Origin of the sequence: Salinigranum sp. (genome assembly GCF_041641895.1) — an archaeon.
Lineage (GTDB): Archaea > Halobacteriota > Halobacteria > Halobacteriales > Haloferacaceae > Salinigranum.
This window is the reverse complement of the sequence record NZ_JBEPXO010000003.1, coordinates 1-56,267: the sequence shown is the minus strand read 5'-3', so window position 1 is coordinate 56,267 and position 56,267 is coordinate 1. Positions and strand designations below refer to the sequence as shown.

The window sequence follows — 56,267 nt, the reverse complement described above, 5'->3', positions numbered from 1 at the left end:
TAGCCGCCGGGGGCGAGGTCGTGGTCGAGGCGGAGCATCATCGCGTCGTGCAGGTCGGCGTAGCCGGGGTGGTCGAGGTCGATCCCCTCGAACTCGTACTCGACCCCGATGGCCTGCTTCTCGCGCTGGAGGTCGACGACGTCCAGCGCGCGGGCGAGCGGGGCGGCCGGCCCGGTGGCGTCGACGACGACGTCGGCGTACACCTCCTCGTCGCCGTTGTAGCGGACGCCGACGATTTCGCCGTTCTCGACGACCGGGCCGGAGACGCGCGCGTCGAACCGGTACGTCGCACCGTTGTCCTTCCCGTCCCGGACCAGGAACCGCTTGAAGTCGGCGAACTCCAGGACGGCACCCGTCTGCTCTCGGGCGTACGAGTGGTTGGGCGACTCTAGGACGATGCTGTCGGTGAACTGCATCACGACGTCGTCTGGCACGTTGAACGACGTCAGCATCGAGGGGAAAGTCCCCCCGGTGGACTTGTTGCTCTGCTTCGGGAACGCCGCTTCGGCCTCAGTCTCCAGAACGAGCACGTCGTAGTCTCTCGTGGCAAGGTCTCGTGCACACTGTGCGCCCGCCGGTCCGGCACCGGCGATTACCACGTCGAAACGCTCGTTCATACTCCACGCAGTTGCCTCCGATTAATCAGTGTTCCTTTATCTTCCGTGGAGTGACGAGCGGGCCCCACCGGCGGGTGAGTGCCACGCCAGCGGGGGACTGGTCGAGGTGGAGAGCCGGCACGACTGGGGGGTTTCGCAACCCGCTTCGGTCCCCGCTCCCTCCTCTCGACGATGACACGAACGACCGGGAGCGCCGCCGCCCCGCTCACGAACGGCATGCCCGTGCTCGGCCTCGGCACCTGGCAGAACACCGACCCCGAGGAGTGCCGAACCGCCGTCAGGGAGGCGCTGGAGACGGGCTACCGCCACGTCGACACCGCCCAGGCGTACGACAACGAGACGGCAGTCGGCGAGGGTATCGCCGCCGCCGACGTTCCCCGCGAGGACGTCTTCCTCGCGACGAAGGTGTGGACCGCGAACCTCGCGTTCGACGACGTGCTCTCGACGACCCGGGCGTCGCTGGACCGTCTCGGCGTCGACTCGCTCGACCTGCTGTACGTCCACTGGCCCACGGGCCAGTACGACCCCGAGGAGACGCTCGCGGCGTTCGACGAACTGTCCGACGAGGGGATCGTCGAGCGCGTCGGCGTCTCGAACTTCGGTCCGCAGCACCTCGAAGAGGCAGTCGACGTCCTCGACGCCCCCGTCTTCGCCAACCAGGTCGAACTCCACCCGCTCCTGCCGCAGGAGGAACTCAGAACGGCGTGTGCGGCCCACGACGTCGAAGTCGTCGCCTACTCCCCCCTGGCGAGAGGCGCGGTGTTCGACGTCCCCCTCCTGCAGGAACTGGCCAACGACTACGACACCAGTCCGGCGGGCGTCTCCCTCGCGTGGCTCCGCGCGAAGGGCGTCACGGCCATCCCGAAGGCAACCGCCACGGCACACATCCGCGACAACTGGGAGTCGCTCGGAGTGACGCTCGACGACGCGGACGTCGCGCGCATCGACGCACTCGAGACCCGGGACCGCCGCGTCGACCCCGACTGGGCCCCCTGGAACTGAGTCGCGGTGGGGACGGCGAGGCGTAACGGCTTAGTCTCGTACGTCCCGAACTCCGGTATGGAGTTCGACCTCGGAAAGACCGTGCTGGTGTTCGCCGCGATTGTCGCCGTCGGGACCGCTGCGCTCGTCGCCGCACCCATGATGACCCCGACCACCGTGGTGATGATGGTGACGCCCTCGATGATCGTCTTCGGCGCAATCTGTCTCGCGCTCGGCGTGAAGCACGGCGAGTACCGCAGTCGGGGCGCGCGGTGAGGCCTCTCCTCGACGGGTAGCAGTCGGTATCAGGCGTCCGCGTCTTCTCCCCCGCCCGCGTCGACGGCGTCGAGTCCGTCGTCGGTCACCCGGACGGCGACGCGGACGCCGACGAGCGAGACGACGATTCCGACGACGATGAACAGCGCGAGCCGTTGCGTCGCGGTGAGCAACAGTCGGTCGAACAGGACCAGGTTGGGGAGGACGCCCTCGCGCTCGAGGAAGTAGCCGGAGAAGCCCCGGACGACGAGGCCGAGCGCGACTACCCCGAACGGGAGGTTCAGGTACGGAGTCCGGACGCCCTCGGCGCTGATGAGTTCGTCGAGGAGACGGCCGGCGCTGGCAGTGAGTGCCGCGAGCGCGAGCCACGGCACCGCGGCGTAGGTGAACTGCATCGCCGGGAGGAGCACCGTCTCCCCGACGGGGGCGTTCGAGACGGACAGCGCGCCGAGGAAGACGCCGACGAGCGAGAGCCCCGCGCTCACGACGTACGTCACGACCGACACCTGTCCGGAGTACATCGCCGCCCGGGCCCGGTCGGGGAGGTCAGCGAGCAGTTCGTCGACGGCGAGTCCCTTGTACAGGAGCACCGCCCCCAGGAGCGAGGCGAGTCCCGCCAGCGCGATGGTCGGGGAGAACTGGGTCAGGAGAACGGGGAGCAAGAGCAGGCCGATGCCCGTCGGTACCAGCAGCGTCGTCCGGAGTTCCTCGTCCGCGAGGAACTGCTTCAGGAGGTAGTACGTCGATTCGAGGTCGTGCGCCTGCCGGACGACCACCCGGTCGACGGCGTCGACGGGCAGACGGGACTCGACGACGGGGACCAGCCGTTCGTCCTGGACGCTGTCGATGACCACCACGGCGGAGTCGGGGCTGTACTCCTCGACGAGGCGGTCGAGTTGTGCGGCGACCGAACGGTCCGCGCCGACGATGGAGTCGCCGCCGCCGGCGACGACGGCCACGACCGCCTCGTCGTCGTCGTCGCGGAGTTCGCGGGCGACGCGCAGCGTCTCGAGCAGGCAGTTGACGCTCGAATCCTCGGGGTCGGCGAGGCCCACCTCCGTCACGAGCGACTGGACGGCCTCCCAGCCGACAACCGGCGTCGTGAGCCCCGTCTTCCGGCCGACGTCGTCGGTCCGGTCGACACACAGGACGAGCGTCGTCACACGCGAGGGGACGTGTGGGGCGGGTAAAACAGTCCCGGTCACTCACTGGATTCGTCGAGTGGGGGCCGAGACGGCGACGAGGGTGGGTCGGGAGAACGCCCGCTACCGACGAGCGGGCGACAACCGAACCGGACGCCTCGTCTCGTCGTCGTCCACACTCGACCACCGCGACACACGTCCACGGCGCTCGTCGCGAGCGACGCCACCGGGACAACAGTCACGTCGTTCGCTCCCCTCGTCGACACCCATGAACCGCCGAACCGTCACGAGCGGCACCGAGTGGGAACCGCGCGTCGGCTACTCGCGGGCCGTCCGCGTCGGCGACCGAATCTGTGTCTCGGGCACGACGGCGACGGACGAGGAGGGAGCGGTCGTCGCCGTCGGCGACCCCTACGGCCAGGCGCGGCGCGCGATGGAGAACGTCGTCTCGGCCGTCGAGGAAGCGGGCGGGACGGTGGGAGACGTCGTCCGTACCCGGATGTACGTCGTCGACATCGACGAGTGGGAGGACGTGGGGCGCGCACACGCCGCGGTGTTCGGCGACGTCCGCCCGGCCACGTCGATGGTGGAGGTGTCGCGACTCGTCGACCCCGACCTCCTCGTGGAGGTGGAGGCCGAGGCCGTCGTCGGCAGCGACCGATGACTACTTGCCCCGGAGCAACCGTGTCAGTGACCGGATGCCGACCAGCCGGGGCGTTCGCTCGCGGTACGCCACGTACGCGTCACCGTACTGCCGGCGTAGCCACGATTCCTCGATCAGTGTCATGAGGACCATCCACCCGACGCCGCCCGCGGCGAGGACCGCGACCAGTGGTGATAACGTGAACACCGAGTAGCCAGCGAACGCAACCATGTAGCCGACGTACTGTGGGTTCCGACTGTACCGATACGGGCCGTCGGTGTAGAGTTCCCCGACCTCTCCCCGGGTCAGGTCGGCACCGAGTGCGGACGCCGACCTGACCGTCACCAGCATTCCGACCACGAAGGCGAAGAGGCCGCCGAGTGCGACAGGGTTCCACAGGAGAGGGCCGTTGCTCCAGTCCAACACGCCGGTCACCAGTATTGCCACGAACAGCGTCTGCGAACAGAGCGTGTAGAGACGAGTCCAAGCGCTCCCTTCTTCGGGTGGCCAGAAGTGGAACGTCTCGAACAACTTGTGCGACACCAGTCCTGTCAGTACGACACTGGCACTCAGGAGACCAGCCGCGAACGTCACGTAGCGGAACATACGGTACTCGCCGTTCGCGTTGAGCGTCTCACTACTCTACGTCGTCGGCGGTAATCTCCTCCAGATGTTCTCGAGACTTCACCTTCTCTGCCAGCTCCTCGTTCTGTACCGACCGCTCTCTGACCGGTGGGATGTAGAGGATGTAGTACCCGTTGTTGAGTGCCTCCGTCCGCTCTTCCAGCCGGCCGATTTCGACCGGGATGTCTTTCGAGTCGGCGACAGGGAATATCGCGGTCTGTAACAGGTGGGCCGTGTGGTCCGCCGGGTAGAACCGTTCGAGGTACTCCCGGAAGCGAGTGAACCGGCCGGGACGACTCTCCCGCTCGGTGTGTCGGGTCGTCTCGACCACGGACACCTGCCAGATCATCGCCGGCACCTCGGGGTTCAGTTCCCACTCCCGCACGAGGAGGTCCGTCGCCTCGAACGTCTGGAGACCGTTCTCCGCCGGGTCGAAGCCGGCATCACAGAACACCGCATCGAGCGAAGAGATTCCAGGCAGGACGTCGACCTTCAGCCCGCGATCGGTGCCACGGTCGACGACCTGACGGCTGGGATTGACGAAGATCATCGGATGGCCGTACAGGGCAAACGTGACTGGGCCCTGTGCCTCTTCGGCGGCAGAGAGGACGACGTCCGCCATCCGGTCGTACGTCTCCCGACGGTCCGTTCCCTCCTCGTAGAGTTCGCCGAGGTTGTAGACATCTGCTCCGAACTCCTCTTCGATGTATTTGTTCGTCGGACCGGTCGTGTCGAGCAGATAGACCGCTTCGGACTCCGCGAAGGCGCTCTCGACCTCACGGGTCAGCTGTGCGTAACCGACCATCCCCGTCCCGACGACGTAGACGTCGACTGGATTATCGACAGTTGACATTGGTGACACCGATCGGCCTGCGTGCCAGACGGATACGACGGGCCGCGAGAGGTTAGTCAGATGACGATGCCGGCGATCGAGATGGCCCAGAACGACTTCTTCTCCAGAATCTCTTCTTTGATCGCCTCCTGATCGCCGTCGGTGAGTATCTGCTGTTCCGATTCGTCCAGATCGTGTTCGATTTCGTCGAGGACTGCGTCCGGGTTCGCGTTGAACTTCTGTGCGAACGCGGGGTCCCGCATCGACAGGTCCACCAAGTCCGCGACATCGTTCACCGTCATGACAGAGATTGGGTAGGACTAGTCTGTAATAATTGTTGTGGCAGATGGCCGATTCGGCTCCAGTCACGGGCTCTCGAGACCCGGACCGGACGCGTCGCCCCGAGACTACCGTCAGAACCGGAGCTTCAGCGGCTCGTCTCTCTCCCCTACGACCCGACCGGCGATACCGGCACCGAGCGCGTAGGCGACCGACTCGGCACCGCCGCGCAGGCGGGTCGCGAGCGACCGCTGGGGCGTGAACTCCTCGACGGTCACCTCGTCTCTGTCCAGGAGGTCGGCGAGGCGCGCTTCGACGTCGTCTCGGGCCCCGAGGCCGTCGACGAGGCCGCGTTCGTGGGCGTCCGTCCCGACGAACACGCGGGCCTCGGTGTCGCGGATGGCGTCCTCGTCCATCTCCCGTCCCTCGGCGACGCGCTCGACGAAGTGGTCGTAGAAGTCGTCGATGATGCCCTGTAAGTAGGCGCGCTCGTCGTCGTCCATCTCCTTCAGCGCGACGCCGGCGTCCTTGTACTGGCCGGCCGCGAACCGTTCGTACGAGACGCCCAGTCGGTCCGCGAGGTCCGAGACGTTCACCCGCGAGCCGATGACACCGATGCTGCCGACGATGGAGGCGTCGCGCGCCCACAGTTCGTCACAGCCGCTGGCGATCCAGTAACCGCCGCTGGCGCAGGTGTCGGTGGCGTACGCGAGCGTCGGGCCGTCGAACTCGGCCGCGGCGCGGCGGACGTCGTCGCTCGGGACCACCTCGCCGCCGGGCGTGTTCAGCCTGACGAGGAGCGCGTCGGCCGCGTCGTCCTCGTCCGCACGCTCTATCTGCTCGACGATGTCGTCGGCGGGGGTGCCCCGCGGACTCGTCGGGAGCGGCCCGGGACCGCCGTCGCGGGAGATGGGACCGGTGACGGCCACCTCGGCGACGTCGTAGCCGGGGTATCGGGAACTCACGGCGCGCGCGACGAACCGGAGCGCGAGGACCACGAGGCCGACGACCAGCAGGACCCCCAGGAGGTCGGCGAGATTGGCCGGGAACCGGACCAGGAGCGCCCAGCCCACCACGGCGGTGACGGCCGCGACGACGAGAGCCGCCACGAGCGTGACGGCTGTCCGTGTGCGTTCGCTCATACCGACTCCGTGGGGACGCGCCGAATAAAAAGACCGTGAGAGAGAGTGAGAGTCGAACCGGGGTTAGAGCAGGCCGGCCTTCTGCAGCTTCATGAGGTCCTCGGTGTCCAGCGTCTCGCCCTCCTTGAACTGCTGGTAGATCTCCTCGGCCTCTTCCTTCGCCTTCTCGCGCTGCTCGGCGCGCTCGTCCTTGCGCTCTTCTTCCTCTTCCTTGTCCAGTTCGCGCAGGCGCTTCTGGACGCGGACGAAGTCCTCGTGGTGACGGTCGGCGGCTTCCTGTGCCTCGACGAAGAGCTCGTGCATCTCGTCGGCCTTGTCGCGGATCTCGTCGGCCGCGCGGTAAGCCTCGATCATCTGGTTGTGGTGCTCCTGGGCCTCGTCCGCGAGTTCCGTGACCTTCTGGTGGTGCTGGGACGCTTCCGAGCGGACTTCTTCGGCCTCCTCGATGAGTTCCTCGAGTTCACCGGAGTCTTCGACCTTCTCCTTGCGCTGCTTGAGCTCCTTGCGCTTGTTCTCGATCTTCTCGATGAGTTCGCGCTCGTCCTCGGTCGAGAGGACCTCGGTCTGCTGGCGGAACTCGAGCTGCTCGATCTCCTCTTCGAGCTCCTCGATGTCCGTGCCGTCGTCGAGCTCGAGGTCCTGCTTCATCTGCTCGACCTGGTCGAACAGCTCGTTGGCCTGCGCGTTGAGCTCGTTGCGCTGCTGCTTGTGCTCCTGGACCTGCTCGTTGAGCTCGTCGCGCTTCTCGCGGTGTTTCTGGGCCTCGTCGACCTTCTCACGCGTCTTCGCGTTCAGGTCGTCGCGCTTCGAGGCGCGTTCGGAGGCCATCTGGTTCAGCTCGTTTCGTCGGTCTCGCAGCTGGCCTGCGAGCTTGATCAGCTGACCTTTGGAACCGTTTTCGAGCTTTTCGTCGGACAGCTCGACGTTGTTGGCTGTGTCGAGCTCACTGACGTCGAATTCTTCGAGGACTTCTTGTTTTGTTACCATGCGTAATCGAACCTCTGTACCATCACCCTGCCGAGCGTGGCGGCTACGCGGTTCAGTTCGACCGGCCGTGTAAGAGAACTCCCGATCATTCTGCGTGCGATGCCGCCGGAACGCCGGTGGCGTTCAGGTACCTACGAATACAGTCCATGCGTATATAAAAACTTCGGTGGATGAACGTGTGAAAACCGCTGGCATACCGCTCGAAACGCCTGTGTGGGTCGTTCGCACATATCTTCGTCGGGTATATAAAATGAGCTGAGGACGTCCCGGAAAGAATGGACGAGACAGCGACAGGAACGGCGGTCTCGCCGGGGCGAACCGACGCCGACTTGTCCGTTGGTCCGTCAGGCACGGGTATGAGAGAGGTCATCCGCGCGAGGGGTCACGAGAACGTCCGCGCCGAGCACGCGAGCACGTTCGAGGTTACGACCGACGACTGGCTCACCCCCGCGGGTGACTGCATCCTCGCAGTCGAAGCCGACCGGGCCCCGGCGGACTTCGACCCCGCGTTCGTCGAGGCGTGTCGCAGTCACGACGCACGCGTCACCTGTGAAGTCGGTGTCGACGGCGGCACCCACGTCGGAACGGTCACGGGTCGCGGTCACCCCGACCTGACGTTCGAGAGCGACCGGTCCGCCGTCGCACGCACGAGCGACTACGTCGACGACCGCACGGTGATGGTCGACGCCGACCACGCCGCCGCCGGATTCGACCGCGAACTGGTCGACGCACTGCGAGACGGCGCCGACCTCGTCGTCACGCTCCGCGTCGAGCGGGAGTGACGGCTACCGCCGCCGGACGACGGCCGGGACCGGCTCCGTCGGCTGCATCGTGATGGCCGCCCGTCTCGGCAGGTCGTCGGTCGTCACCGCGATGTCCCACTCGGCGAACAGCGTAGCGAGGATGAGTTTCGCTTCGACGATGGCTAGCTGGCGCCCGATGCACGCACGCGGGCCCGCACCGAACGGGAAGTACGCGGGGCACTCGGCCGGCTTCGTCCCCCGCCAGCGGTCGGGGTCGAACGCCAGGGGGGCGTCCCAGTGTCGTTCGGCGCGGTGGAGCGCCCACTGCGGGAGCATCATCGGCGCTCCGTCGGGGATGCGGTACTCACCCAGTTGCGCGTCGGCGAGTGGCTGGCGGAAGAGCGCCCACACCGGCGGCAGGAGACGGAGCGTCTCGTGGACGACTCGCTCGGTGTAGTCGAGGACGGCGAGGTCGTCCCACGCGGGTGCGCCGTCGACGACGTCGTCGACCTCCCGATGCAGTTCCGCCCGCGCGTCCGGCGTCTGCGAGAGACAGAACAGCGCGTAGGTGAGCGTGAGCGCTGTCGTCTCGTGGCCCGCTAGGAGCATCGTCATCACCTGGTCGCGGCGTTCGCCGTCGGGGACGCCGTCGGGGTCGGCCTCGAGCGCGCGCTGGAGGAGCGAGAGGACGTCCGCTCCCCCCGGTTCGTGCATCGCGATGATTCGCCCGGCCACGTCCTCGAGTTCGCGGATGGCCTGGCGGTACGCTCGCGGCGGCGGGGTCTGCAACCACGGCGGCCGGACGACGTTGCCGGGCGAGAGCGCGAGCGTCTCGCCGACCCGTTCCATCGCCTCCGCGACGTCGACGGCGTCGGCCCGCGAGAGGTCGACGCCGAGGAGCAAGCGGGAGATTATGCGGACGGTGAGGACGCCGAGTTCGCGGTGGATATCCACCTCGGCTCCGTCCGTCCAGCCGTCGGTCGACGCGCGGGTGAAGTCGACGACGGTGTCGCCGAACTGCCGGAGGCGGGACGTGAAGAAGGCCGGCTGGAGCGTCGTCCGCTGCCGTCTCCACAGGTCGCCCTCGCTCGTCAACAGCCCCTCGCCGATGAGCGGGTCGACGAGTTCGGGCCGGAGTTGTGGCTTCCGGTAGCGGGCGTGGTCGTCGACCAGCACCCGCTGGACGAGCGCGGGGTCGAGGACCACGTAGATGCCGGGGCCGGCCATCCCCGAGAGGTGGACGACACCGTCGGAGTACGCCGCCGAGAGCGTGTCGAGGAAGTCGAACGGTGACCGGGCGAAGCGCATCGCGTTGCCGACGACGGGGTCACCCGGTGGTGAGTGGGGCGCGCGCATGAGCAGTGTAGTGGCTTGGCGCGCGTGCGTTAATCGTTGACGGCCAGAGGGCGACGGAACGATTTATCCCCCTGCTCCGCCCACCACCGCCCGATGACAGCGACCGTCGAACCGGGAGACATCGTCACCGTCGAGTACGTCGGGCGGTTCGCGGGAGGTGAGCTGTTCGACACCTCGCGCTACGACGTCGCCGAGGCGGCCGGTCTCGCCGACGCGCAGGGGCGCGACCCCGACGAGTACACCCCGCTCTCGTTCACCGTCGGGACCGACTCCGTCATCGAGGGTCTCGACGAGGGAGTCCGGGGACTCGCCGCCGGCGAGTCCGCGACCATCGAGGTCCCCCCCGAGAAGGCCTACGGCGAGTTCCGCGACGAACGCGTCCGCGAGTACGACCCCGAGACGTTCGAGGGCATGGTGGGTCAGGAGCCCGAAATCGGCCTGCACGTCCACGCCGAGAACGGCCTCCACGGCGACGTGACGGCCATCACCGACGAGGCGGTCGTCGTCGACTTCAACCACGAACTCGCCGGGAAGACGCTGGTGTTCGAGGTCGAGGTCCTCTCCGTTCAGTGAGCGAGGCGACCGGCGGACATAGGTATCGGGAGGCCATCTAGACCCGTATGGAAGGTCGACTCGCGGACGAACCGTGTGAGGCGTGTACCTCCGAAGACGAACCGCTGACCGAGGCGGAGTACGCCGAGTACCTCGCCGAAATCGACGACGAGGTCTGGGAGGTCGTCGACGACCACCACCTCGAGGGGAGCTACCCGTTCGACGACTTCCGCGACGCCCTCGAGTTCACCTACGAAATCGGCGAACTCGCCGAGGAAGAGTGGCACCACCCCGACCTCCACCTCTCGTGGGGCGAGGTGCGCGTCGAGATGTGGACCCACAAAATCGACGGCCTCCACAAGACCGACTTCGTGATGGCCGCCCGCATGGACCGCATCCACGAGCAGTACGCGCCGGAGTCGGAGTCGTAGCCGCCTAGTTGGTCTCGGTCTCGACGTCGTAGTCCGGGTCGGTCTCGGTCTCGGTCTCGACGTCGTAGTCAGGGTCGGCGACGGCGTCGACGTCGTCGGCGACGGACGACCCCTGTGCGCGCCCGCGGGCGAGTTCGCGGTCGATTTCGTCGTCGTACTCGGAGACGGCCGCGACGGTGACGACGTTCCCGCCGCCGGGGTCGATGACCATCACCTCCGTGCCCTCGGCGATCTCGCCGTCCATCGAGCGCGCGGAGTAGTAGGGGTTGAACCCGCCGCCGTCGAGCTTTATCTCGCCGGAGGTGGGGGTGACGCGCTCGGTGACGTGCCCGAACTTGCCCGTCAGCGCGTTCGAGTCGCTCGTCTTGGCCGTTCCTTTCCCGCCGTAGAGGTCGAACTCGCGGTAGCCGTAAAGCGAGAGCGCGCCGAACAGTAACACGAGGACTCCGAGGACCAGCGGCGACGCGAGCGGACCGAGGACGAGACCCACCAGGCCGGCCGCGAGGAGCGCGACCCCGAGGACGACGAAGTTCGCGCCGGGCGCGAGCGCCTCGGCGACCGAGAGACCGAGGCCCGCGAGGACGAGGAGGAGCGGGAGCGTCTCGGGACCGAGAAACTCGAGTTGCAGGGGGAGCGGCGGTACCGGCATACGAGAGGCTAGGGGCGGACGCCGATTAAGGGTTGTTCACGTCCTCGGGCCCCGTGGCCAGCCGACTCAGAGCACCGTCGCCAGCAACAGGAGCGTCCCGACGACGCCGAGGAGGACGAAGACGGTGTTCTCGAGGGACGGCCGGCCGGGTTCGAGCGGTTCGGGGTCGGACTCGACGGCACCGTCGGGACCCACCTCGTCGAGGCCGAACGTCCACTCCTCGTCGTCGTTCTCGTACTCGCTCGCGCGGGGTCGGTCGGCTGGGGCGGCGGGATCGCCGGTCGGCTCCTCGTCGGTCGTCTCGACCGTGTCGCTGTCGGGACCGGACTGTGCCATTGCGCGTGCTTCGGTACGAAGCGGCAAAGGCCTACCGCACTGCGGAGCGACGCGAGCCACCGCGTCGTGCGCCGACCCGCCCTTCGACCCGTGGCCGGCAGGGAGACGGTGACGACGACGACGACGGCGACAGCGACGGCGAGAGCGAGGGCGGCTTACGGCTCCCCGTCCCCGACGGCGTGGCGGTCGCGTTCGTCGGCGGCGAGGATGTCCCCCTCGTAGACGATACCGCGTTCGGCGTGGAGGGTGACGGTCGTGCCGTCTTCGACCGTGTCGAGGACGGGCGCGCCCGAGACCATCGGGATGTCGAGTTCGCGCGCGACCATCGCAGGGTAGCCCGTGAGGCCCGGGCGAGCGTCGATGATGGCCGCGAGTTTCGCCGCGTCGCCGTCGAACTCTCCGTCGAAGTCCGCACCCAGATACAGCACGGCACCCTCCGGAACCCCGGTGAGGTCACCGTCGGTGGTCCGGTAGAGCGGGCCGGCCACGCGCCCGCCGACGATCTTCCGCCCGTTGGCGATGGACTCGGCGACGACGTGCACCTTCAGCATGTTCGTCGTGTTGGTCTCTTCGAGTTCGGACATCATGCCCGAGAGGATGACGATGGTGTCGCCGCTCTCGGCGACGCCGGCTTCCAGCGCCGCGGAGACGGCGTCGTCCATGACCGCGGCGGCGCTCTCGTGGTACTCGGAGTGGCGGGCGTCGATACCCCACGAGAGGACGAGTTGCCGGCGGACGCGGTCGTTCGGCGTCGTCGCGACGACGGGGACGCCGGGGCGGAACTTGGCCGTCTTCCGTGCGGTGTACCCCGACTCCGAGGCGGCGACGATGGCCGACGCCCCGACGTCGCGGGCGAGATACCGTGCCGACCGGGCCAGCGCCTCGGTTCGGGAGTCCCTGCTGGCGGTGGGGACGCGCTGTTCCTGGCTCTCGGCGTACTCCTCGGTCGACTCCACCTCGCGGACGATGCGGGCCATCGTCTCGACCACGCGGACGGGGTGGTCGCCGACGGCCGTCTCGCCCGAGAGCATGACCGCGTCGGTGCCGTCAAGCACCGCGTTCGCGACGTCTGAGGCCTCCGCGCGCGTCGGCCGACGGGCGTGGACCATCGAGTCGAGCATCTCGGTCGCGGTGATGACGGGGACGCCCGCGGTCTGGCACTTCCGGATGACCCGTTTCTGGACCATCGGGACGTCCTCCAACGGGCACTCGACGCCGAGGTCGCCGCGGGCGACCATCACGCCGTAGGCGGCGTCGATGATCTCGTCGAGGTTCTCGACGGCGCCCGCTCGCTCGATCTTCGCGATGACGGGGATGTCCCCGCCGTACTCTTCGAGTCGGTCGGAGATGGCGTAGATGTCGTTCGCGGTCCGGATGAACGAGGCGGCGACGAAGTCGACCTCCTTCTCGGCGGCGAGTTCGAGGTTGCGGTCGTCGCCCGCGGTGATGAGGTCGATGTCGAGGTTGACGCCGGGGACGTTGACGCCCTTGCGCCCGCTCAGCTTGCCGCCGGAGTCGATGCGGGCGACGACGGCTTCCCCGTCGACCCGGAGGACGGTCGCCTCGATGCGGCCGTCGTCGAGGAGGACGGTGTCGCCCTCCTCGACCTCGGCGATGGAGTACGACAGCCCCACCTCCTCGGGCGTCGCCTCCTCCCCGCGGACGAAGCGGACCTCGCTCCCCGTTTCGAGGTGGATCGGTTCGTCCAGCGGTGCGGTCCGGACCTCCGGTCCCTTCAGGTCGAGCATCGCCGCGAGCGGTGAGTCCGTCCGTTCGTCGACCGACCGAATCCGGTCGATCATCTCCGAGCGGTGTTCGACCGACCCGTGACTCGCGTTGAGTCGGGCGACGGACATCCCGGCGTCGGCGAGCGCGCCGATGGTTTCCTCGTCGTCCGACGCCGGACCCAGCGTACAGACGATCTTCGCGTTTCTCATGCGATGCGCTACGCCCGAGCGTGATAAAAAGACCGGCGATGGGACTCCCGACCGAGTAAACCACCCACGTGAGCGGTCTCGAATCGATATAGCGCGGTTCGCGCTCGGCTTATGCTCGCTCGGTGCCTCCAGACCGGTATGGACTCGGAGGGTTCGCCCCCGGAGACGGCCGCTCCGGGCATCCAGACCGACGGCGGGACGCTCCCACCGGCGGTGCCTGGGGGCCCGGCCCCACCGGACGACGAGACGCCCTCGTGGAGCGAGCGCAAGGCGCGGACGACCGGGCTCGCACGGCTCACGTACGAGTACTTCGAGCGGGCCCGGTACGAGGACCAGGTCCTCCGCCAGGAGTCGACGTACGTCGAACGGGACGTGCTCGGCTTCCCGACCTGGCCCCACGAGACTGTCCGGAACGCCTCCATCGCGTCGTTCTTCGTCGGGATGATTCTGTTCCTGTCGGCGACGATGCCGCCGCACATCGGGCCGCCGGCCAATCCGTCGTCGACCCCCGCAGTCATCCTGCCCGACTGGTATCTGTACTGGTCGTTCGGCCTGCTCAAGCTCGACCCGCTGAACCCCGAGCTCGCCATCCTCGGCGGGCAGAAGATCATGGCCGACCGCACCTACGGCGTGCTGGCGAACCTCGTCGTCGTCGGCTTCGTCGCCATCGTCCCCTTCCTCAACAAGGGGACGGCGCGGCGACCCGTCGAGCAGCCGTTCTGGGCCGCCGTCGGCATCTTCGGCATCGTCTTCGCTTTCACCATCTCCCTGCTGTCGGTGAAGAACCTCGTGCCGATGAACGTCGACCTGCTGTTCGACCTGACGTTCCTCCTGCCCGTCGTCGCCGGCATCGTCACCTACGCGGTGCTGAAGACGATGCGCGAGGGGTACATGTACGACCTCAACCGCCGTTACTACCGGCTCCGACCGCCGCGGTAGCGAGGGCGAGGACGGGACGCGCGTCGACCGGTCACCGCACCTTCTCGCCCGGCACCGCGTCGCCGAGCGTCGTCAGGAGGTCGGCCTCCTCGCCGGCCGCCAGCAGCATCCCGTTCGACTCGACGCCGAACAGTTCGGCCTTCTCGAGGTTCGCCAGGACGACGACTTTCTCTCCCACGAGCGCGTCGAGGTCGTGGAGCTGTTTGATGCCCGCGACGACCTGGCGCTCCTCGACGCCGATGTCGACTGTCAGTCGGGCGAGCTTGTCCGCCCCCTCGATGCCCTCGGCGCTGAGGATTCGCCCGACGCGGATGTCGAGGTCCTGGAAGTCGTCGAAGCTGATGCGCTCGTCGGCGAGGGGTTCGAGTTCAGTTGCGTCTGCGTCCCCGTCGTCGCCATCGTCACCAGCTTCGCTCTCTTCGACCCGCGCCTGCAGTTTCTCGTTCAGTTCGTCGACCCGCTCGTCGGGGATCTTCTCGAACAGTTCCGTGGGTTCGGCGAACTCCGGTTCGGGGGGTTCGAGCGCGGCGCCGACTTCGACGTCGTGGACCGACCCGCCCTCTCCCAGACTGTCCCAGAGCCGCTCGGCCTTCTCGGGCGCGACCGGTTCGAAGAGCACGCCGACGGCCTTCGCGACCTGGACGCAGTCGCGGATGACCTGTGCCTTCTGTGGGTCGTCGTCGTCCAGTTTCCACGGTTCGTTCCGCTGGATGTACTCGTTGCCGAACTGCGCGAGGCGGACGGCCGCGTTGCCCGCCTGTCGGATGGAGTAGTCGTTGACGCCCGCGCGGAAGGCGTCGATGGCCTCGTCGATCTCCTCGCGGACCTCGCTCGAGAGGTCGGCGTCGGGTGTCCCGCCGAACTCCCGGTACGCGAACAGCAGCGAGCGGTAGAGGAAGTTGCCCACGGTCCCGACGAGTTCGCTGTTGACGCGCTCGCGGAACTTCTCCCACGAGAAGTCGACGTCCTGCTGGAAACCACCGTTCGTCGCGAGGTAGTAGCGGAGCAGGTCGGGGTGGAAGCCCTCGTCGAGATACTCGTCTGCCCACACCGCGCGGTCGCGCGACGTCGAGAACCCCTTGCCGTTGAGCGTGATGAACCCGCTCGCCATCACCGCGCGGGGTTCGTCGTAGTCGGCGCCGCGGAGCATCGCGGGCCAGAACACCGTGTGGTGCTGGATGATGTCGCGGCCGATGACGTGGACGATGTCGCCGTCGACCTTCCACGCCTCCTCCCAGTCGAACGTTTCGGTGCCGACCCGTTCGGTGTACTGCTTCGTCGAGGAGATGTACTCGATGGGCGCGTCGACCCAGACGTACAGCACGAGGTCCGTGCCCTCCTCGGGGTAGTCGATGCCCCAGTCGAGGTCGCGAGTGATACACCAGTCCTGCAGTTCGCCCTCGATCCACTCCCGCGGCTGGTTGCGGGCGTTCGCCGTCCCCTCCAGTCGGTCGATGAAGGACTGGAGGTACTCCTGGAAGTCGGAGACGCGGAAGAACTTGTGCGTCCGGTCGCGGTACTCGGCGGGGTTGCCGGTGAGCGTCGAGGTGGGGTTCTCTATCTCGCCAGGTTCGAGGTGCCGCCCACAGCCCTCGTCGCACTCGTCGCCGCGGGCGTGTTCGCCGCAGTACGGACAGGTCCCCTCGACGTACCGGTCGGGGAGCGGCTGTTCCTCGACGGGGTCGAACGCGACCTTGATCTCCTTCTCGTAGACGTGCCCGCCGCCGACGAGTCGGCGGACGATGTCGGTCGTCACCTCGGTGTTCGTCTCGTCGTGGGTGTGGCCGTAGTTGTCGAACGCGACGTTGAACTTCGGGAACGTCTCCTCGTACGTGCGGTGGTACGAGAGCGCGAACTCCTCGGGCGTCTTTCCCTCCTTCTCGGCGTTGACGGCCACGGGCGTGCCGTGCATGTCCGACCCGGAGACGAAGGCGGTCTGCTGGCCGAGTTTCCTGAGCGCCCGCGCGTAGACGTCGCCCCCGACGTAGGTCCGCAGGTGGCCGATGTGGAGGTCGCCGTTGGCGTACGGCAGTCCACACGTCACCACCGCGGGACGGTCCGTGGGGAAGTCCTCGTGGCTCATGTGTGAACAGTCAGTCGCGTGGGCGTCTAAAGGCCGCTGGTTTCCTCGTCGGCGGCCCCGTCGCTCACATCGGGGACAGCAACGATCGACACCTCCCGCCCCTCGGACGAGCCACCGTCGGCCGCGTGCTCAGAACAGGAAGAAGAACGCCTCGACGCCGACGAGCGTCACGACGAGTCGGCCGACGCTCCCGACGAACGTCGCCAGCGCGAACTTCGCGTAGTCCTCCTCCAGCACCGAGAACGCGTAGATGGAGAGCGTGTCGGGGAAGCCCGGGACGCAGAGCGCGAGGGCGAGGCCGCCGTAGCCGTACTGCTGGGCGAGCTGGACCGTCTTCTTCTCGGACCAGGCGACGACGTCGACGGGCGAGCGCCGGAGGGCGCGAATGACGGGACCGGACTCCTTCGCCTCCTGGCCGATGTGGAAGGCGAAGACGCTCCCGGCCGCCTTGCCGACGCCCGAGGTGAGGACGATGAGCGTGGTGTGGGCCCACCCGGGCAGACCGAGGTTCAGCGGTGCGAGGAGTACGATTTCGCTCACGCCGGGGAGCGCGAAGGCGATGAGGAACGAGTAGCCGAAGATGATGCCGAGTCCGGGCCATCCCGTCGCCGTCCGGACGAGCGAGGAGAACCACCCGCTCTCCGTGAACAGGAGTACTATCGGGACGTCGACGAGGACCGACACCGGACCCGCGAGTGACACGACCTGAGATGGGTGAGCCGCCGACGTAAATCTTGAGATTCGCCGCGAGCGGGAGGCCGACGCCGGTATCGTGGCTGGAACCGACGACGGCGGTGTCGACACCGACGCGACGGGTCACCGGTCGGTGGCGGCGCTCCCTGTCGGTCCGTCCACTGTCGACAAAAACACACGAAATTTCGAGACAGTCTTTCTTTCGCGTCTTTGTCGACATCATTATGTCCGCGGAGGGACTCCATCCTCGGGAGGCGAGCCACGCATGTTTCCGTCGACGCGTCAGGGCGTCCTGCTGTACGTTTCCGACCGGCACGGTCGGGCGACGGCGTTCGACGGCGGGGCAGCACGAATCGTGACGCGGTCACCGGAGGCGCTGCAGTCTGGCGGAGTTCCCGCCGCCGACTGTGCGGTCATCGACGCCACCGTGCTCGACCCGCAGCCGCCGCCGTGGCTCGACACGTTCCCCGGGGACGCCTACGTACTCGCCGGTTCGCGGACGACGCTCCCGGACTGGGTGGTGGACGCCGGCGTGTCGACGCTCGACCCCGCCCTGGTGTCGCTCCTGACCGGGTCGGGCGTCGGTGACCGGAACGACGACGGCACGCGACTCGGCAGGACCGACGCGAGCACCGACGGGGAGACGGCGCGTGACGGCCCGGCCGGGTCACCACCGGCGGCCGAGGGCGACGACGGGTACGAACCGCTCTCGGTCGTTCCGTTCCCGGTCGCACTCCTCGACGACGACGGGACCATCAGGTTCGTCAACCGGGCGTGGGTCGAGTTCGGACGGGAGAACGGCCGCGAGCGCGGGGAGAGCGACGTCGGCACCAACTACTTCGAGTTGTGCGAGCGGGCCAACGACAGCTTCGCGTCGGCGGCGACGAAGGCGATACAGCGCGTGCTCGCCGGCGACGTCGACAGCGAGCAGGTCGAGTACCCCTGCCACGGCGACGGCGAGCGCCGGTGGTACGCGATGGCGGTCGTCGCCGTCGAGGGCGACGGGCCCGCCGAGGTGGCGCTCGTCCACCAGGACGTCTCCCAGTACAGACAGCACATCAACGTCCTCGACCGGGTGCTCCGCCACAACCTGCGCAACAAGGCCAACATCATCCTCGGCCACGCGGCCGCGCTGGCGAGTGACCGCGACGACGAGACGGCGACGGCGGCGACGACCATCGGTGCGGCCGCGCGGGAACTGCTCTCGTTGAGCGAGCAGGCACGCCGCTACCGGGAGGTCAGCACCGACGACCGCCCGACCACCGCCATCGACGTCGTCTCGGTCGTCTCGGAGGTGACAGAGCGACTGAGCCGGAAGTACTCGCAGGCGGTCGTCGAGACGTCTCTCCCCGTCGCGGCAGTCGTCCAGGCCACGCAGTCGCTCTCGCTCGTCGTCCACGAGGTGGTCGAGAACGCCATCGTCCACAACGACCGCCCCGACCCGTGGGTCCGCGTCGAAGTCGTCCGCGTCCACGAGGGCGGCGACGAACGGGTGTCGATTCGGGTCGCCGACGACGGCCCGGGCATCCCGCCCGAGGACCGACGACTCCTCACGGGAGGACTGGAAGAACACCCCATCCGTCACGGCTCGCAACTCGGCGTCTGGGTCGTCAGTAGCCTCGTCACCTCGCTCAACGGCACCGTCTCGGTCGAGCCCCGGACCCCACGGGGGAGCGTGGTCACGATGACGTTCCCGAGCGCGACGTCCGACGCGGGACTCTAGCGGACGGAGTCGAGCAGCAGACGCTGCTCGACGCGTTTGACCTCGTGCTGGACGTCGCGGACGGCGTCGATGTTCGCCGAGATGGAGGAGATACCCGACTCGACGAGGTACTGCACCATCTTGGGTTTCGAGCCCGCCTGCCCACAGATGCTCGTCTTCACCCCGTGTTCGCGGCAGGTCTCGATGGTCGACCCGACGAGTTCGAGGACGGCGGGGTGGAGTTCGTCGTAGACGCTGGCGACGTTCTCGTTGTTCCGGTCGACCGCCAGGGTGTACTGTGTGAGGTCGTTGGTCCCGAACGACGCGAAGTCGATGCCGGCCTCGGCCATCGCCCCGACCTGGAGCGCGGAGGCGGGCGTCTCGATCATCACTCCCCACTCGCGTTTCTCGGGGTCGATGCCGGCCTCTTTCATGTGCTTGCGGGCGCGGACGACGTCCTCCGCGTCGTTCACCAGCGGGAACATCACCTCGAGGTTGTCGTAGCCCATGTCGTACAGCCGACGGAACGCCTCGAGTTCCAGCTTGAACACCGAGGGGTTACCCAGCGAGCGCCGGATGCCCCGGTAGCCGAGCATCGGGTTGTGCTCGCGCGGGACGTCCTCGCCGCCCTGTAGCTGGCGGAACTCGTCGGAGGGGGCGTCGAGCGTGCGGACGCGCACCGGCCGGGGGTAGAACTCGTCGGCGACGGTGCGGACGCCCTCGATAATCTCGTCGACGTAGGCGCGCTCGCCGTTGTCGTCGATGAACCGTTCGGGCGTCTTGCCCAGCGAGAGCACCATGTGCTCGATGCGGAGGAGGCCGACGCCGTCGGCACCCGTCGCCGCGGCCCGCTCTGCGGCCTCGGGGATGGAGACGTTGACCTTCACCTCCGTCGCGGTCATCGGCTTGACCGGCGTCTTCGGCCGGGCGTCCTCGACGGGTTGGCGCTGTTTCTCCTTCGACTCGACGCCCTCCCTGATGGTCCCCTTGTCGCCGTCGATGGTGATGGGCTGGCCGTCCTCTAGCTGTCGCGTCGCCGACCCACAGCCGACGACGGCGGGGACGCCGAGTTCCCGCGAGACGATGGCCGCGTGGGAGGTCATCCCGCCCTCGTCGGTGACGATGCCGGCCGCCCGCTTCATCGCGGGCACCATGTCGGGCATCGTCATCTCGGTGACGATGATGTCGCCCTCGGCCACCTGGTCGAGGTGGTCGAGTTTCGTGACGACGCGTGCCGGCCCCGAGGCGATGCCGGGACTCGCACCTAGGCCGCGGACGATGACCTCGCCGACCCCGGCCTGCTCGGCGCTGGCGTCGCCCTCGCCGTCAGTCGCCGCGCCGTCCGTCCCGCCCGAGACGTTCTCGACGTTCGACACCGCCGTGTCGGAGATGGTCGTGATGGGCCGCGACTGGAGCATGTACACCTCGCCGTCGTAGACGGCCCACTCGACGTCCTGTGGCTGGCCGTAGTGGCGTTCGACCTCCTCGCCCAGGTCGACGAGGCGGGCGATTTCCTCGTCGGAGAGGACGCGCTCCTCACGGTGTTCGTCGGGCACCTCGCGCTCGACAGTCTCGCCCGTCTCGGGGTCTTTGACGTGCATCAGCTTCTTGTCCGCGACGGTGACGTCCTCCGTCCGCTGGGTCGCGCGGTTGACGACGTAGTTGTCCGGGGAGACCGCTCCGGAGACGACGGCCTCGCCGAGACCCCAGGCGGCCTCGATGATGATGCGCGGTTCCCCCGTCGAGGGGTGGGAGGTGAACATCACGCCCGACTTCTCTGCGTCGACCATCCGCTGGACGACGACGGCGATGTCGACCTTGTCGTGCTCGAACCCCTTCTGGTTCCGGTAGTAGATGGCGCGCTGTGAGAACAGCGAGGCCCAGCACTCCTTGACCCGCTGGAGCAGGTCGTCCTCGCGGACGTTGAGGAACGTCTCCTGCTGGCCGGCGAAGGAGGCGTCCGGGAGGTCCTCGGCCGTCGCCGAGGAGCGGACGGCGACGAACGCCTCCCCGTCGTCGATAGAGCGGTACGCCGCCAGAATCTCCGCGGCGACGTCCTCCGGGAACGGCGTCTCCATGATGAGTTCGTGGGCTCGCTCGTGCGCGCCCGCGAGCGCCTTCGAGTCCTCCGGGTCGACGTCGACGGCCTCGAACAGTTCCTCGTCGATTTCGGCCTCCTCGATGAACGTCCGGTACGTCTCGGCGGTGACGACGAAGCCCGGCGGCACCGGGAGTCCCGCGGCCGTGAGTTCGCCCAGCGAGGCCGCCTTCCCCCCGACTGTCTCCAGATCGTCAGAGCGCACGTCGTCCAGCCAGAGCACTGCCATAGTGTGTTCTGCGTCCCGAGTATGCGTAAAGAAGGTTCCGGACCTGTCAGAGATGATATGGTCTTAACTCGAAGTCGAGTACTACTCGTCACCCCGGCGGCCCGCGCCGTGGACCGCACAGTAGACGTCGCCGGCGTCCGTGTCGAGGAAGAACGTATCCCCTCGCTGGACCGTTCGGCCGCAGTCCGCACAGCCGTCGTCGTGCCGTATCGCGTACTTTCCGACGGCGTGGCCCGTCTCCAGCCGTCCGGCTGCGCGGGCGACGCGCGTGAGTCCCTCGCCGATCTGCGTGTGGGTCGCGGTGTCCGCGGCCGCGAATCGGATGAGTGACATCGTCGGCGTTCGACCGGGTATCGGGTCGGGGCGGACAAATGTCCGGCGGTCGTTCCGACGTCGCTCCGACTTCTTTACGCCCGCTCCGACGCAGCGCGAAGCTGTCGATGCCGAGAAGTTCTTTACCGTGCGCGCCAACTCTCACACGTGCTACCGGAGTGGCTGTCTCTGCTCCCGCCGTGGCTGCTCACCGGAGTCGTTCTCGGGTCCGCGCTCTCGTGCTGTGTCGCCGTCGTCTTCTTCGTCGGCGACCGCCTGTTCCCGACGGCACCGGTCGACCGGAGCCGTCGCATCGACGGGACGGTCCGTCGCCGGCAGGAGATCCGTCAGTATCTCGTCGACATCGACGAGCGCTTCCGCGAGGACGTCGCCGTCCACGGCGAGACGGTCGCGTTCTACCTGCCGGAGCGTGACGTCGCCATCACCTTCGACGCCAAGGCGTACTTCCGAATCGAGGAGGCGGGGACGTACACGGTGCTCTGTGAACACGAGATGCCGGGCAGAGGACTGGGCCGACGCCTCCCGTTCGACGTGCCCGAACTCGAACCCGAGGTCCCGCCGGACCCCGTCAGTACGGCCTTCGCCGAACTCGAACTCGACACGGCGGCGACGCCGGACGAGGTGAAGTCGGCGTACCGCTCGAAGATCAAGCAGGCCCACCCCGACCACGGCGGCGACGCCGACGAGTTCCAGCGACTCCAGGAGGCGTACGCGACGGCGCGGGACCACGCCGCCGACGCCGAAGCCGACGCGGTGGCCGCGTAGCCACGCCGCCGCCGTCGGCCGGCTACTCGTGCAGTCTGTTCTCGTCCGTCCCGATGGGGGCCAGTTCGTACGTCACGTTCCGGTCGCGGAGGGTGTCTGCCACCCGGCCCGCCTCGTCGACGCTCGCGACGACGACGGCGTCCTGTCCTTTCATCGCCGCCTCGGCCGCGACGGCCCCGCCCGCGAGATTCACTGCCGGTTCGCGGTCCAGTCGACGGAGCGCCGCGACGGCCTCGACGCCGACGGCGACGACCAGGTCGGACGTGGTGAGCGCCTCCGAGAGCGCCTCGACGTCGACGGCGCTGCTCCCGCCGTTGCGGGCGCGCGGCACCTGACAGACGGTGACGGTCCCCGGCGACATGTCGATGACGCCCTCGAACCCCGTGACTGAGACGTCCTGTCCGGCCTCGGCCGTCGTGGTGGCGGTGCCCGTCGCCGGTCCATCGTCGCCCGGCGTCGCGTGGAGGAGGCCCTCCCGAAGCGAGAGGGTCACCGTCTCGCCCGTCTGGATGTCGTCGGTGGCGAGGGCGGCGTCCTCCTGCACCGACTGGAGGACGTCCTCGGTGACGTGGTCGGTGAACTGACGGATGGACTTTATCTCCCGGAAGAGCCAGTCGACCCCCTCCTTGGTAGTCCGGTACCGGGAACGTCCCTCCTTCTCGACGTAGCCGTCGGCGACGAGTTCTCTGATGTACTCGCTCACCGCCTGTGAGGTGACGCCGACGGCCTCGGCGATCTCGCCCTGACTCACCGCCGGCTGTCGGTCGGCGATTTCGACGAGCACGCGGAGGCGTGTCGCGGTGCGCTTGTCCTCCAGGGCTCTGCTCATGGAGACGGTGAGGGACGGCGGCGGTAAAACGGTGCCGTCGCACCGGGCGTCGAGAGAGCATCGCTTTTGGCTTCGCGCCCGAACGACCAGTCGTGTTCGACGTCGCGTTCGCCGACCGTGCGGTCTTCCTGCCACGCGCCGACGTGCTCGTCGTCGCCGACCTCCACGTCGGCCGCGCCGCGGCCTCCGACGTCGAGGTGCCGCTGGGCGAGCGGGCGGACCTCACCGAGCGACTGGACGCGGTGCTCGACCGCTTCTCGCCCGGGAGAGTCGTCGTCGCCGGCGACGTCCTCCACGAGTTCGGACGGGTCTCACACCGGGCCGCGGAGACGCTCGACACCCTCGACGCGACGTGTCGAGCGGCGGGCGCCGAACTGGTGCTCGTCACCGGCAACCACGACGGGATGCTCGAGACGGTGTGGGACGGGGAGCGACACGACGGCTACCGCGTCGACGACGGCGACCGGACGGTGCTCGTCTGTCACGGCCACGAGGAGCCTTCGGAGGAGGCGGACCGCTACGTCGTCGGCCACGACCACCCGACCATCACCATCGAGGGGCAGCGACGACCCTGCTTCCTCGCCGGGGAGGCCGTCTACCACGGGAGCGACGTCCTGATGCTCCCCGCGTTCTCGCGCGTGGCGAGCGGCGTCGAAATCAACGGGATGCGCGCGCGTGACTTCCAGTCGCCGCTCGTCACCGACGCGGACGCGCTCCGGCCCGTCGTGTGGGACCCGGGCGGGGAGGACGCGCTGACGTTCCCGCCGCTGGGACGGTTTCGGAAGCTGCTGTGAGCGGGGCGGCGGCGAGAGTGAGTTTCAGGCGTGACGAGCCACTCGAACGGCTGGGGAGAGCCGTTTTCGACAGGGGTGCGCGCGAGGTACGAGTCGGAGCCGAGGACGCGTGCCACGACGCAGGCGAGGAGCCGAACGTTCAATACCCGCGGCTCTCACTCACAGACGTGCGCGTGGACCACTACGACGAGGCCGACTTCGTACGGACGCTGGACCCCGACGGGCGTGTCGTCGGCGACGTCCCCGACCTCTCCGACGACCGCCTCCTGGCGATCTACCGCGACATGGTGGTGACGAGGCACTTCGACGAGCGGATGGTGAGCCTCCAGCGACAGGGTCGGGTCGGGACCTACGCCCCCGCCGTCGGCCAGGAGGCGTCGCAGGTGGGGTCGACCCACGCCCTGCGCGACGACGACTGGCTGGTCTACCAGTACCGCGAACACGGGGCCGTCTCCGTCCGTGGCCTCACGGCGGAGTATCTCACCTACTGGATGGGCCACGAACACGGCAACGCCTCGCTCGTCGACCAGCACGTCGCCCCGCTCAACATCACCATCGCTGACCAGATTCCCCACGCCGTCGGGATGGCGTGGGGTGCACGGCTGAAGGGCGACGACACCGTCGTCGTCTGTCACTTCGGCGACGGGGCCACCTCGGAGGGTGACTTCCACGAGGCCGCCAACTTCGCCGGCGTGTTCGAGACGCCCTGCGTCCTCTTCTGCAACAACAACGGCTGGGCCATCTCTCACCCCGCCGAGCGCCAGACCGCGTCGGAGACCTTCGCCGGGAAGGCCGACGCGTACGGCTTCCCGGGAGTACGGGTCGACGGGATGGACCCGCTGGCGACCTACCGGGTCACCCGGGAGGCGGTCGAGCGCGCCCGTCGGGGCGACGGCCCGACGCTCGTCGAGGCCGTCCAGTACCGCTACGGCGCCCACACGACCGCGGACGACCCGAGCGCCTACCGCGACGAGGCGGAGGTCGAGCGGTGGCGCGAGCGCGACCCCCTCGACCGCTACGAGGCGTTCCTGCGCGACCGAGGCCTCGTCGACGACACCGTCGCCGAGGAAATCGAGGCCGAGGCCCGCGAGACGGTGGCGACCGTCATCGACGAGGCGGAGTCGTTCGAGCCCTCCCCGCTCGAGATGTTCGACCACGCCTTCGCCGAGTCGACGCCCGAGGTCGAGGCACAGCGCGCGGCGTTCGAGCGCGCACTCGACGAGCACGGGCGCGACGCGTTCCTCAGAGAGTAGTAGATAATCGGGACGAGAACCGGGGTGTCAGAAGCTCTCGGCGACAGTCCGTGCCGCGATGGCCCCGCTCTGCAGTGCCCCCTGAATCGACGACCACTCCGTGTAGTCGCCGGCAAGGTACACCGGTCCCTCCGGGTCGTCGACGTCCGGGAGGCTGTCGTGGATGCCCGGTGGCTGGTCGAACTGCGCGAACTCGATGCGGTCGGTCGCGAGCGGTTCGAGCGCCCCGAACTGGCGCTCGGGATACCACGACGCCAGCGCGTCGCGCGTTCGCACCAGCAGTTCGGCGTCGTCCATCGACAGCGCGTCCTCGCCGAGGAACGTCGCGTTCAGCAGTTCGGCGTCGTCCGGGGCGTACTCGGGGGCGACCGCCGACAACGGAACCACGGCGTTCGGCGCGGCCGACTCGGCGTTGAGGAGGATGCGCTGCTTCGTGCCGAGGTCCGTCCCCTCCGGGAGGCGGTAGTACTGGGTGGTCGACGGTCGAGCGCGGGTCGGAATCGCGTCCACGCCGGTCAACTCGGCGGCCGTGCGAGGGTCGGTGGCGACGACGACGGCGTCGGCCTCGACCGTCCCGCCGTCGACGTCGAGCGTCGCACCGTTCCGCTCGGGGGTCACCTCGTAGACGACCGAGTCGGTGTGGACGTCGACGCCGGCAGCCTCCGCACGGGCGACCAACTGGTCGGCGATGGCGCCCATCCCGTCGGCGGGGATCGTCGTCCGGCCGTCGCTCAGCATCCGGAACGTGTACTCGAAGACGCGCTTCGACGTGGAGAGCGACCGGTCGAGCGTGATGCCGCCGTAGAAGGGGGCGACGAAGTTCTCTGCGAACTTCTCGGAGAAGCCCCAGTCGTGGAGGTACTCTCTGATGGTCGTGTCCGGTCCGGAGAAGAACGAGTCGAGGGGTTTGCTCCCGAGGTCCTGTCTGAGCGCGAGGGTTCGGAGTTTGTCGCTCGTCGTCACCTCGCGGTTGAACAGCGACTCCGCGAGCGAGAGCGGGTCCCTGAGGGGGTCCGAGAGCACCGACCGTTCCCCCTCACGGGCGATGACCGCGCCCGGCGTGAACGCGCGGAGGTCGAGCGCCTCGAGGTCGAGTTCGCGGCGAACCGCGGGGTACGCCGTGAACAGTACCTGGAATCCGCGGTCGAGCGTGAACCCGTCCCGTTCCCGCGAGTGGACTCTCCCGCCGACCGTCTCGCGTTCCTCGTACACCGTGACGTCGGCGCCGGCGGCCGCGAGGCGACGGGCGGCCACCAGTCCGGCCAGTCCCGCACCGCACACCGCGACGGTTCGCTCCTCGTTCATGCCGTCGGCTTGGGGAGGTGGTTACAAAGAGACTGTGCGTTCGAGAGCGGGAGGCGTGGCGGGACCGGAAGGGATACGCCCGTCGCGTCGTACCCCCGGATATGGACACGAGCGACACGTTCCGAGCGCTCCGCTGTACGGCGACCGGTGAGGAACTCCCGGCCGACCCCACGCGGACCGGGCCGAGCGAGGCCGGGGCACCGGTCGACCCCGTCTACGACCTCGACGCGGTGACGTGGGACCACGCCGCTCTCGCCGACGCCCGGTCGATGTGGGACTTCGCCGCGCTCTTGCCGTTCGCCGCGGGCGTGAGCGCCGACGAGGGAGGGACGCCGCTGGTCGACGCGCCGGCGCTCGCCGAGGAACTCGGCGTCGGGGCGCTCCTCGTCAAGGACGAGGGGCGGAACCCCACGGGGACGGTCCTCGACCGCGGCCTCTCGCTGGCGGTCACGGCCGCCGACGCCGCCAACGCGGACCTCGTGGCACACGCCTCGCCGGGCAACAGCGGGCAGTCGGGGGCGGCCTACACCGGACGCGCCGGCATCCGGTCGTACGCGTTCGTCCCCTCCCGGGCCCCGTTCCCGAACAAGGCGATGACGAACGTCCACGGCGGCGACATGCGCGTCGCGGGGGGTCGGTACCCCGACGCCGTCGAGGCGCTGCACACGCAGTTGAAATCCGAGTGGTTCACGCTGCAGGAGTTCGACAACCCCGTCCGCCACGAGGGGTACAAGACCGTCGCGTACGAGATTGCCGCCCGCACGGTCCCGGACGCCGTGTTCGTCCCCGCCGGGACCGGCGAGGTGGTCTACGGTCTGGTGAAGGGCTTCCGCGAACTCCACGAACTGGGACTCGTCGACGCCGTCCCGCGGGTCGTCGCGGCCCAGCCGACCGGGTGTGCGCCCATCGCGACGGCGTTCGAGGCCGGGCGCGCGGTGGAGCCGTGGAACCAACCGGACACCATCGTCGGCGAACTGGAGATTCCCGACCCGAAGGGGGGCGACCTGGTGGTCGACGCCCTCGACGAGACCGGTGGAACGGTCGTGACTGTCGACGACGACGCCATCCTCGGGAGCGCCGTCACCGCCGCACAGACCACCGCCGTCGACGTCGGTGCGGCCGGTGGGGCCGCCGCGGCGGCCGCCGACGCGTTGCAGGACGAGTTCGACGACGACGCGACGCTCGTCGTCGTCAACACGGAGGCGGGCGTCAAGACGGCGGACGTCCTCCGGTCGCACCTGATGGGACAGGGCATCTGAGCCCGATGTTTCGAAGGGGTCATACCGAGATTTAGACACCCCAAACCTCTTTCGCGTCGAGGCGCTACCGACGAGTGAGATGGCGAAGTCCGACGTGCTCAGCGACGTGATGGAAGACTACCTGAAGGCCATCTACACGCTGCAGACCGAACACGGCCCGCCGGTGTCGACATCGGACGTCGCCGACCTCCTCTCGAAGACGCCACCGACGGTGACGAGCATGCTCGGAAAGCTCGAGGAGCGAGGACTCGTCACCCGCGAGAAGTACAAGGGCGTCGAGTTGACGGCGGAGGGCGAGACGGTCGCACTGGAGGTCATCCGTCACCACCGCCTCCTGGAGGCGTACCTCGCAGAGCACCTCGACTACGACTGGAGCGAGGTCCACGACGAGGCCGACGCGCTCGAACACCACATCTCCGAGGAGTTCGAGCGGCGCGTCGCCGAGGCGCTCGGCGACCCGGAGGTCGACCCGCACGGCGACCCCATCCCGAGCGCCGACCTCACGCCGCTGGACGCGGACGACTCGACGCGCCTCGACGACCACGACGTCGGCGACAGCGTCGTCGTCGCACGCGTCTCCGACCGCGACGAGGAGGAACTGCAGTACCTCTCCGACGCGGGTATCACGCCCGGGACCCGGCTGGAGGTGGTCGACGTCGCGCCGTTCGGGATGGTGACCGTCCGGGTGGGAGCGGGTGACCGTGAGCAGTCCCTTCCGGAGGCCGTCGCCCGCTCCATTCGGGTCACCCCCGTCACCGACGACGGGTCCGAGTACGGAGCGGAGGTCGAAGGCTGATGGTGGGGCTGGTCGAAGTCGCCACGGTGGCGTTCGTCGCCCAGCTCGCCGTCCTCCCCGGGGAGAAGGTCCAGTTCATCATCGCCGGGCTCTCGACGCGGTACGACCCGAAGGTCGTCGTCGCGGCTGCCGGATCCGCGTTCGCCGGGTGGACTGCGCTCGAAATCTGGTTCGGTGCGGCGCTGCGGGGCGTCCTCCCACCGGCCGTTCTCGACGGAATCACGGCCGCGCTGTTCGCGCTCTTCGCCGTTTTGCTCGTCCGGGCGGCGCCCGAGCCGGGTGAGACGAGCGTCGGGCCGGACGCGGGCGACCCGGTGGAGACCGACGGCGGACTCGCAGTCGACGTCGACGCGCTGTCCGTGCTCGGACGCGACGTCTCTCTCGACGCCGACCGGTTCGGGAGCTTCGTCCCCATCTTCGCGATGATGGCCGCCGGCGAGTTCGGCGACAAGACCCAGCTCGTGACCATCGGTCTCGCCGTCCAGTACGGCGCTCACCCGGGTATCTGGGTCGGCGAGATGCTCGCCATCCTGCCGGTGAGTATCGCGAACGCGTACGTCTTCCACCGCTTCTCTCACCGCTTCGACGTACGGAAGGCCCACCTCGCCGGTGCGGCGCTGTTCGCGTTCTTCGCCGTCGACACGGTCCTCGCGCTCACGACCGGCTTCTCCGTGTGGGAGACGGTCGTCTCGACGGTGGCAGAGGTGGTCCTCGGGCTGGTCTGAGCCGAGGCCTCGGCCGCCCACGAGAGCGTTTTTAACCCCGCTCCCGTTAGCCAGGAGCGATGCAGGACGTGCTCGTCTCGCTCGGTGCCGGCGTGGTGTTCGGACTCGCACTCGCCGCCCCACCCGGGCCGATGAACGCCGTCATCGCTGAGGAGAGCGTCCTCCGTGGCTGGACGGCCGGGTTCCGAACGGGGCTCGGGGCGATGACGGCCGACGCGACGTTCTTCGTCCTCTCGTTCCTGGGCGTCGTCGCGTTCGTCGAACGCTTCCCGACGGTGCGTGCGGTGATGGTCGGCGCGGGCGGCCTGCTCATGCTGTACTTCGCGTACGGGGCCGCTCACGAGGTGGGCGGGTCCCTGACGCCGGACGGCGAAGCCGCGGCGGACGGCGGCGAGACCGGCGCGGGCTTCCGGAAGGCGTTCCTGCTGGCCATCGCAAACCCCTACCAGATACTCTTCTGGCTCACCATCGGGGTGGCCCTCCTCGAGTCCGGGCAGGTCGACGTGCTCGCACAGACGCCCTACGTGGGCGGTGACCTCGCGGGCATCCTCGTCGTCGAGAAGGGGAGTCCGGCCCTCATCGTCGGGTTCTTCGGCGGCATCCTCGTGTGGGTCACCGGGTTCCCGGCGGCGCTCGTCACCGCCCAGCAGCGAGTCGAGGCGTTCGCTCCAGTCGTGACGGCGCTGTCGGCGCTCGTGCTCGCCGGGTTCGGGCTCCTGTTTCTCGTGGACGCCGCGGGCACGCTCCTCTGAACGCCGGTCGTCGGCCGCGCAGTGCGAAGCCATATGAGCCACCCACGCCGATAGCTGGACATGTTCGACAAGTCGACGTGGATCAAGCTTCCACGGAACGTCGTCATCGGCCACGGCGTCCTCGACCAGGTCGGGGCGGCCGTCGACGACCTCTATCTCTCGGGACAGCCACTCCTGGTGACGAGTCCGACGCCCGAACGCCTGGCAGGCGACCGTCTCCGCGCGCAGTTCGCCGTCGAGCCACACACGGTGACCGTCGAGAAGGCGAGTTTCGCCGCCGTCGAGGCGGTCGCCGAGACCGCCCGGGCGGAAGAGACCGACTACATCATCGCCCTCGGCGGCGGGAAGGCCATCGACATCGCGAAGATGGCCGCCGAACGAATCGACTGCGGCTTCGTCTCCGTGCCCACCGTCGCGAGCCACGACGGCATCGTCTCGGGCCGGTCGTCTATCCCCGAGGGTGACACCCGTCACTCCGTCGCGGCGGACCCGCCGCTGGCGGTCGTCGCCGACACCGAACTCCTCGCGCAGGCGCCGTGGGAACTCACCACGGCGGGCTGTGCGGACATCATCTCCAACTACACCGCGGTCAAGGACTGGCAGCTGGCACACCGGCTGAAGAACGTGGAGTACTCCGAGTACGCTGGGGCGCTCTCGGAGATGACCGCGGAGATGCTCGTCGACAACGCCGACTCCATCAAGCCGGGGCTGGAGGAGACCGCGTGGATCGTCGTGAAGGCGCTCGTCTCCTCGGGGGTGGCGATGAGCATCGCCGGGTCCTCACGCCCCGCGTCGGGTGCCGAGCACCTCTTCTCACACCAGCTCGACCGGCTGGTGCCGAACACGGCGCTGCACGGCCACCAGGTCGGCGTCGGCTCTATCATGACCGAGTACCTCCACAGCGGCGAGAAGGGGCAGTGGCGGAACATCCGCGACGCGCTCGAACGGATCGACGCACCCACGACGGCACGGGGGCTCGGCGTCGACGACGAGGTGGTCATCGAGGCGCTCACCACGGCACACACCATCCGCGACCGCTACACCATTCTGGGCGACGGCATGAGCGAGGACGCGGCGCGCGAGGTCGCCCGCGTCACGGGCGTCGTCGAGGGATAGGGCGAACAGCCGGCACGACTCGTCCACACAGCGGTGTGCCGGACACCCGCGAGACGCCGTGTGGCCTCGGTCAGCGCATCGGTCGGGGTGGCCGCCCCATCACGTATCAACTTCGGGGTGGAACGGGAGGACGGCGACCCGGCGGCGACGAACCCGAACACGGATATCCACCCACTCCTAACGGTCGGACATGGCAACAGCCAGCGTGCGCGGTCCGCTCAAACGACATCCGGCCGCCGTGACGGCGGTGCTCTCCGTCGTGGGGTACGCGCTCGTCATCGGGACGTTTCTGGGCTACGTTCCCGAGTCGGTGTTCCCGGAACTCACGCTCTCGCAGGTCAACCGCATCGCCGACGCCATCGCCGTCATCAACACGACGGCGACGCTCCTCCTGGTGGCCGGATGGTGGTTCATCCGGCAGGACGAGGTCCGCAAGCACGCCGCGTCGATGGGGGGCGCGTTTTTGCTCATCCTCGTCTTCCTCGTGCTCTACCTGACGAAAATCGGCGGCGGCGGCACCAAGGAGTTCGTCGGCCCCACCCTGCCGTACTACGCCTACCTCGCGATGCTCGCCGTCCACATCATCCTCTCGGTGGTCTCGGTCCCCGTCGTGTTGCACGCGCTCGTGCTCGGAATCACTCACACCCCCGAAGAACTCCGCGCGGCGGGGACACATCGGAAGGTGGGACGGGTCGCCGCCAGCGCGTGGATCCTCTCGCTGTCACTCGGCGTCGTGGCGTACCTGATGCTGAACCACGTCTACGACTGGCAGTTCGTCGAGGCGTTCTTGCTCCCGGTCGTCCCCTGACCCGACCTCACTCGCCTCGGAACGCGGGGTCGACCCTCGCTCGCCACCCGATGAACGCAGAGAGCGCGGCGAGCGTCGCGACCATCCCACCCGCGTTCCACCAGCTGAGCGCGCCGATGGCGTAGCCGTACCCCGCACCGGCGACGATTGCGACTGCGAGGACGGCGTAGACCCGGAGATACCACTCTCCGTACCACGCGACGAACCCCCCTCCGGTGTCGGTTCTCTCGGCGACTGCCTCGGTGTCGGTGTCCATACACCCTGCTTCGGCCGCGCCGACATAACGCGTGTGGCCGACTGGGGCCTGCGACCGACCGCCCGCTGTCGGTTCCAGCAGGATTTATTACGTCAGCCGCACGCTCCGCGAGCATGCACGTCGCGTTCGTCTCGATGTGGACGGCACAGCACCACGAGACCGGCGCGACTGAGCGGACACGACGGGTCGCCGAGGCGCTCGCGACTCGCGGCCACGAGGTGACCGTCTGCTGTGCGCAGTGGTGGGGTGGCTCCATCCCCGCGTTCGACCAGAACGACGTCACCTACCGCGCGGTCACCGAGGAACCGGCGGCGGGTGCGTTCGGGTCGAAGCTCCCGTTTCACCTCCTGCGGACGAAGCCCGACGTCGTCCAGGCGGTCAACAGCCCCCCGGGCCACGCCGTCGCGGCGAAGCGGGCCTGCCGACTCCTCCGCGTCCCACTGGTCGTCGACTGGTGGGAGGACGCGGGCGACGACTGGGTCGGGTACAAACGGGCGGCCCGGGCGGCGAACCGGGTGCTCGTCCCCTCCGAACTCGTCCGGACGCAGGTCCGCGAACACGGCGCACCCGAGGAACGAATCGAGACGGTCCCCGAGAGCATCGACGTGGGCCTCGTCCGGGACGCCCCGGTCGACCGCCGGGCGGACATCGTCTACGCGAACGACCTCGACGAGGGCTGCAACGTGGAGTCGTTCCTCCTCGCGCTCGCCGAACTCCGGACGCAGACGTGGCGCGCTGCCGTCATCGGGGACGGTCCGCTCCGCAAGACCGCAGAAGGGACCGCGGCGGACCTCCGCATCGACGACCGGGTCGCCTTCCTCGGCGACCTGCCACCGGAGGAGTTCGTCCCGGTCCTGAAGGGGGCGCGGGTGTTCGCACAGACGGCCGAACACGAACCGTTCGCGACCGAACTCCTCTGGGCGCTCGCCTGTGGCTGTACCGGGCTGGTCGAGTATCAGGCCGGGTCGAGCGCACACGAACTCGTCGCCGGGGACCGACCCGGACGGCGGGTCACCTCGCCGCAGGAACTGGCGGCGGCCATCTCGGCCGCCGCCGACGAACCGCACCGCACGCTGAGCGAGGCTTACGAGTCGTACGACCACGACGCCGTCCTCGACCGCTTCCTCAAGGTCTACCGGGAGACGATCGACGAGCGCGGCTTCTCGCTCGGACTGTTCTGAACGGGGGGCGAGAGCGCGTCTCCGAGAGAGCGCGTTACTCGTCGGGAGTCTCGTAGTCGCCGCCGTACTTCAGGAAGAAGAACGCGAGACCGAGCGTCGCAATCATCGCGAACGTGGTGGCGACGCCGAGCGTCTTGGCGCTCTCGGGGACCTGCGGCGCGCTGCTCCCCTCGCTGCCACCGCCGACTTCGACCGTGGGGATGTCGCTGCCGACGGCGACGGCACCGAGCATCCCAAGCGCTTCGTGGGGGGCACAGTGGTACTTCGTGATACCGGCCTGGTCCTCGCCGAAGGTGTGTTCGTACGTCGTCCCGGCTTCGGCGACGGGGGCGCCACTGTCGAGTGAGGCCGGCCCTTCGCTGGAGACGACGTTGTGGCCGCCGCCCTCGCCGGTCCACTCCCACGTCACTGTCGTGCCGGGATCGACCCAGATGCCAGCGGGGGCGAACGCGAGTGCGCCACCGTTCCCCTCCGCGCCGACGTCGACGGTCACTTCGCTCTGTCCGCGGAGGTCCTGGTAGCCGCCGTCGATGCCGTCGAGATGACCGCCCCAGTCCGGCTCCGTCGTCTGTGCCGCGGCGTTCCCCGACCCGGCCGCGACGGCCGCCGTCCCGCCTGCGGCTGTCAGGAACGCCCGCCGCGACATCTGCGAGTCACTCATGTCCGCGCCTAAGAGGTCGCCTGTAGTGAATACTTTGGTTCGTGACTGCCAGACACCCGCCGACCCGCACCGGTCGCCGCTACAGGGAGTAGTCGTGGTCGCCGGTTTCGCTCTCGACGAACGCCGAGAGCAGGTCGATCATCGCACTCACGTCGGTCCCGTGGGCACACTCGGTCGGCGTGTGGAGATAGCGGGTCGGAATCGACAGCGCGCCGACCGGGACCGCACCGCCGGCACGCTGGAGGTTCGCCGTGTCCGTCCCGCCGGCAGGGAGGACCTCTAGCTGGTGGGGTATCTCCCTCTCGTCGGCGACGTCTCGGAGGCGACGGTTCACCTTCGGGGTCGTGATGACGCTCGAGTCCTTCAGCTTCACGGCGACGCCCTCGCCGAGTGCGGTGACGTGGTCGGCGGCGTCGAACCCCGGGACGTCGTTCGCGACAGTGACGTCGAGCGCGAGCGCGAGGTCCGGGTCGAGGTCGACGCCGACGGCCTGCGCTCCGCGGAGGCCGACCTCCTCTTGAACCGTCGCGACGAAGTGGACGGTCACGTCGGGGTCGTCGAGTCGGCGAGCGGCCGCGAGCATCGCGAACAGGCAGACGCGGTCGTCGAGCGCCTTGCCGGTGACGAGGTCACCCATCCGGACCGTCGTCTGCTGCATCGTCACGAGGTCGCCGACCGAGACCCGCTCTTCGATCGTCTCGGCCGGGAGACCGAGGTCGACGTACACGTCCGAGACCTCCTGGCGCTTCTCCCGCTGTTCGTCCGTCAGCGTGTGTGGAGGGACGGAGCCGATGACGCCCGTGAGCGACGCCTCGCGGGTGTGGACGCGGACCCGCTGGGCACGCAGGACGCGCGGGTCCCACCCCCCGAGCGCGTCCAGCTGGAGGAACCCCTCGTCGGTGACGTGTCGCACCATGAAGCCGATTTCGTCCATGTGTGCCGCGACGACGACTTCGTAGTCACCCCCCTCGACGGTCCCGACGACGTTCCCCATCGCGTCGGTCCGCACCTCGTCTGTCGCCGCCGTCAGTTCGCGCCGGACCACCGCACGGACGTCCGCCTCGTACCCCGGGACCCCGTCGGTTTCAGTAAGTTCACGGAGGAGTTCGAAGTCGAACTCGAAGTCGAGTTCCGAACTCGAATCGGCGTCGGGAGCACTGTCGTCAGCCATGTCCGTCGAGTCGGCCTCGTCCCCGATAACTCTCCCTGCTGCGCCGGACGACACCCCGCCCGCTCCCGGGTGTTTCGACGCTGATAGCCAGCACCCAACGTTTATCCGAGCGACTGCTGACCTGACTCGTACATGAACGGGAGCGGAAGCCGGTGGACGTCGGACGGGGAGGCGGTCCACCACTCGACGGCCGACCGCGGGGCGTCGACAGTCGAGGGATGCCGGGATGGCTGAGACGACGGTCCTCTGCGTCGACGCCGACGAGGCGGAACGGGACCGGACGACGGCGGCGCTGTCGACTGTCGACGGGCTGGCGCCGACGGCCTGTGGCTCCGTCGAGGCGGCCGTCGGGCTGTTCGCGGACGAGTCCTTCGACTGTCTCGTCACGGCGTACGCGCTCCCGGACGGGAGCGGACTGGACCTAGTCGCCGCGGTGCGCGACACCAGTCCGGACGTCGGCTGTATCCTCTTCACCGACGTCCCCTTCGCCGACATCGACACCGACGGAGCGCCGCACGCGGTGGTCGACCACCTCACGAGAGACAGCGAGGCCGACTACGAGTACCTCCCACACCTCGTCGAGCGCGTGGCGGCCGGACGGACACACACGTCGTACCCACTCCCGGCCGACGAGGACGAGCGACAGGCCGCGCTCGCCGCGTACGACCCGGCCGGCCGCGCGTCGAGCGACTCCTTCGAGCGCCTGACCGCACTCGCGTCACGACAGTTCGACGTCGCCGTCGCCTTCGTGGGCCTCGTCGACGCCCACGAGGAGCGGTTCCTCGCCTGTCACGGCGCCGAGTGGGACGCGATTCCGCGAGAGGATGCCATCTGCACGTACGCGCTCCTCGAAGACGACGTGATGGTGGTCGAGGACGTCGCGGCTGACCCCCGGTTCACGGCGAACGAGGTGCTCCCGGCGCTCGACGTCCGTTCGTACGCCGGTGCGAAGCTCACGACGCCGACAGGCGAAGCCGTCGGGATGTTCTGCGTGCTCGACGACGAACCACGGCAGTACACGGCGGCCGAGCGCGAGTCGTTGCGGCTGTTCGCGGCCGAGGCGGCCGAGCGACTCGAGCTACACCGTCGGCTCGCGGCTACGGAGCGGGGAGCGTGAGCGTCGAACCTCGTCGGGACGGCGAAGGCCCCCCCGACGACTACCGGTTCGGACCGGACCTCCCGGTCGACCGGGTTCCACGCGGCACCTCGCTCGTCGTACGGGGCAGCGCCGCGGCCGCTCCCGGCGCGCTGGCCATGCGACTCCTCGCGCCGGTCACAGAGCGGGACGCCGACGCGTTGCTCGTCGAGACGGACGACACACCCCGGGGCGTCACCACCCGCTGGACCGAGGGGACGGACGTCCCCCTCTCGCGACTGGCCGTCGTCAGCTGTGACGGGGGACGCCGTGACCCGCCGACCGGCCTCGGCGGGACCGGCCGTGTCTCGCGGCCGAGCGACCTGACCGGAATCGGCGTCCAGTACGCGAAGGTCGCCCGCTCGTTCGGTGGCGGCCCTCACAGCCGGCTCCGTGTCGGTCTCGACTCCGTCTCTACGATCCAGTTGTACTGCGACGACGTGCAGACGGTGTACCGCTTCCTCCACGCACTCACCGGACGCATCCGGGCGAGCGGCCGATTCGGCGTCTTCGTCTTCAACCCCGAGATGCACGACCCGCGTGTCGCGCGCGTCGTCTCGCGGCCGTTCGACGCCGCCGTGGACGTGCGGGTCGGTGACAGCGGCGGGCGGGAAGCCCGGTTGACGGACGTCTCCGGGCAGACGTCGGCGTGGACGCCGCTCCGAACGGGATAGCCCGTATCCGGAACGCTTTTGCACTTCTTCGGGCTGTGTCAAGCCATGACCGACGTCGAAGCCGAACTCCGCGCACAGTTCCGAGACGCGTTCGGCGACGCCGACTTCCCCGTAGAGAACCAGATGGACCTCGTCCCCGCGCTCCCCAACGGGCCGGGGACGACGTTCGAGGCAGGTGACGTCTCCTTCTCGGCGATGGAACTCGCGACGAAACTCAGCGGCCACCAGGAGTTCCCGTACGAGACGGCCGACGAACTCATCGACGACGTGATGGCCGCGCTGAAGAGCGAAGGGATCATCTGAGGGCGGGCGCCGCGGGACGCTTGACTCACGACTGCGTCTTGACACACGTGGCGAACAGCCGGCACTCCCTCCTCACGCGGCGTCGTGCCGGGCACCCGCTCGCGCCGCGCGGCGACAGTCACGTCACGGTGTGAGGTGGACGCGTCCTCGTACGTGAACGTGGGGGTCGGCGCTCCGGCCGTCCCGTCACCCGACCGCGCGTCGAAGTGGCCGACGGGGACGGATCCGACCACCGGAACGGCGTCTCTCACCGTGGAAAGGAGTATACCGCCACCGGGTCAATCACGGGTGATGACCGACCCCGACGGGCAGGAGTCACCCGGCTTCGCTCCCGCCTTCGACATCGAACGGTATCTGAACATCCGGAGCGCGTACGGCGCCTCGCTCTCCCCGGACGGGACGCTCGCGTTCCTGATGGACACGACGGGCGTGCCGCAGGTGTGGACGCTCGACGCCCCCGGCGCGTGGCCGGAACAGCACACGTTCTACGACGAACGCGTCACCTTCGTCTCGTGGTCCCCGGAGCGAGCGGAACTCGTCTTCGGGATGGACGAGGGGGGCAACGAGCGCCAGCAACTGTTCGTGCTCACCCCCGGCACGGGTGCGATACGGGAGCTGACGGCGCGGCCCGACGCGAAACACCGCTGGGGTGGCTGGAGCCACGACGGCGAGCGGGTAGCGTTCACCTCCAACCGGCGCGACGAGTCGGTGTTCGACGTCTACGTGCAGGGCCGCGACGAGCAGGGAGACGACGCGCGACTGGTCCGGGAGGGTGACGGGTGGCTCACGCTGGGTGGCTGGTCGCCCGACGACACCCGACTCATCGTGAACCAGGCGTACTCGAACTTCGACCAGGACGTCTCCGTCCTCGACGTCGAGTCGGGTGACCTCCGTCACCTCACGCCGCACGAGGGCACCGTCCGCTACCAGAGCGCCTCGTGGGGACCCGACGGGGAGAACGTCTACCTCGTCACCGACGCGGGCGACGCCGACACGCTGTACCTCGCGCGGGTCGACCTCGCAACGGGTGACCTCGAACCCGTCACCGTCGAGGGGGAGTTCGACACCCCCGAGAACCGTAACTCGCCAGACGGCGACTGGGAGGTCGACGGCGTCGCGGTCGACCAGGAGTCGCGACGGCTGGTCTTCTCGCGCAACGTCGACGGCTACACCGAACTCACCGTGGGTGAACTCACCGCCCACGGGCGGGTCGACCCGCTCTCGACGCCGGACCTCCCGCGTGGTACCGCCGGGGGCGTGAGCTTCGACGACGACGGCGACCGGTTCGCCCTGTCGGCGTCGGCGGCCGCAGAGAACACGAACGTCCACGTCGTCGACGTCAAAACGGGCGAGACGGAGCGGTGGACGAGGGCGGCGACGGCGGGCATCCCTCGCGACACGTTCGTCGCACCCGAACTCGTCCACTACCCGACGTTCGACGGACGCGAGATTCCGGCGTACTTCTCGGTCCCCGACGTGGAGGGGCAGGTTCCCGTCATCGTCGACATCCACGGCGGTCCCGAGTCACAGCGCCGCCCCTCCTTCTCGGCGACGAAGCAGTACTTCGTCAACCACGGCTACGCCGTCTTCGAACCGAACGTCCGCGGGTCGTCGGGCTACGGGAAGGCGTACGGCCACCTCGACGACGTCGAGAAGCGGATGGACTCGGTGAAGGACGTCGACGCCGCCGTCGACTGGCTCTGCGACCACCCGGCGGTCGACCCCGACCGAATCGTCGCACTGGGTGGCTCCTACGGCGGGTTCATGGTGCTGGCCGCGCTCACCGAGTACCCGGACCGGTGGGCCGCGGGCGTCGACGTCGTCGGTATCGCCAACTTCGTCACGTTCCTCGAGAACACGGGCAACTGGCGGCGGGAGTTGCGGGAGGCGGAGTACGGGTCGCTCGAGGAAGACCGCGAGTTCCTCGAGTCCATCTCGCCCATCAACAACATCGACCGCATCGCGGCGCCGCTGTTCGTCCTCCACGGCGAGAACGACCCGCGCGTCCCGGTGAGCGAGGCACACCAGATCGTCGAGGAGGCGCGCGAACAGGGCGTCCCGGTCCGCGAACGCATCTTCGCGGACGAGGGTCACGGCTTCTCGAAGCTAGAGAACCGAGTCGAGGCGTACCGCGAAATCGTCGACTTCCTCGACGAGCACGTCTGAACCCCGACACGAGCGCGTCAAATATCGATTCGTTCGGAGAACCGACTGTTCGTACCGGACGGGGATTTGAGAACCGATTTTTGCCCCGATAGTTTTATTTTCTGTTAAGATTTGTAATATATAAAATAATTATACACAGATAACACTAAGTGCGAGTCCGGCGAACAGGGGGCATGAAGTCGGGGGAACGGACCGGACGCGAGCAGTCGTCGAACGCGGATGGCGACGGCGACGCGGGTCGGGGTCGGCGCCGTTCGACACACCGGCGCGGGGGGACGGTGGCGGTGGTCGCCGTCACGGTGTTGCTCGTCCTGTCGTCGACGGTGGCCGGCGTGTCGACCGTGGGGGTCGAGGGCGGGGGCGGAGGCGGCGACGGTCTGTTCGGGACGCTCGCGGCGCTCTGGGACGGAGTAGTCGGGGTGCGGGCGACTGCCGAGCCGGTCTCCGAATGTCGGGTGATCAGTGAGTCGGGAACGTACGCCCTCACTGGCGACGTCAGAGGGACTCTCCCACGGGGCGACCCGGTATGCATCGAGATCACGGCGAGCGACGTGGTGTTGGACGGTCGGGGGCACGCGATAGATGGGGTCCGACAGGCCGACTGGGACACGTTCGGCGTCGTCGCTAACGGGACGGCGTCGGCACTGACGAACGTCACGGTCCGAGACGTGGCCGTAAACCGTCTCAGCCACGGGGTCGTCTTCGAGAACGTCACCGGCGGGACGGTCGAGCGCGTCGTCGCCTCCGGGGGTAACAGGGGCCCCGGATTCGAACTCGTCGCGTCCCCGGACGCCACGCTCGAAGCGGTCAGAACGGAGGGGAAGAACCCCGGGATCCTGGTGGGACCGAGGTCCGACGGCGTGAGGATCGTCGACCCGTTCACAGAGGGCGCCGAAGGGGACGCGCTCGTGATTCGTTCGAACGGGACGACGGTCGTCGGCGGGACGATCACGGCAGGGGACGGCTTCGTCGCCGTCGTCGCCGACACGACCGTCGGTCCGACAGTACTCACCGACGTGGTCGTCGGCAACGACGGGATCGTGACCGCCGGCGGCGACATGACCCTGACGAACGTGAGCCTCTCCTACGGGATTCGGGCGGGAGGGAATTCACACGGCACCGCAGCGCCACGCGACCGTCCAGCCGTGGTGACGGTCCGGGACTCCCGCGTCGAGCAGAGCCTTGAGGGGATCGACGGCACCGGACTCGACGGCGTAGTATGGAACGTCACGAATACGAACTTCACGCGCAACAGAATCGGACTCCTCGCCGCGGGAACGAACGCGACCTGGACGGTACGGGACAGCACGTTCGTCGACAACCGCTTCGGCGTCGAACTCCCGGTCGATCCGGCGGTGGCGGCGGGGAACGTGACCGTCGACGACAGCACGTTCCTCGACAACAGCGAGGGAGTCGGGGCCCGGGAGACGTCCGGCGGGGGCGACGCGAGCGTACCCGTACCCACGAGCGTGACCGTCTCCGACAGCAGGTTCACCGGCAACGTGATCGGGATCGACGCCGGCGGGGCCGGAAGATGGGTCCTGTCGGCCACCGATATCGTCGACAGCGACGTCGGTATCGATGCCCGGGGGGCGACCGGCAACTGGTCCCTCTCGAGCGTCCGGTTCGTCGACAACGAGGTCGGCATCGACGCACGGGGGACGGCCACGACCTGGTCGCTCTCCGGCACGCAGTTCGTCGACAACGACGTCGGCTTCGACGCCCGGGGGACGACAGACGACTGGGCTGTCGAGAACGCGACGTTCGCGGGCGGCGAGCGCGGCGTCTGGGCGTCCCGGTCGTCGGGGGCGTGGACTGTGGAGAACGTCAGGGTCGCGAACGCGACCGTCGCCGGCATCGACGCGGGCGAGACCACCGGCCGCTGGGCCGTTCGGGACGCCACGTTCGCCGGGAACGCGGTCGGCATCGACGCCGACGGAAGCACGGGCCAGTGGATCGTAAACCGGAACCGGATCGCCGACGGCGCGGTCGGCGTCTCCGCCGAGGGGTCGGCCGACGTCTGGCAGATCCTGAACACCGAGATCGAAAACAGTAGCGACGTCGGGATCGTCGCCGACGACACCGTCGGGCCGTGGTACGTCCTCGGCGGCACGATCGCGGACAACCGGCTCGGCGTCCGGGCGGACAACGTCACGGGCGAGGCGCGGGTCGGGCTGAGCAACGTAGTGAACAACGGTGACGCTGGCGTCGCCGCCCGGGCCGACCGGGGGTCGATCAACGCCACGCGCAACTGGTGGGGACAGCCGACGGTCCCGTCGGGGCAGTGTGAGGGGGACGTGAACTGCTCGGACCCGCTGGGCGCGCCGTCGACCGTCGTCGTGCCCGAACTCCGGGTGGACTTCTCCGCGACGAACGCGACCGCCGACTCGGGGCTGGAGCTCCTGTTCGATGGCACGCCCGCGGGCCCGGACGACTTCGTCACGCGGTACGCGTGGTCGTTCGGTGACGGCGGCGAGGCGACGGGCGAGACCGTCGTTCACGCCTACGAGGCGGTCGGCGAGTACCCGGTCACCTACACCATCACGGGACGACTCGGCCGGGTCCTCTCGGAGACGGAGAACGTCGTCGCGACCGAAGTACCCGGAGAGCCGTTCATCGCGGGGGTCGACTCCGACCTCGGCGGCCCCATCGTAGAGCGGGTGGCCGTCGCCGGCACCTACACGGTCCGCGTCGTCGCGTCGGCGGGGGCGACCGTCGACAACGTCACGCTGACCTACGACCACCCGCAACTCGGCGAACGCGCCTACCGAGCGCGGCCGGTCGGCAACGACCGCTGGCAGGTGCGGATCCCGTTCGGCGAGCGCCGCGGCGAGGACGGCGACACCGAGGTCCGTGTCACGGCCCAGACCGCCACCGGGAGCGACGAGGAGGTCATCCACGTCGACGTCATCGACTTCCCGGACTGGATCATCGAACTCATGGAGATCGGCTCCACGGAGTACTCCGAGGAGACCGGTGAGGTCAACATCGGAAAGCAGGTCCCGACCCCCCCGATCGACTTCGAGGCCGGTCTCGACGTCCCGATAACTGGCGGCAAGCAGAAGTTCAACGCGAGCATCAACTTCGGCGTCGGATTCAATCTTCACGAGGCGGCGGCCAGTCCGTTCGTCAACGGCATCCTCCAGGGACAGCTCGCCGGGCGGAACGCGACGGGGACGCTCGGCGCGTCGGGGAGCATCAAGGCCAGACCGGTCCCGGGACCCGAGCCTGGGACGGTCTGGACGTACGACGACCTCCAGACGAGTGCGTCGGGCAGGATCGCCCTCGCCGAGCAGAAGTGGACGCTCGGGAAGCTCAAGTACGCACCGACCGCGGAGGTCAGCGTCGGGCCCCGGTTCGGGCTCGTCCTCTTCTACGTCGTCAGGGACGACCAGCTCCAGGTCACCGCCAGCAGGCTGGAGCCCGCGATATTCGCCGAGGGGAAACTGGTCTGGAAGGTCAAGGAGTTCGGTGTCAGCGGAGCCGTCGACGGCGACACGGGCGGGTTCTTCTTCATCCCCAGCGAGACCGGCGATCCGGCGCTGTTCGCCTCCATCGGGTTCACCGGGGTCATCCAGATATGGGTGTTCTCACAGAGCGTCAGCGTCGGCCCGCTGACCGCGACCACCCAATCGGCCGCGCGGACTGCCAGCGCCGCACCGCTCGCAGTCGACCCGGTCGCGAGCGTCGACCCGGAGGGGTGGCAGATCCGGGAGGCGACCGGTAGCGGACCGCTGTCAGCTCCCGGGGTCGTCTCTGCCGCCGGAGTCGACGCGACGGCGAGCGCGCAGTCGCCCGCCGCTACCGCGGTCCCGACGACCGAGCTACTGCAACAGCTCGTGCAGGCCGACGCGGTGTCGAGCGAGGTGGGCAGCATCACGACGGACGACGTCGAGGACCAGTCGCCGTCCGTGGCGGCGACGCCCGGGGGGTACACCGTCGTCTGGACGCGCCCCAGCCAAGTCGACCTGACCACCGAGGGTCCCCGGACCGCCGGTGACGACGTGTACGTCAGCCGGTTCGACCCCACACGGGGAGCGTGGTCGCCTCCCGAACCGATCGTCAGTGACGAACTGACCGACGCCGACCCCGACCTCGCGGTCGCACCGAACGGCGACCACCACGTCGCCTGGACGGTGATCGACGAGTCACTGGCCGAACTCGACAGTCCGGAGGCGGCGCTCCCGCACACGGAGATCGTCTACGTCACCGGGGACGGGACGACCTGGTCGCCGCCCGTGCGACTGACCGACGACGACTCCCCGGACTTCAGCCCGGTGGTCGCCGTCGGGACTGACGAGAGGATCGTCGCCTGGAGGACGGACACGGACGCGAACACGTCGACACGGAACGACCACGGCATCCGCTTCGTGACGTCCGACGGGGTCGGAACCGGAGCCGAGGCCTTCGGGCCGGTACAGCGCATCGCGAACGCACACTCGACGGCCGTAAGCGTCCGTCCGGACGGCACGTTCACCCTCGCATACTTCACGCCGGCAGACCCAGACACCGAAACCAAGAACGGAACGGTCGTCGTCGGGCAGGTCAGCGACGGGACGTTCGACGTCGAGGCCACATACGACACGACCGAGTTCCGCGAACTGTCCGTCGCCGACGACTCGCTCGTCTGGGTCGAAGGGGCGACCGGCACGTCCGTGCTCCGCTACGTGTCGACTCCGGGCGACACACCGACCGTGATCGATCCCCGCCGACCGACCTGGGACGTCCGGAACCTCAACCTCGTGACGGACGGCCTCGTGGAGGTGCTGACGTTCAGCGGGAGCACTCCGAACGACGACACCGAGAGCGAGCAGGTGTACCTCGTCAACCGCGGCAACGGCTGGATCCTCGACCGGACCATCGTCGGGAGCCCCGACGCACCGTTGAGCTTCTGGCAGGCGAGCACGGCCGGCGGTGAAGGGGGCTTCCTCACCACCTTCCTGACTACCGTCGTCGATAGCTCCACCGGCGTCGCGTCGACGAACGACCTGTCGTACGTGACCCACGACTTCCGGACCGACCTCGCCGTGACAGCCAGCGTCGCCACCCCCGACGCGTCAGTGGGGATCGGTGACACCGTGACGGTCGACTACACCGTCGAGAGCGTGGGCGACGTGGACCTCGAAGGGGACTACACCGTCACCGTCTCGAACACAGGTGGTGCGGTCGCAACGCGGTCGTACACCGGGCCACTCCCCGCCGGCGAGACCGTCACCGACGCGCTCGATGCGACCCTCGACGAGACGGGTGACCTCGTCGTGAGCGTGGCGCCGGCCGCGGGCGTCGACACGGAGCTTTCGCCCGAGAACAACGCCGCGGCGGTGACCGTCCTCCGACCGGACCTGACGGTCACGAACGTTACGGAGCGGCGGATCGGCGACGTGCTCGTCGTGAACGCGACGCTGGCGAACGTCGGTGCCGTCCCCGCGGGGACCGCGGCCTACCGACTCGACAGCGGCGGCAACGAGATCGGAAACGGAAGCCTCGACGGCCTGCTCCCCGGGGAGACACAGAACGTGACGTTCACCGCGGCCGCCGGCGATCTGGACACCTCCGCGACCAGCGTGGCACTGATCGACGTCGCCGACACGGTCGCCGAGTCGGACGAGACGAACAACGCCTACGCCGTCCGACTGCTGCAGCCAGACCTCGTTCTGAACGCGGCCGGCGTCCGGTACGCCGAGGGGACCTGTGGGCTCGTCGCCGACGTCGCGGTCGGGAACCGGGGGACGGGCGACGGCGAGGTGACCCTCCGAGTGGAGCGTGAGGGCGACGGCGAGATACTGGGAAGCCGGACGGCGGCCGTCCCCCCGGCGACACGGACGGGTACGACCGCGTTCACCCGCGTGGTCGTCCCTCTGACGGATGCCGTGGCGAACGAGACCGTCCGGCTGGTCGCCGACACCGACTTCGACGCGCAACCGGGGGACAACAGCGCCATCGATCGGGTCGTGGTGGGCGAGAGCACGATCAACGCCGCGCCGCTCGCACGTGTCGTCGGTCCGACGGCCGACCCGGTGGTCGGTCGGGTCGTGAGGTTCGACGGCAGCGGGTCGTGCGACCCGAACGGCGCGGTGGTCGACTACGAGTGGGACGCCGGCGGCGACGGATCGACCGACGCGACGGGCCCCGTGGCGAATCTCACGTTCGATGCTGCCGGGACCACGACCGTCGTCCTCCGCGTCACGGACGACGCGGGCGCGTCGAGCGAGACGAGCGAGACCGTCACGGTACTACCGCGGGCCGGAGCCGCGATTCGGAGCAGCGACGCCGACATCGCCGTGATGGGCGAGGAGGCGACGGTACGACTCTCGACAGACGCGACGGACGTCGCGAGCTACCAGACCACCCTCTGGTTCGATTCGGGCGTCGTCGATGTCGTAGACGTCGCCGGCGGCCTGGGTGGTGACGTCGAAATGACGATCCGCAACGACCGTGGCTACGTGACGATACACGAGACTGCCGCGGTCGGCCGTGACGCACCCCCGCTCGCGACCGTCACGTTCCGCGCCGTCACGAGCGAGACGGACGAGACGGTGGTCTCGTTCGACCGGGGGGCGACGACGTTGCGGGACCCCTCCGGTGAGCCGATACCGCTGCGCGCGTACGTCGACGGCGGCGTGACCGTGGCGAGCACGACAGAGCCACCGACGCCGACGCCCACGCCGACACCGACGCCCACCGCGACACCGACGCCGCCGGACGACGACGACCGAGACCGCGACCGTGGGTCGGAACGGACACCGACGCCCACCGCTACACCGACGCTCACCGAGACGCCGACACCCACACCCACCCCGGCGCCCACGCCGACGACGCCCACCGCGACGCCGACGCCGGCGCCGACTCTCACGGCGGACCCTGCGACCGAAACCGCGACGGCACCCGGTGAAGCGACCCCGTTCCAGCCGTCCGGGCTCGTCGTCGTGGTCGCGGTCGTGGTCCTCCTCGGACTCGCGCTGTTCGCCTTCCGGAGGCGGCGGTGAACCGGCGGACTGACGCCACGGATGGGGCCGACGTCGAGAGTGAGACTCGGGACACCCACAAGTTTACTGTATTTCGTAACGAAGTTCTATGCGCGCCATGCGAACCCTGTCGTGCATCAAAGCGGACGTGGGAAGCAACGCTGGCCACCTTCGACCGACGGACGAAGTCGTCGACGCCGTCGCGTCACACCTCGAGCGCGAGGGCGACGTCCTCGACGACTACTGGGTGTTCACCGTCGGCGACGACATCGACCTCCTGATGAGCCACCGCGAGGGCGAGGACGCCGAGCGGGTCCACCAGCTCGCGTGGGACGCGTTCGAGGCGGGGACGGCCGTCGCCGAGAAGCAGGGGCTGTACGGGGCGGGCCAGGACCTCCTGAAAGACGCGTTCGCGGGGAACGTCCGGGGGCTGGGTCCGGGCGTCGCCGAACTCACCCTCGAGGAACGCGAGAGCGAACCGTTCCTCGTGTTCGGTGCCGACAAGACCGAACCCGGGGCGTTCAACCAGCCGCTGTACACCACCTTCGCCGACCCGCGCTACACGGGCGGCCTCCTCCTGAAAGACACCATCCACGAGGGGTTCACGTTCGAGGTGATGGACCTCGACCACACCGGAGGCGAGCGCGTCGTCGAACTCGACGTCCCGGAGGACTCGTGGCGACTGCTCGCGCTGTTGATGGAGCCGCACCGCTTCGCCATCCGGAAGATTCGGTCGCGGGCGACTGGGGCGACAGTCGCCGCGGTGTCGACCCAGCGTCTGCACAACATCGCCGGGGAGTACGTCGGCAAGGACGACCCCGTCGCCATCGTGCGGACGCAGAAGGACTTCCCCTCGCCGGGCGAGGTGGTTCAGCCGTACGGGACGCCGCCGTACGTCGCCGGGGCGATGCGGGGGTCACACCACGGCGTCTTCTACCCCGTCCGGAGCGACGAGCGCGAGATTCCGTCCTACTACGACGGGCCGCCGCTCGTGAAAGCCGTCGGGATGGTGTTGAACGACGGACGGTTCTCCCGCCCGGTCTACCCGTTCGACGCGACGTTCTGGGACGCGGTTCGTGAGGACGCCGCCCGGGAGTTCCGCGAGTTCCGCGAGCGGCAGGGCAGCTTCGGCCCCGGAACCGTCGAGAGCGAGGAACTGGAGTACGGTGGCTGGGCCGACGTCGTCGACTCGCTCGACGACCGGTTCGAGGTCACAGCGTCCGACGGAACCGAGACGGTCGAGGCCGACGACGACTGACGCGGTCTGTCTCGACCACGAGCGCCGCCGAACGGCGTGGCGACCGGTTGGACTGGGACCGCGGCGTCGTGGACGCGACGACTGGGCGCCTACACGGCCACCGATGTACCCATCCCCGGCGTCCCACCGGCACCGGTCGCGGCGGAGAAGCCCATCCCCCAGAGCTTGAACGCACAGATCTGCGCGTAGAAGACGACGAACACGCCGAGAATCGCCCCGATGACGGGGACGACGTTGAGTACGCTCGTCACGACGCCAGCGACGAGGACGAACCCGACGCCGTAGAGCCAGGGAATCGCGTACTCGCGGCTGAGCGCGACGTCCTTGATGACGGCCACGTCGAACGCCGAGCCGAGTCCACCCTCGTGGGCGAAGTTGGCGAGTCCGACGAGTCCGAAGTAACCGAAGACGAGCGCGAGCAGGCCGGAGACCGCCATCCCCCCGAACAGTCCGACGAGTCCGAGCCCCGTTCCGGCGCGCGACCCGGTGGCCAGCGCGGCGATGGACCCACCGACGGTCACCGCGAAGACGACGAGCGGAATCAGCTGATAGACGAAGACCACGACGAACGCCACGGCGCCCTCGCGGAGGAGGTCACCCCACCGGTCGAAGGCCGGGGGCTCGGGGCTGTCTCGCATCCCGGCGCGAAGGACGCGCACCAGGTAGCCGTAGACGAGGACGAGGGGAACGAGGAGGAACGAGAAGAGGAGCAACACCCCTCCGATTCCGACGGTCTTCAGCCAGTCGTCCGACGCGAGCGGGTACTTCGCCGTCGCCTCGATGTCGAGAGCCATGGTCGTCCACACGTGACGGCCACAAATAATAAATTCACCGAGGACTGCACGGGAAGTCGCTCGACCGAGTCGGTGTGTCACCAAAGACCATGCCGTTAGAGTCAAACGACCCGCAGTCGAACGCACGAGTATGAGTGCAGACGCAGAGCAGCGGACGATCCGATGTCTCATCGCCAAGGTCGGTCTCGACGGCCACGACCGCGGCGCACACGTCATCGCGCGCGCGTTCCGTGACGCGGGGTTCGAGGTCATCTACTCAGGTCTCCACCGCGCACCGGCGGAAATCGTCCAGGCCGCCGTCCAGGAGGACGTCGACGTCATCGGCATCTCTATCCTCTCGGGGGCACACAACACGCTCATCCCGAAAATCGTCGACGGCCTGAAGGAGTACGACGCGTTCGAGGACACCCTCATCCTCGTGGGCGGAATCGTCCCCGACGAGGACCGCGAGAAACTGAAGGAGATGGGCGTCGCGGAGGTGTTCGGTCCGGGGACGCCGATGCAGGAGACCATCGACTTCGTCCGCGAGAACGCGCCCGAACGATGACCATGAGCCAGGCCGAACTCGACCTCGTCGAGGACATTCTCGGCGGGTCACACCGGGCACTGGCGCGGGCCATCACGAAAATCGAGAACCGCTCGCCGGGCTACCGCGACATCGTCTCAGCGCTTCACGAACACGCCGGCAGCGCCGAAGTCGTCGGCGTCACCGGCAGCCCCGGTTCGGGGAAGTCGACGCTCGTCGACAAACTCGTGAAGCGGTACCGCGACCGGGGCGACACTGTCGGCGTCGTCGCCGTCGACCCCTCCTCGCCCTACACCGGAGGGGCGGTCCTCGGCGACCGGATCCGGATGGCGTCGAACGTCGGCGACATGGACGTGTTCTTCCGCTCGATGTCCGCCCGGGGTCGACTCGGCGGCCTCTCGACGGCCACCTCGGACGCGGTGACCGCGCTCGACGCCTTCGGGAAGGACCGCATCGTCATCGAGACGGTCGGGGCGGGGCAGAACGAAATCGACATCGTCCGCACCGCCGACTCCGTGGTCGTCCTCGTCCAGCCCGGGTCGGGCGACGACGTCCAGATGCTGAAGGCGGGCATCCTCGAAATCGGCGACGTCTTCGTCGTCAACAAGGCGGACATGGACGGAACCGCCCGGACGGTCGCCGAACTGGAGGAGATGATACACCTCCGCAGCAACCCGCGGAAGAACCTCGACACCGGCCACCACAGCATCGACGAGGCGCAGGAGGCCTCCGTCGTGAACGGCGAGCCCGACGCGGACGCGGAGACGTGGACGCCGGAGGTGGTCGAGACCATCGCCACCTCGGGGGACGGCATCGAGGACCTCGCCGAAGTGCTCGCCGCCCACCGCGCCTTCCTGGAGGAGTCGGGTCGGCTCCGCGAGAAGGCACAGACTCGCTACGCCGAAGAAATCCGTCGGCACGTCCAGTCGGACCTCTCGGACCTGGTCGAACGCGAACTCGACGCCCGCGGCGGCATCGACTCGTTCGCGGCGGCCGTCGCGGACCGCGAGACCGACCCCTACACCGTCGCCGACGAAGTAGTCGCCCCCGTCCGCGACTGCTTCGGGGACGCACGGGACGACTGACGCGCCACCGCGCCGTGGGACGGGCGTCGCTGCGTGGCGTTCGCCGGCGTGTTCGCGAGCGAGCGACTGCGGAGAGACGGAGCGGGCGACGGACTCAGGGCCTGGTCCCTTCGAGCGGGATGCGTCCGAGGGCGACTTCGTGGTCGGTCGGCGTCGCGTCGCCCTCGGTGGTCCGGACGACGACGGCGTCCGGTCGGCTCCCCGGCTGGAGTTGCCAGGTGCCGGTGACCTGTCCCGTCTCGCCCGGTGCGACCGTCACGGCCCGGTGGGAGCCCTCGACGCGCCGACCTGCCTGCGTCACCAGCGACGCGAACTGTACCGTGTAGGGGGCCGACCCGGTGTTCTCCACCTCGGCGGCGAGCGTGATGACCCACTGGTCGTCGCCGGCCCGGAACGACGCGACGGTCAGCGTCTCTCGCTGGGGAGTCTCGGGGAGGAGTTCGTCGCCGACGCCGACGCCCGCCTCGCTGGCGTCGGGCGTGTCCGTCGCACCCGTCTGCTCGCCCCCCTCTCCGTCGCCGCCCCCGCCGTCGTCGCCGTCACCGCCGAGCAGCGACTGTTCGACGAGGCCGGCGAACGTCGCCAGTTCGATGAGGACGGGGATGCCGATGCCGAACCCGACGAGGAGTCGGATGATGGTCCGTCGTCGGTGCGCCTCCGCGTCCTCGGCGCTGGTGTCGGCGTCGGTCGTCTCTGGGGTCACGTCGTCTGACACAGGTTCAGTGCGGTGTTCTCCGCGGGACGGTCGACGAACGGTACGTCACGGGGACGGCGAGAGCGGCCGCCGGCCTCAGACTGGAATCGGCGGGCTTCCGGGGGCGAAGAGGCCGTCGGCGACCATCGACCACAGCGGCGGACCGTAGGCGATGGCGACGAGGACGATGGCGATGAGCGCCCAGATGCGCAGGTCGTCGAGGACGACCGGACTGTGCTCGGGGCCCGACAGCGGCTTCGGGAGTTCGCTGTTGACCTCGAGTTTCTCGCTCCGCTCGCCGAACCACGTCGCGACGACGACGGCGAGGAACATCAGGAGCGCCACGAAGAGGATGGCGCTGCCGACGGCGATCTGGAGGCGCATCTCCGCGATGCCGCCGATGACGTTCTCGAACTCGACGTTCGCGTACTGCGGTTCGGCGGTCCGGCGGGGGACGCCCGCGAGGCCCGCGCGATGCATCGCGTTCGACATGAGCGTCATGCCGACGAACCAGGTGAACGGCTGGGCCATCGCGACGGTCTTCAGCTTCAGGTTCTTGCCGGTCACCTGCGGGAGGAGCCAGTACGTGATGGCCATGAACGTCAGCGCCGCGGCCGTCCCCACGGTCAGGTGGAAGTGACCGGGCACCCACAGCGTGTTGTGGACGAGGTAGTTGATGTTCATCCCGGCGTTGATCATGCCGGAGAAGCCGCCGGCGGCGAACATCAGGCCGGCGAGCGCACACCCCGAGAAGGCGGGGTTGTCCCACGGGAGCGCGCGGAGCCAGCCCAGTCGACCGGTGCCGCCGCGCTGTCGCGCGCCGTGTTCCATCGAGGCGACGACGGTGAAGGCCGTCAGGAGCGAGGGCAGCAAGAGGAACATCGTGTTCGTCATCGCGATGAACTTGAAGCCCTCCGCGATGCCGGGATCGACGTACTGGTGGTGGAAGCCGACGGGCGTCGAGAGGATGACGAAGAGGATGAACACGACGCGTGCGAGCGGGTCGGAGAAGAGCCGCCCGCCCGAGAGCTTCGGTAGGATGGTGTACCACACGAGGTACGCGGGCATCAGCCAGAAGTACACGACCGGGTGGCCGAAGTACCAGAACAACGTCCGCGTGAGCAGCGGGTCGACGGCGGGGATGAGCCCGAGCGACCACGGCAGGAGGAAGACCAGCACCTCGATGGCCACACCCAGCGTCGAGATGTACCACATGAGCATCGTCGACAGCACCATGAACGTCCGGAGCGGGATGCGGTCGTTCGGGTGGTCGGCGCGCCATCGCCGGTAGGCGAGGAACCAGTCGACGCCGGCGAGCCACGAGCCGACGATGAGCAGCGCCGCACCCAGATAGAAGATGGGGCTGGCCGCCATCGGCGCGTAGAAGGTGAAGAGGACGTCAGCGCTCACCGGACCACCGGTCAGGCCGCCGAGAATCGCGAGGCCGGCCATGAGCGTCCCGACGAACATGGTGCCGAACCACAGTTTCGAGAGGCGTTCGTTCAACTGTTCGTCGAGGCTGGCGACCACCGCCCAGGTGAAGATACCGGTGATGAAGAAGGTGGTGAACACCAGCGCGAGCAGGACGCCGTGGCCCGTCAGCAGGGTGTAGTAGTCGGCCGAGGAGACGAACCCGCGGTAGATTCCCGTCCGGTGGAGCGCCTGGATGAGACCGAACAGGCCACCGACGCCCAGTGCGCCGAAGGCCACCGCGAGGTTCAGCCGGACGATGAACGCGTCGTGGGGGAACTGGTCGATGAACGCTTCTCTGTCTATCGGAACCGTCTCGCGTGCGGTCTCTTTGTACTCGTCTGCGAAAGCCATCAGTTGTCCTCCTCCTCAGCGTCCGCGTCGTCCACGGGGTCGTTCTGGTCGGCGAACGCGTCGGGGTTCTGCAGGTCGGCACTGGAGAACTCCGACTGCGGCACGACCTGAATCTGTCCCTCCATCGTGTGGTGAGCCGCGCCACAGTACTCGTGGCAGATGATACCGTAGTTGCGCGTCTCCTCGAACCGGACGGTGACGTCCGCCACCTGTCCGGGAATCACCATCGCGTTGATGTTCGTCCCGGCGACTTCGAAGCCGTGGATGACGTCGCTCGAGGTGATGTGGAACGTCACTGTCGACCCCGCGGGCACGCGAATCGGTTCGTTCGTCCCCGGTTCGAAGAGGAACTGCCGGGCGACGACGTACACCTCGTACTCGTTCTCGCCGGTCTGGTAAGTGCCGGGTTCGCCGAAGCGCGGGTGGTCGTTCAGCGCGTTGGCGTCGACCGTCCCGCCGCTCTCGTCGACCATCTTCACGCCGGCCCCGACGGCCCCGTAGGTGACGGTGCCGATGAAGCCGACGATGAGGAGCAGTGACAGCGCGACCCAGAGTTTCTCGAACCTGTGTATCTCCATTCTTATCCCACCACCGTTGGACCGTTACCGAGGAACTCCACGAAGTACATGAACACCCACATCAGGACGAGGATGACGAAGTACCCCAGGATGACCGTGAACGTCCCGACGGGGTCGAAGTCGTCGTGTTCGATTTCGATCTGTGGCTCCTCGTACGCCGCCTCCGCGACCGGTTCGCGGTCCGGGATGTCGGGTTCGGCCGCCGGGTACCGCTGCCGGTTGATGGCGACGTACGCGACGACGCCGAGGATGGCGAGGAACACCACGCTGAGGATGCCCTGCGTGACCTGCAGCAGGCGGATGGCGCCCGCCGAGGCCTCCGCCTCGCCGCCTGCACCTCCACCGGGTGCGGGACCGACCACGACGGCCCCTTTCATCCCGAGCGAGAGGTGCGGTTCGCAGTAGTACGTGTAGACGCCGGGTGTCTCGAACGTGTGTTCGTAGGTGAAGCCGGTGTTCTCGATGGGCTCGTACCCCTCCCAGCCGCCGCCGTCCGGCTGTTCCTCGACGAGGACGTTGTGGGTGTTCGACGTCCAGTTGAACGTCACCGTCGTCCCCGGACTCACCCGCACGGCGGGCGGCGCGTACGCGAACGTCCCGCCGTTGCCCTGCGCGCCGACCTCGACCTCGACCGACTCCTGGCCGGTCATGTCTTCGGTCGTCCCGTCGAAGTTGTCGACGTCGGAGAACCAGTCGCCGTACTCGGCGGGGACGCCCTCGGCGCCGCCACCGCCGCTCTCGACGACGACGACGCCCTTCATGCCGAGCGAGAGGTGTGGCTCGCAGTAGTACTTGTAGACGCCCTCGACCTCGAACGTGTGTTCGAGCGTGAAGCCGGTGTTCTCGATTGGCGAGTGCCCCTCCCACTCCGACGCGTCGGGTTGCTCCTCGAGGAGGACGTTGTGGGTGTTCGACGTCCAGTTGAACGTCACCGTCGTCCCCGGACTCACCTTCACCGCGGGCGGCGCGTACGCGAACGTCCCGCCGTTGCCCTGCGCGCCGACCTCGATCTCGACGGCGTCCTGACCGGTCAGGTCCTCGGTCGTTCCGTCGTAGTTGTCGACGTCGGAGAGCCAGCCCCCGTAGTCGTCGCTCTGCGCGGCCGTCGGCGTCGTCGCGGCCCCCACCCCGAGTGCTGTGGCACCGGCGGCGACCCCGCCACGGAGGAGGTCACGACGGGTCTGTCCACCCATCAGTCGACCCTCCCGCGCCGGTCGAGCATCCGCCTGCTCTCGAATACCTGTTCCATAGGACCTGCTTGAGTAGACCACCTTCTAAAAACTTCGTGTCGGTGTCGGCGGGCGGCGACCAGCAAATAAGTTAAGTACTCCACCAGCCCAGAGTACCAAACTCCTCCGGTTCTTGCCCGGCGGCAATCGGGGAGTGATTTATTAGCGCCTGTTCAGTACCGACGGGTATGAGTCTCCCGACGAACTGGGACCTTCGCACTGCTGTCGTCGTCGCACTGCTCGCGCTCTTGCCCGTGGCCGTGTTCATCCTCCTCAACGACACGCTCATCGTCGCGCTGTCGCTCGTGAGCGTCCTCATTATCGGCCTCGCGCTCTTCTTGATGTTCTCACCCTCGGAGGACACCGTCCGCCCGTCACAGGGGTGACACCCGGTGGTAACGCTCGGCGCGCGTTCCGCCGGTGAGGCCGCCCTCGCCGTGACCGGCGTCGCGACGCCCGAACTGTTCGTCTTCCTCCTCGTCGGTCTCCTTGGCGGGGCCCACTGTCTCGGCATGTGTGGGCCGCTCGTGGGACTGTACGCGGACCGGATGGACTCGTCGAAGCGGAGCCAGGAGGTCCGCCAGCACGCGCTGTTCAACCTCGGTCGGACGGCCGGCTACGCCCTCGCGGGACTCCTCCTCGGGGGCGTCGGCGCCGTCGTCTTCGACGCCGCCGCGTTCGCGCGCGTCGCGACGCCGGTTCGCGGCGTCGCCGGCGTGACCGCCGGCGCGTTCATCCTCGTCACGGGAGCGACGTACGCCGCCGGGCGCACCGGTCACGGTCACTCGATACCCGGTCTCACCGGGGTGTTCTCTCGCGTGTCGGCCGCGCTGACCACGCGGGTCGACCGCTGGGTCGGCGGGCCGCGAATCGTGGGTCTCGGGATGGTCCACGCGCTGCTCCCCTGTCCCATCCTCTACCCGGTCTACCTGTACGCGCTCGCGCAGGGGTCGCCAGTCGCCGGAGCCGTCTCGCTCGGACTGGTCGGCGTCGGGACGTTCCCGACGCTGTTCGCCTCGGGACTCGCCGTCGGCGCCCTCGACGACGTCGCGCCCGCGAACCGGGTTCGGGTCCACCGGGTGCTCGGCGTCGCCTTCCTCCTGCTCGGATACATCCCGCTCGCACACGGGCTGATGCTGCTCGGAGTCGACCTACTCCCGCACCTCCACATCCCCATCTACCAGCCGCTCGGGTGACCAATGACCGACCACTGTACGCTCTGTGACCTGCCGACGCCCGACCCGGCCGTCGAGGCCGACGACCTCGACGGGACGTTCTGCTGCCGGGGCTGTCTCGTCGTCGCCCGGACGCTCGACGACGCCGCGGCGGCCGACGTCGACCCCGACGACGTCGGCGCGGCCCTCGACGACACCGACGCCGCGGACGCTCCCGACCACCCCGACGACGCCGTCGAGTCGTACCTGGCCGTCGACGGGATGCACTGTGCCACCTGCGAGGGGTTCGTCGAGTCGCGGCTCCGGGGCGAGGGCGTGTACGACGCCGACGCCAGCTACGCCTCGGGGCTGGTGAAGCTGACGCACGACGCCAGCGTGGAGCCGACCGACGCCGCCCGACGGGTCGACGGCCTCGGCTACCACGTTCGGGACATCGAGGCCGAGCGCGAGCGCGACAGCTCCGACCAGGTCGGTCGCCTCCTCGTCGGCGGCTTCTTCGGCATGATGACGATGCTGTGGTACGTCCTCTTCCTCTACCCGACCTACGTGGGCGTCGACGCCTCGCTCCTCCTGTTCGACGTCTCCT

At 68.6% G+C, this 56,267-nt stretch carries 54 protein-coding genes (1 of these 54 running past the window's edge); 29 read left to right on the top strand and 25 right to left on the bottom strand.

Annotated elements, in window-relative coordinates; all coding sequences use genetic code 11:
- On the bottom strand, positions 1-617 hold the 5' portion of the coding sequence (locus ACESK5_RS01160) for a digeranylgeranylglycerophospholipid reductase (protein ID WP_372909700.1). It extends 616 nt beyond the left edge of the window; 617 of the gene's 1,233 nt are visible here — the first part of the coding sequence; its start codon is at positions 615-617; its stop codon lies off the left edge, out of view.
- A gap of 171 nt (positions 618-788) precedes the next feature.
- On the opposite strand from ACESK5_RS01160, the gene ACESK5_RS01155 reads away from it, so the two are divergent.
- Positions 789-1,619, top strand: coding sequence for an aldo/keto reductase (locus ACESK5_RS01155; protein ID WP_372909699.1), 831 nt, complete (start codon positions 789-791; stop codon positions 1,617-1,619).
- Between the two features lie 57 nt (positions 1,620-1,676).
- Positions 1,677-1,874 carry a hypothetical protein gene (locus ACESK5_RS01150; RefSeq protein WP_372909698.1) on the top strand — a complete coding sequence of 66 codons (198 nt, stop codon included), beginning with the start codon at positions 1,677-1,679 and terminating at the stop codon, positions 1,872-1,874.
- Between the two features lie 29 nt (positions 1,875-1,903).
- Here ACESK5_RS01150 and ACESK5_RS01145 read toward each other — a convergent pair whose 3' ends face one another.
- The gene (locus ACESK5_RS01145) at positions 1,904-3,037 is read right to left on the bottom strand and encodes a DUF373 family protein (RefSeq protein WP_372909697.1); all 1,134 of its coding nucleotides are present in this window, start codon (positions 3,035-3,037) and stop codon (positions 1,904-1,906) included.
- 247 nt (positions 3,038-3,284) lie between these two features.
- Between ACESK5_RS01145 and ACESK5_RS01140 the strand changes: the two genes are divergently transcribed.
- On the top strand, positions 3,285-3,680 hold the full coding sequence (locus tag ACESK5_RS01140) for a RidA family protein (protein ID WP_372909696.1): 396 nt from the start codon (positions 3,285-3,287) through the stop codon (positions 3,678-3,680).
- Here ACESK5_RS01140 and ACESK5_RS01135 read toward each other — a convergent pair whose 3' ends face one another.
- From ACESK5_RS01135 to ACESK5_RS01115, 5 genes are all read right to left on the bottom strand, one after another.
- A complete protein-coding gene (locus ACESK5_RS01135; RefSeq protein ID WP_372909695.1) occupies positions 3,681-4,265 on the bottom strand; it encodes an isoprenylcysteine carboxylmethyltransferase family protein in 585 nt (194 codons plus the stop codon).
- 31 nt (positions 4,266-4,296) lie between these two features.
- Positions 4,297-5,136 carry an SAM-dependent methyltransferase gene (locus ACESK5_RS01130; protein WP_372909694.1) on the bottom strand — a complete coding sequence of 280 codons (840 nt, stop codon included), beginning with the start codon at positions 5,134-5,136 and terminating at the stop codon, positions 4,297-4,299.
- Positions 5,137-5,192: 56 nt separating this feature from the next.
- Positions 5,193-5,417 carry a hypothetical protein gene (locus ACESK5_RS01125; protein ID WP_372909693.1) on the bottom strand — a complete coding sequence of 75 codons (225 nt, stop codon included), beginning with the start codon at positions 5,415-5,417 and terminating at the stop codon, positions 5,193-5,195.
- A gap of 111 nt (positions 5,418-5,528) precedes the next feature.
- On the bottom strand, positions 5,529-6,536 hold the full coding sequence (sppA, locus tag ACESK5_RS01120; protein ID WP_372909692.1) for a signal peptide peptidase SppA: 1,008 nt from the start codon (positions 6,534-6,536) through the stop codon (positions 5,529-5,531).
- 63 nt (positions 6,537-6,599) lie between these two features.
- Entirely contained in the window at positions 6,600-7,523 is a 924-nt protein-coding gene (locus ACESK5_RS01115) for a coiled-coil protein (RefSeq protein WP_372909691.1), read from the bottom strand.
- Between the two features lie 356 nt (positions 7,524-7,879).
- On the opposite strand from ACESK5_RS01115, the gene ACESK5_RS01110 reads away from it, so the two are divergent.
- Positions 7,880-8,305 carry a DUF371 domain-containing protein gene (locus ACESK5_RS01110; RefSeq protein ID WP_372909690.1) on the top strand — a complete coding sequence of 142 codons (426 nt, stop codon included), beginning with the start codon at positions 7,880-7,882 and terminating at the stop codon, positions 8,303-8,305.
- A gap of 3 nt (positions 8,306-8,308) precedes the next feature.
- Here the strand turns inward: ACESK5_RS01110 and ACESK5_RS01105 are convergent, their stop codons facing one another.
- Positions 8,309-9,622, bottom strand: a complete 1,314-nt coding sequence (locus ACESK5_RS01105; protein ID WP_372909689.1) for a cytochrome P450 — start codon at positions 9,620-9,622, stop codon at positions 8,309-8,311.
- Between the two features lie 93 nt (positions 9,623-9,715).
- Here ACESK5_RS01105 and ACESK5_RS01100 point away from each other — a divergent pair, with 93 nt between their 5' ends.
- Both ACESK5_RS01100 and ACESK5_RS01095 read left to right on the top strand, forming a co-directional pair.
- Positions 9,716-10,195 carry a peptidylprolyl isomerase gene (locus ACESK5_RS01100; protein ID WP_372909688.1) on the top strand — a complete coding sequence of 160 codons (480 nt, stop codon included), beginning with the start codon at positions 9,716-9,718 and terminating at the stop codon, positions 10,193-10,195.
- 47 nt (positions 10,196-10,242) lie between these two features.
- Positions 10,243-10,605: a 4a-hydroxytetrahydrobiopterin dehydratase gene (locus ACESK5_RS01095; RefSeq protein WP_372909687.1), complete on the top strand. Its 363-nt coding sequence runs from the start codon at positions 10,243-10,245 to the stop codon at positions 10,603-10,605.
- Between the two features lie 4 nt (positions 10,606-10,609).
- Here the strand turns inward: ACESK5_RS01095 and ACESK5_RS01090 are convergent, their stop codons facing one another.
- From ACESK5_RS01090 to pyk, 3 genes are all read right to left on the bottom strand, one after another.
- A complete protein-coding gene (locus ACESK5_RS01090; protein ID WP_372909686.1) occupies positions 10,610-11,254 on the bottom strand; it encodes an NfeD family protein in 645 nt (214 codons plus the stop codon).
- 66 nt (positions 11,255-11,320) lie between these two features.
- Positions 11,321-11,590 (bottom strand): hypothetical protein, encoded by a 270-nt coding sequence (locus ACESK5_RS01085; RefSeq protein WP_372909685.1) that lies wholly within the window; start codon positions 11,588-11,590, stop codon positions 11,321-11,323.
- A gap of 155 nt (positions 11,591-11,745) precedes the next feature.
- A complete protein-coding gene (gene pyk / locus ACESK5_RS01080; protein WP_372909684.1) occupies positions 11,746-13,527 on the bottom strand; it encodes a pyruvate kinase in 1,782 nt (593 codons plus the stop codon).
- 138 nt (positions 13,528-13,665) lie between these two features.
- Between pyk and ACESK5_RS01075 the strand changes: the two genes are divergently transcribed.
- The gene (locus tag ACESK5_RS01075) at positions 13,666-14,466 is read left to right on the top strand and encodes a cytochrome bc complex cytochrome b subunit (protein ID WP_372909683.1); all 801 of its coding nucleotides are present in this window, start codon (positions 13,666-13,668) and stop codon (positions 14,464-14,466) included.
- Positions 14,467-14,497: 31 nt separating this feature from the next.
- Here the strand turns inward: ACESK5_RS01075 and metG are convergent, their stop codons facing one another.
- A complete protein-coding gene (gene metG / locus ACESK5_RS01070; RefSeq protein WP_372909682.1) occupies positions 14,498-16,549 on the bottom strand; it encodes a methionine--tRNA ligase in 2,052 nt (683 codons plus the stop codon).
- A gap of 129 nt (positions 16,550-16,678) precedes the next feature.
- Positions 16,679-17,233 carry a YqaA family protein gene (locus ACESK5_RS01065; protein ID WP_372909723.1) on the bottom strand — a complete coding sequence of 185 codons (555 nt, stop codon included), beginning with the start codon at positions 17,231-17,233 and terminating at the stop codon, positions 16,679-16,681.
- A 274-nt stretch (positions 17,234-17,507) separates the two neighbouring features.
- Between ACESK5_RS01065 and ACESK5_RS01060 the strand changes: the two genes are divergently transcribed.
- Positions 17,508-18,965: an ATP-binding protein gene (locus ACESK5_RS01060; protein WP_372909681.1), complete on the top strand. Its 1,458-nt coding sequence runs from the start codon at positions 17,508-17,510 to the stop codon at positions 18,963-18,965.
- On the opposite strand, the gene ppsA is transcribed toward ACESK5_RS01060, so the two are convergent.
- Positions 18,962-21,271, bottom strand: a complete 2,310-nt coding sequence (gene ppsA, locus ACESK5_RS01055; RefSeq protein WP_372909680.1) for a phosphoenolpyruvate synthase — start codon at positions 21,269-21,271, stop codon at positions 18,962-18,964. The genes ACESK5_RS01060 and ppsA overlap by 4 nt on opposite strands.
- Before the next feature lie 81 nt (positions 21,272-21,352).
- A complete protein-coding gene (locus ACESK5_RS01050) occupies positions 21,353-21,604 on the bottom strand; it encodes a hypothetical protein (RefSeq protein ID WP_372909679.1) in 252 nt (83 codons plus the stop codon).
- 147 nt (positions 21,605-21,751) lie between these two features.
- Here ACESK5_RS01050 and ACESK5_RS01045 point away from each other — a divergent pair, with 147 nt between their 5' ends.
- Positions 21,752-22,369 (top strand): J domain-containing protein, encoded by a 618-nt coding sequence (locus ACESK5_RS01045; RefSeq protein WP_372909678.1) that lies wholly within the window; start codon positions 21,752-21,754, stop codon positions 22,367-22,369.
- 22 nt (positions 22,370-22,391) lie between these two features.
- Here ACESK5_RS01045 and ACESK5_RS01040 read toward each other — a convergent pair whose 3' ends face one another.
- Positions 22,392-23,198, bottom strand: coding sequence for a MarR family transcriptional regulator (locus tag ACESK5_RS01040; protein WP_372909677.1), 807 nt, complete (start codon positions 23,196-23,198; stop codon positions 22,392-22,394).
- 92 nt (positions 23,199-23,290) lie between these two features.
- On the opposite strand from ACESK5_RS01040, the gene ACESK5_RS01035 reads away from it, so the two are divergent.
- Both ACESK5_RS01035 and pdhA read left to right on the top strand, forming a co-directional pair.
- Positions 23,291-23,992 (top strand): metallophosphoesterase, encoded by a 702-nt coding sequence (locus ACESK5_RS01035; RefSeq protein WP_372909676.1) that lies wholly within the window; start codon positions 23,291-23,293, stop codon positions 23,990-23,992.
- A gap of 167 nt (positions 23,993-24,159) precedes the next feature.
- On the top strand, positions 24,160-25,245 hold the full coding sequence (gene pdhA, locus ACESK5_RS01030; RefSeq protein ID WP_372909675.1) for a pyruvate dehydrogenase (acetyl-transferring) E1 component subunit alpha: 1,086 nt from the start codon (positions 24,160-24,162) through the stop codon (positions 25,243-25,245).
- Positions 25,246-25,272: 27 nt separating this feature from the next.
- On the opposite strand, the gene ACESK5_RS01025 is transcribed toward pdhA, so the two are convergent.
- A complete protein-coding gene (locus ACESK5_RS01025; RefSeq protein WP_372909674.1) occupies positions 25,273-26,550 on the bottom strand; it encodes an NAD(P)/FAD-dependent oxidoreductase in 1,278 nt (425 codons plus the stop codon).
- Positions 26,551-26,651: 101 nt separating this feature from the next.
- Between ACESK5_RS01025 and ACESK5_RS01020 the strand changes: the two genes are divergently transcribed.
- From ACESK5_RS01020 to ACESK5_RS00995, 6 genes are all read left to right on the top strand, one after another.
- Positions 26,652-27,809 (top strand): pyridoxal-phosphate dependent enzyme, encoded by a 1,158-nt coding sequence (locus ACESK5_RS01020; RefSeq protein WP_372909673.1) that lies wholly within the window; start codon positions 26,652-26,654, stop codon positions 27,807-27,809.
- Between the two features lie 94 nt (positions 27,810-27,903).
- On the top strand, positions 27,904-28,605 hold the full coding sequence (locus ACESK5_RS01015; RefSeq protein ID WP_372909722.1) for a metal-dependent transcriptional regulator: 702 nt from the start codon (positions 27,904-27,906) through the stop codon (positions 28,603-28,605).
- A complete protein-coding gene (locus ACESK5_RS01010) occupies positions 28,605-29,330 on the top strand; it encodes a TMEM165/GDT1 family protein (protein ID WP_372909672.1) in 726 nt (241 codons plus the stop codon). Before ACESK5_RS01015 ends, ACESK5_RS01010 begins: the two co-directional genes overlap by 1 nt.
- Before the next feature lie 95 nt (positions 29,331-29,425).
- Positions 29,426-30,082, top strand: a complete 657-nt coding sequence (locus tag ACESK5_RS01005) for a LysE family translocator (protein ID WP_372909721.1) — start codon at positions 29,426-29,428, stop codon at positions 30,080-30,082.
- A 60-nt stretch (positions 30,083-30,142) separates the two neighbouring features.
- Positions 30,143-31,198: an NAD(P)-dependent glycerol-1-phosphate dehydrogenase gene (locus ACESK5_RS01000; RefSeq protein ID WP_372909671.1), complete on the top strand. Its 1,056-nt coding sequence runs from the start codon at positions 30,143-30,145 to the stop codon at positions 31,196-31,198.
- A 190-nt stretch (positions 31,199-31,388) separates the two neighbouring features.
- Positions 31,389-32,006, top strand: a complete 618-nt coding sequence (locus tag ACESK5_RS00995; protein ID WP_372909670.1) for a DUF420 domain-containing protein — start codon at positions 31,389-31,391, stop codon at positions 32,004-32,006.
- A gap of 7 nt (positions 32,007-32,013) precedes the next feature.
- Here the strand turns inward: ACESK5_RS00995 and ACESK5_RS00990 are convergent, their stop codons facing one another.
- Positions 32,014-32,262 carry a hypothetical protein gene (locus ACESK5_RS00990; RefSeq protein ID WP_372909669.1) on the bottom strand — a complete coding sequence of 83 codons (249 nt, stop codon included), beginning with the start codon at positions 32,260-32,262 and terminating at the stop codon, positions 32,014-32,016.
- Positions 32,263-32,375: 113 nt separating this feature from the next.
- Here ACESK5_RS00990 and ACESK5_RS00985 point away from each other — a divergent pair, with 113 nt between their 5' ends.
- Positions 32,376-33,443, top strand: coding sequence for a glycosyltransferase (locus ACESK5_RS00985; RefSeq protein ID WP_372909668.1), 1,068 nt, complete (start codon positions 32,376-32,378; stop codon positions 33,441-33,443).
- A gap of 34 nt (positions 33,444-33,477) precedes the next feature.
- Here the strand turns inward: ACESK5_RS00985 and ACESK5_RS00980 are convergent, their stop codons facing one another.
- Positions 33,478-34,089, bottom strand: a complete 612-nt coding sequence (locus ACESK5_RS00980; RefSeq protein ID WP_372909720.1) for a halocyanin domain-containing protein — start codon at positions 34,087-34,089, stop codon at positions 33,478-33,480.
- A gap of 94 nt (positions 34,090-34,183) precedes the next feature.
- Entirely contained in the window at positions 34,184-35,275 is a 1,092-nt protein-coding gene (locus tag ACESK5_RS00975; protein WP_372909667.1) for a M42 family metallopeptidase, read from the bottom strand.
- 226 nt (positions 35,276-35,501) lie between these two features.
- Here ACESK5_RS00975 and ACESK5_RS00970 point away from each other — a divergent pair, with 226 nt between their 5' ends.
- The 6 genes from ACESK5_RS00970 (at position 35,502) to ACESK5_RS00945 (ending at position 47,776) form a co-directional block, all read left to right on the top strand.
- Entirely contained in the window at positions 35,502-36,392 is an 891-nt protein-coding gene (locus ACESK5_RS00970) for a GAF domain-containing protein (protein ID WP_372909666.1), read from the top strand.
- Positions 36,389-37,084, top strand: coding sequence for a hypothetical protein (locus ACESK5_RS00965; protein ID WP_372909665.1), 696 nt, complete (start codon positions 36,389-36,391; stop codon positions 37,082-37,084). The genes ACESK5_RS00970 and ACESK5_RS00965 overlap by 4 nt, the downstream gene beginning before the upstream one ends.
- Before the next feature lie 45 nt (positions 37,085-37,129).
- The gene (locus ACESK5_RS00960; RefSeq protein ID WP_372909664.1) at positions 37,130-37,387 is read left to right on the top strand and encodes an MTH865 family protein; all 258 of its coding nucleotides are present in this window, start codon (positions 37,130-37,132) and stop codon (positions 37,385-37,387) included.
- Between the two features lie 291 nt (positions 37,388-37,678).
- Complete coding sequence (locus ACESK5_RS00955) at positions 37,679-39,553, top strand: alpha/beta fold hydrolase (RefSeq protein WP_372909663.1); 1,875 nt, start codon at positions 37,679-37,681, stop codon at positions 39,551-39,553.
- Between the two features lie 173 nt (positions 39,554-39,726).
- Positions 39,727-46,539: a PKD domain-containing protein gene (locus ACESK5_RS00950; protein ID WP_372909662.1), complete on the top strand. Its 6,813-nt coding sequence runs from the start codon at positions 39,727-39,729 to the stop codon at positions 46,537-46,539.
- Between the two features lie 97 nt (positions 46,540-46,636).
- Complete coding sequence (locus ACESK5_RS00945) at positions 46,637-47,776, top strand: fructose 1,6-bisphosphatase (protein ID WP_372909661.1); 1,140 nt, start codon at positions 46,637-46,639, stop codon at positions 47,774-47,776.
- An 89-nt stretch (positions 47,777-47,865) separates the two neighbouring features.
- Here ACESK5_RS00945 and ACESK5_RS00940 read toward each other — a convergent pair whose 3' ends face one another.
- Positions 47,866-48,570, bottom strand: a complete 705-nt coding sequence (locus tag ACESK5_RS00940) for a DUF4013 domain-containing protein (RefSeq protein WP_372909660.1) — start codon at positions 48,568-48,570, stop codon at positions 47,866-47,868.
- Between the two features lie 130 nt (positions 48,571-48,700).
- On the opposite strand from ACESK5_RS00940, the gene ACESK5_RS00935 reads away from it, so the two are divergent.
- Together ACESK5_RS00935 and meaB are read left to right on the top strand one after the other, a co-directional pair.
- Positions 48,701-49,117 carry a cobalamin B12-binding domain-containing protein gene (locus ACESK5_RS00935; protein ID WP_372909659.1) on the top strand — a complete coding sequence of 139 codons (417 nt, stop codon included), beginning with the start codon at positions 48,701-48,703 and terminating at the stop codon, positions 49,115-49,117.
- Positions 49,114-50,181 (top strand): methylmalonyl Co-A mutase-associated GTPase MeaB, encoded by a 1,068-nt coding sequence (meaB, locus tag ACESK5_RS00930; protein ID WP_372909658.1) that lies wholly within the window; start codon positions 49,114-49,116, stop codon positions 50,179-50,181. Before ACESK5_RS00935 ends, meaB begins: the two co-directional genes overlap by 4 nt.
- 94 nt (positions 50,182-50,275) lie before the next feature.
- On the opposite strand, the gene ACESK5_RS00925 is transcribed toward meaB, so the two are convergent.
- From ACESK5_RS00925 to ACESK5_RS00910, 4 genes are all read right to left on the bottom strand, one after another.
- The gene (locus tag ACESK5_RS00925) at positions 50,276-50,884 is read right to left on the bottom strand and encodes a hypothetical protein (protein WP_372909657.1); all 609 of its coding nucleotides are present in this window, start codon (positions 50,882-50,884) and stop codon (positions 50,276-50,278) included.
- Between the two features lie 87 nt (positions 50,885-50,971).
- Positions 50,972-52,699 carry a b(o/a)3-type cytochrome-c oxidase subunit 1 gene (locus tag ACESK5_RS00920; RefSeq protein ID WP_372909656.1) on the bottom strand — a complete coding sequence of 576 codons (1,728 nt, stop codon included), beginning with the start codon at positions 52,697-52,699 and terminating at the stop codon, positions 50,972-50,974.
- Positions 52,699-53,277 (bottom strand): cytochrome c oxidase subunit II, encoded by a 579-nt coding sequence (locus ACESK5_RS00915; RefSeq protein WP_372909655.1) that lies wholly within the window; start codon positions 53,275-53,277, stop codon positions 52,699-52,701. The genes ACESK5_RS00920 and ACESK5_RS00915 overlap by 1 nt, the downstream gene beginning before the upstream one ends.
- A 2-nt stretch (positions 53,278-53,279) precedes the next feature.
- On the bottom strand, positions 53,280-54,470 hold the full coding sequence (locus ACESK5_RS00910; RefSeq protein ID WP_372909654.1) for a halocyanin domain-containing protein: 1,191 nt from the start codon (positions 54,468-54,470) through the stop codon (positions 53,280-53,282).
- 224 nt (positions 54,471-54,694) lie between these two features.
- Between ACESK5_RS00910 and ACESK5_RS00905 the strand changes: the two genes are divergently transcribed.
- From ACESK5_RS00905 to ACESK5_RS00895, 3 genes are all read left to right on the top strand, one after another.
- Entirely contained in the window at positions 54,695-54,892 is a 198-nt protein-coding gene (locus tag ACESK5_RS00905) for a hypothetical protein (RefSeq protein WP_372909653.1), read from the top strand.
- A gap of 6 nt (positions 54,893-54,898) precedes the next feature.
- Positions 54,899-55,702 carry a sulfite exporter TauE/SafE family protein gene (locus ACESK5_RS00900; RefSeq protein ID WP_372909652.1) on the top strand — a complete coding sequence of 268 codons (804 nt, stop codon included), beginning with the start codon at positions 54,899-54,901 and terminating at the stop codon, positions 55,700-55,702.
- A gap of 3 nt (positions 55,703-55,705) precedes the next feature.
- Positions 55,706-56,267 (top strand): cation transporter (locus ACESK5_RS00895; RefSeq protein WP_372909651.1); only part of this gene is annotated, 562 nt, incomplete at its 3' end.

Bases quoted from the DNA above. Each gene is read 5' to 3' on its own strand.
- ACESK5_RS01155 (WP_372909699.1), top strand. From the start codon at position 789: ATGACACGAACGACCGGGAGCGCCGCCGCCCCGCTCACGAACGGCATG.
- ACESK5_RS01150 (WP_372909698.1), top strand. From the start codon at position 1,677: ATGGAGTTCGACCTCGGAAAGACCGTGCTGGTGTTCGCCGCGATTGTC.
- ACESK5_RS01140 (WP_372909696.1), top strand. From the start codon at position 3,285: ATGAACCGCCGAACCGTCACGAGCGGCACCGAGTGGGAACCGCGCGTC.
- ACESK5_RS01135 (WP_372909695.1), bottom strand. From the start codon at position 4,265: ATGTTCCGCTACGTGACGTTCGCGGCTGGTCTCCTGAGTGCCAGTGTC.
- ACESK5_RS01130 (WP_372909694.1), bottom strand. From the start codon at position 5,136: ATGTCAACTGTCGATAATCCAGTCGACGTCTACGTCGTCGGGACGGGG.
- ACESK5_RS01125 (WP_372909693.1), bottom strand. From the start codon at position 5,417: ATGACGGTGAACGATGTCGCGGACTTGGTGGACCTGTCGATGCGGGAC.
- sppA (WP_372909692.1), bottom strand. From the start codon at position 6,536: ATGAGCGAACGCACACGGACAGCCGTCACGCTCGTGGCGGCTCTCGTC.
- ACESK5_RS01115 (WP_372909691.1), bottom strand. From the start codon at position 7,523: ATGGTAACAAAACAAGAAGTCCTCGAAGAATTCGACGTCAGTGAGCTC.
- ACESK5_RS01110 (WP_372909690.1), top strand. From the start codon at position 7,880: ATGAGAGAGGTCATCCGCGCGAGGGGTCACGAGAACGTCCGCGCCGAG.
- ACESK5_RS01105 (WP_372909689.1), bottom strand. From the start codon at position 9,622: ATGCGCGCGCCCCACTCACCACCGGGTGACCCCGTCGTCGGCAACGCG.
- ACESK5_RS01100 (WP_372909688.1), top strand. From the start codon at position 9,716: ATGACAGCGACCGTCGAACCGGGAGACATCGTCACCGTCGAGTACGTC.
- ACESK5_RS01095 (WP_372909687.1), top strand. From the start codon at position 10,243: ATGGAAGGTCGACTCGCGGACGAACCGTGTGAGGCGTGTACCTCCGAA.
- ACESK5_RS01090 (WP_372909686.1), bottom strand. From the start codon at position 11,254: ATGCCGGTACCGCCGCTCCCCCTGCAACTCGAGTTTCTCGGTCCCGAG.
- ACESK5_RS01085 (WP_372909685.1), bottom strand. From the start codon at position 11,590: ATGGCACAGTCCGGTCCCGACAGCGACACGGTCGAGACGACCGACGAG.
- pyk (WP_372909684.1), bottom strand. From the start codon at position 13,527: ATGAGAAACGCGAAGATCGTCTGTACGCTGGGTCCGGCGTCGGACGAC.
- ACESK5_RS01075 (WP_372909683.1), top strand. From the start codon at position 13,666: ATGGACTCGGAGGGTTCGCCCCCGGAGACGGCCGCTCCGGGCATCCAG.
- metG (WP_372909682.1), bottom strand. From the start codon at position 16,549: ATGAGCCACGAGGACTTCCCCACGGACCGTCCCGCGGTGGTGACGTGT.
- ACESK5_RS01060 (WP_372909681.1), top strand. From the start codon at position 17,508: ATGTTTCCGTCGACGCGTCAGGGCGTCCTGCTGTACGTTTCCGACCGG.
- ppsA (WP_372909680.1), bottom strand. From the start codon at position 21,271: ATGGCAGTGCTCTGGCTGGACGACGTGCGCTCTGACGATCTGGAGACA.
- ACESK5_RS01050 (WP_372909679.1), bottom strand. From the start codon at position 21,604: ATGTCACTCATCCGATTCGCGGCCGCGGACACCGCGACCCACACGCAG.
- ACESK5_RS01040 (WP_372909677.1), bottom strand. From the start codon at position 23,198: ATGAGCAGAGCCCTGGAGGACAAGCGCACCGCGACACGCCTCCGCGTG.
- ACESK5_RS01025 (WP_372909674.1), bottom strand. From the start codon at position 26,550: ATGAACGAGGAGCGAACCGTCGCGGTGTGCGGTGCGGGACTGGCCGGA.
- ACESK5_RS01020 (WP_372909673.1), top strand. From the start codon at position 26,652: ATGGACACGAGCGACACGTTCCGAGCGCTCCGCTGTACGGCGACCGGT.
- ACESK5_RS01010 (WP_372909672.1), top strand. From the start codon at position 28,605: ATGGTGGGGCTGGTCGAAGTCGCCACGGTGGCGTTCGTCGCCCAGCTC.
- ACESK5_RS01000 (WP_372909671.1), top strand. From the start codon at position 30,143: ATGTTCGACAAGTCGACGTGGATCAAGCTTCCACGGAACGTCGTCATC.
- ACESK5_RS00995 (WP_372909670.1), top strand. From the start codon at position 31,389: ATGGCAACAGCCAGCGTGCGCGGTCCGCTCAAACGACATCCGGCCGCC.
- ACESK5_RS00990 (WP_372909669.1), bottom strand. From the start codon at position 32,262: ATGGACACCGACACCGAGGCAGTCGCCGAGAGAACCGACACCGGAGGG.
- ACESK5_RS00985 (WP_372909668.1), top strand. From the start codon at position 32,376: ATGCACGTCGCGTTCGTCTCGATGTGGACGGCACAGCACCACGAGACC.
- ACESK5_RS00980 (WP_372909720.1), bottom strand. From the start codon at position 34,089: ATGTCGCGGCGGGCGTTCCTGACAGCCGCAGGCGGGACGGCGGCCGTC.
- ACESK5_RS00975 (WP_372909667.1), bottom strand. From the start codon at position 35,275: ATGGCTGACGACAGTGCTCCCGACGCCGATTCGAGTTCGGAACTCGAC.
- ACESK5_RS00970 (WP_372909666.1), top strand. From the start codon at position 35,502: ATGGCTGAGACGACGGTCCTCTGCGTCGACGCCGACGAGGCGGAACGG.
- ACESK5_RS00960 (WP_372909664.1), top strand. From the start codon at position 37,130: ATGACCGACGTCGAAGCCGAACTCCGCGCACAGTTCCGAGACGCGTTC.
- ACESK5_RS00955 (WP_372909663.1), top strand. From the start codon at position 37,679: ATGACCGACCCCGACGGGCAGGAGTCACCCGGCTTCGCTCCCGCCTTC.
- ACESK5_RS00950 (WP_372909662.1), top strand. From the start codon at position 39,727: ATGAAGTCGGGGGAACGGACCGGACGCGAGCAGTCGTCGAACGCGGAT.
- ACESK5_RS00945 (WP_372909661.1), top strand. From the start codon at position 46,637: ATGCGAACCCTGTCGTGCATCAAAGCGGACGTGGGAAGCAACGCTGGC.
- ACESK5_RS00940 (WP_372909660.1), bottom strand. From the start codon at position 48,570: ATGGCTCTCGACATCGAGGCGACGGCGAAGTACCCGCTCGCGTCGGAC.
- ACESK5_RS00935 (WP_372909659.1), top strand. From the start codon at position 48,701: ATGAGTGCAGACGCAGAGCAGCGGACGATCCGATGTCTCATCGCCAAG.
- meaB (WP_372909658.1), top strand. From the start codon at position 49,114: ATGACCATGAGCCAGGCCGAACTCGACCTCGTCGAGGACATTCTCGGC.
- ACESK5_RS00920 (WP_372909656.1), bottom strand. From the start codon at position 52,699: ATGGCTTTCGCAGACGAGTACAAAGAGACCGCACGCGAGACGGTTCCG.
- ACESK5_RS00915 (WP_372909655.1), bottom strand. From the start codon at position 53,277: ATGGAGATACACAGGTTCGAGAAACTCTGGGTCGCGCTGTCACTGCTC.
- ACESK5_RS00910 (WP_372909654.1), bottom strand. From the start codon at position 54,470: ATGGGTGGACAGACCCGTCGTGACCTCCTCCGTGGCGGGGTCGCCGCC.
- ACESK5_RS00905 (WP_372909653.1), top strand. From the start codon at position 54,695: ATGAGTCTCCCGACGAACTGGGACCTTCGCACTGCTGTCGTCGTCGCA.